Source organism: Phyllobacterium sp. 21LDTY02-6 (assembly GCF_023554255.2).
In the GTDB taxonomy this organism is placed as follows: Bacteria; Pseudomonadota; Alphaproteobacteria; order Rhizobiales; family Rhizobiaceae; genus Phyllobacterium.
On sequence record NZ_JAMJWD020000001.1, the window covers coordinates 227,557 to 285,227 of the forward strand.

General features: G+C 62.9%; 51 protein-coding genes (2 of these 51 only partly in view). 32 read left to right on the forward strand and 19 right to left on the reverse strand.

What is annotated here, in order from left to right:
• The 6 genes from M8997_RS01100 to M8997_RS01125 all read left to right on the forward strand — a co-directional run.
• Positions 1-1,074, forward strand: partial view of an ABC transporter substrate-binding protein gene (locus tag M8997_RS01100; protein WP_250018540.1) — the 3' portion only. The gene continues 534 nt to the left of window position 1, outside the view; only the last 1,074 of its 1,608 coding nucleotides appear in the window; its start codon lies off the left edge, out of view; it ends in the stop codon at positions 1,072-1,074.
• 121 nt (positions 1,075-1,195) lie between these two features.
• Positions 1,196-2,200: an ABC transporter permease subunit gene (locus M8997_RS01105; RefSeq protein WP_250018541.1), complete on the forward strand. Its 1,005-nt coding sequence runs from the start codon at positions 1,196-1,198 to the stop codon at positions 2,198-2,200.
• 12 nt (positions 2,201-2,212) lie between these two features.
• On the forward strand, positions 2,213-3,124 hold the full coding sequence (locus M8997_RS01110; RefSeq protein ID WP_250018542.1) for an ABC transporter permease subunit: 912 nt from the start codon (positions 2,213-2,215) through the stop codon (positions 3,122-3,124).
• A 1-nt stretch (position 3,125) separates the two neighbouring features.
• Positions 3,126-3,983 carry an ABC transporter ATP-binding protein gene (locus tag M8997_RS01115; RefSeq protein WP_250018543.1) on the forward strand — a complete coding sequence of 286 codons (858 nt, stop codon included), beginning with the start codon at positions 3,126-3,128 and terminating at the stop codon, positions 3,981-3,983.
• Positions 3,980-4,813: a dipeptide ABC transporter ATP-binding protein gene (locus tag M8997_RS01120; RefSeq protein ID WP_250018544.1), complete on the forward strand. Its 834-nt coding sequence runs from the start codon at positions 3,980-3,982 to the stop codon at positions 4,811-4,813. The genes M8997_RS01115 and M8997_RS01120 overlap by 4 nt, the downstream gene beginning before the upstream one ends.
• A gap of 77 nt (positions 4,814-4,890) precedes the next feature.
• On the forward strand, positions 4,891-5,172 hold the full coding sequence (locus tag M8997_RS01125; protein WP_250018545.1) for a hypothetical protein: 282 nt from the start codon (positions 4,891-4,893) through the stop codon (positions 5,170-5,172).
• Positions 5,173-5,175: 3 nt separating this feature from the next.
• Here M8997_RS01125 and choV read toward each other — a convergent pair whose 3' ends face one another.
• The 3 genes from choV to M8997_RS01140 form a co-directional block, all read right to left on the reverse strand.
• The gene (gene choV, locus M8997_RS01130) at positions 5,176-6,216 is read right to left on the reverse strand and encodes a choline ABC transporter ATP-binding protein (RefSeq protein ID WP_250018546.1); all 1,041 of its coding nucleotides are present in this window, start codon (positions 6,214-6,216) and stop codon (positions 5,176-5,178) included.
• Positions 6,213-7,055, reverse strand: coding sequence for a choline ABC transporter permease subunit (choW, locus tag M8997_RS01135; protein ID WP_250018547.1), 843 nt, complete (start codon positions 7,053-7,055; stop codon positions 6,213-6,215). Before choW ends, choV begins: the two co-directional genes overlap by 4 nt.
• A gap of 79 nt (positions 7,056-7,134) precedes the next feature.
• Positions 7,135-8,079, reverse strand: coding sequence for a choline ABC transporter substrate-binding protein (locus tag M8997_RS01140; protein WP_250018548.1), 945 nt, complete (start codon positions 8,077-8,079; stop codon positions 7,135-7,137).
• 188 nt (positions 8,080-8,267) lie between these two features.
• Here M8997_RS01140 and M8997_RS01145 point away from each other — a divergent pair, with 188 nt between their 5' ends.
• The 6 genes from M8997_RS01145 (at position 8,268) to M8997_RS01170 (ending at position 15,650) form a co-directional block, all read left to right on the forward strand.
• A complete protein-coding gene (locus M8997_RS01145; RefSeq protein ID WP_250018549.1) occupies positions 8,268-8,855 on the forward strand; it encodes a thymidine kinase in 588 nt (195 codons plus the stop codon).
• A gap of 110 nt (positions 8,856-8,965) precedes the next feature.
• Complete coding sequence (locus M8997_RS01150) at positions 8,966-10,054, forward strand: hypothetical protein (RefSeq protein ID WP_250018550.1); 1,089 nt, start codon at positions 8,966-8,968, stop codon at positions 10,052-10,054.
• Positions 10,055-10,057: 3 nt separating this feature from the next.
• Positions 10,058-11,206, forward strand: a complete 1,149-nt coding sequence (locus M8997_RS01155; RefSeq protein ID WP_250018551.1) for a hypothetical protein — start codon at positions 10,058-10,060, stop codon at positions 11,204-11,206.
• A 1-nt stretch (position 11,207) separates the two neighbouring features.
• Positions 11,208-13,118, forward strand: a complete 1,911-nt coding sequence (locus tag M8997_RS01160; protein WP_250018552.1) for an ATP-binding protein — start codon at positions 11,208-11,210, stop codon at positions 13,116-13,118.
• The gene (locus M8997_RS01165; protein ID WP_250018553.1) at positions 13,118-14,404 is read left to right on the forward strand and encodes a DUF6638 family protein; all 1,287 of its coding nucleotides are present in this window, start codon (positions 13,118-13,120) and stop codon (positions 14,402-14,404) included. Before M8997_RS01160 ends, M8997_RS01165 begins: the two co-directional genes overlap by 1 nt.
• 115 nt (positions 14,405-14,519) lie before the next feature.
• Entirely contained in the window at positions 14,520-15,650 is a 1,131-nt protein-coding gene (locus tag M8997_RS01170) for a DUF2333 family protein (RefSeq protein WP_250018554.1), read from the forward strand.
• 58 nt (positions 15,651-15,708) lie between these two features.
• On the opposite strand, the gene M8997_RS01175 is transcribed toward M8997_RS01170, so the two are convergent.
• Positions 15,709-16,170, reverse strand: a complete 462-nt coding sequence (locus M8997_RS01175) for an Lrp/AsnC ligand binding domain-containing protein (RefSeq protein WP_250018555.1) — start codon at positions 16,168-16,170, stop codon at positions 15,709-15,711.
• 110 nt (positions 16,171-16,280) lie between these two features.
• Here M8997_RS01175 and putA point away from each other — a divergent pair, with 110 nt between their 5' ends.
• The 7 genes from putA (at position 16,281) to M8997_RS01210 (ending at position 28,593) form a co-directional block, all read left to right on the forward strand.
• A complete protein-coding gene (gene putA, locus M8997_RS01180; RefSeq protein WP_250018556.1) occupies positions 16,281-19,373 on the forward strand; it encodes a bifunctional proline dehydrogenase/L-glutamate gamma-semialdehyde dehydrogenase PutA in 3,093 nt (1,030 codons plus the stop codon).
• Positions 19,374-19,452: 79 nt separating this feature from the next.
• Complete coding sequence (locus M8997_RS01185; RefSeq protein WP_250018557.1) at positions 19,453-21,129, forward strand: formate--tetrahydrofolate ligase; 1,677 nt, start codon at positions 19,453-19,455, stop codon at positions 21,127-21,129.
• A 258-nt stretch (positions 21,130-21,387) separates the two neighbouring features.
• On the forward strand, positions 21,388-23,571 hold the full coding sequence (locus tag M8997_RS01190) for an anthranilate synthase (RefSeq protein WP_250018558.1): 2,184 nt from the start codon (positions 21,388-21,390) through the stop codon (positions 23,569-23,571).
• A gap of 39 nt (positions 23,572-23,610) precedes the next feature.
• A complete protein-coding gene (locus M8997_RS01195; protein WP_250018559.1) occupies positions 23,611-24,519 on the forward strand; it encodes a cation diffusion facilitator family transporter in 909 nt (302 codons plus the stop codon).
• A 286-nt stretch (positions 24,520-24,805) separates the two neighbouring features.
• Complete coding sequence (locus M8997_RS01200; protein ID WP_250018560.1) at positions 24,806-25,762, forward strand: alpha/beta hydrolase; 957 nt, start codon at positions 24,806-24,808, stop codon at positions 25,760-25,762.
• Positions 25,763-26,072: 310 nt separating this feature from the next.
• Positions 26,073-27,770, forward strand: a complete 1,698-nt coding sequence (leuA, locus tag M8997_RS01205) for a 2-isopropylmalate synthase (RefSeq protein ID WP_250018561.1) — start codon at positions 26,073-26,075, stop codon at positions 27,768-27,770.
• Between the two features lie 262 nt (positions 27,771-28,032).
• Entirely contained in the window at positions 28,033-28,593 is a 561-nt protein-coding gene (locus tag M8997_RS01210) for a hypothetical protein (protein ID WP_250018562.1), read from the forward strand.
• Here the strand turns inward: M8997_RS01210 and M8997_RS01215 are convergent, their stop codons facing one another.
• Complete coding sequence (locus tag M8997_RS01215; protein ID WP_250018563.1) at positions 28,594-29,523, reverse strand: metallophosphoesterase; 930 nt, start codon at positions 29,521-29,523, stop codon at positions 28,594-28,596.
• Between the two features lie 730 nt (positions 29,524-30,253).
• Here M8997_RS01215 and M8997_RS01220 point away from each other — a divergent pair.
• Positions 30,254-30,724, forward strand: a complete 471-nt coding sequence (locus tag M8997_RS01220; RefSeq protein WP_250019600.1) for an NUDIX domain-containing protein — start codon at positions 30,254-30,256, stop codon at positions 30,722-30,724.
• A 2-nt stretch (positions 30,725-30,726) separates the two neighbouring features.
• Here M8997_RS01220 and M8997_RS01225 read toward each other — a convergent pair whose 3' ends face one another.
• Positions 30,727-31,710 (reverse strand): glutathione S-transferase family protein, encoded by a 984-nt coding sequence (locus M8997_RS01225; protein WP_250019601.1) that lies wholly within the window; start codon positions 31,708-31,710, stop codon positions 30,727-30,729.
• A 281-nt stretch (positions 31,711-31,991) separates the two neighbouring features.
• Here M8997_RS01225 and M8997_RS01230 point away from each other — a divergent pair, with 281 nt between their 5' ends.
• A complete protein-coding gene (locus tag M8997_RS01230) occupies positions 31,992-32,507 on the forward strand; it encodes a GNAT family N-acetyltransferase (RefSeq protein WP_250019602.1) in 516 nt (171 codons plus the stop codon).
• Positions 32,508-32,513: 6 nt separating this feature from the next.
• On the opposite strand, the gene M8997_RS01235 is transcribed toward M8997_RS01230, so the two are convergent.
• Genes M8997_RS01235 through M8997_RS01250 form a run of 4 tightly spaced genes read right to left on the reverse strand, consistent with a single transcriptional unit; the run spans position 32,514 to position 39,335 of the window.
• Positions 32,514-34,589, reverse strand: a complete 2,076-nt coding sequence (locus M8997_RS01235) for a hypothetical protein (protein ID WP_250019603.1) — start codon at positions 34,587-34,589, stop codon at positions 32,514-32,516.
• Between the two features lie 2 nt (positions 34,590-34,591).
• Entirely contained in the window at positions 34,592-37,417 is a 2,826-nt protein-coding gene (locus M8997_RS01240; protein WP_250019604.1) for a DUF4159 domain-containing protein, read from the reverse strand.
• Positions 37,414-38,328 (reverse strand): DUF58 domain-containing protein, encoded by a 915-nt coding sequence (locus tag M8997_RS01245; protein WP_250019605.1) that lies wholly within the window; start codon positions 38,326-38,328, stop codon positions 37,414-37,416. Before M8997_RS01245 ends, M8997_RS01240 begins: the two co-directional genes overlap by 4 nt.
• Positions 38,328-39,335: a MoxR family ATPase gene (locus M8997_RS01250; protein ID WP_250019606.1), complete on the reverse strand. Its 1,008-nt coding sequence runs from the start codon at positions 39,333-39,335 to the stop codon at positions 38,328-38,330. The genes M8997_RS01245 and M8997_RS01250 overlap by 1 nt, the downstream gene beginning before the upstream one ends.
• A gap of 123 nt (positions 39,336-39,458) precedes the next feature.
• On the opposite strand from M8997_RS01250, the gene M8997_RS01255 reads away from it, so the two are divergent.
• The 3 genes from M8997_RS01255 to M8997_RS01265 are packed head-to-tail and all read left to right on the forward strand — an operon-like array spanning position 39,459 to position 41,973.
• The gene (locus tag M8997_RS01255; RefSeq protein WP_250019607.1) at positions 39,459-40,067 is read left to right on the forward strand and encodes a DUF1285 domain-containing protein; all 609 of its coding nucleotides are present in this window, start codon (positions 39,459-39,461) and stop codon (positions 40,065-40,067) included.
• Positions 40,064-40,705: a CoA pyrophosphatase gene (locus tag M8997_RS01260; RefSeq protein WP_250019608.1), complete on the forward strand. Its 642-nt coding sequence runs from the start codon at positions 40,064-40,066 to the stop codon at positions 40,703-40,705. Before M8997_RS01255 ends, M8997_RS01260 begins: the two co-directional genes overlap by 4 nt.
• Positions 40,702-41,973, forward strand: coding sequence for a CCA tRNA nucleotidyltransferase (locus M8997_RS01265; RefSeq protein WP_250019609.1), 1,272 nt, complete (start codon positions 40,702-40,704; stop codon positions 41,971-41,973). Before M8997_RS01260 ends, M8997_RS01265 begins: the two co-directional genes overlap by 4 nt.
• An 83-nt stretch (positions 41,974-42,056) precedes the next feature.
• On the opposite strand, the gene M8997_RS01270 is transcribed toward M8997_RS01265, so the two are convergent.
• Positions 42,057-42,239: a DUF1059 domain-containing protein gene (locus tag M8997_RS01270; RefSeq protein WP_250019610.1), complete on the reverse strand. Its 183-nt coding sequence runs from the start codon at positions 42,237-42,239 to the stop codon at positions 42,057-42,059.
• Positions 42,240-42,439: 200 nt separating this feature from the next.
• Positions 42,440-43,354, reverse strand: a complete 915-nt coding sequence (gene hemF, locus M8997_RS01275; protein ID WP_250019611.1) for an oxygen-dependent coproporphyrinogen oxidase — start codon at positions 43,352-43,354, stop codon at positions 42,440-42,442.
• Positions 43,355-43,509: 155 nt separating this feature from the next.
• On the opposite strand from hemF, the gene M8997_RS01280 reads away from it, so the two are divergent.
• Together M8997_RS01280 and M8997_RS01285 are read left to right on the forward strand one after the other, a co-directional pair.
• Entirely contained in the window at positions 43,510-43,782 is a 273-nt protein-coding gene (locus tag M8997_RS01280) for a hypothetical protein (protein ID WP_250019612.1), read from the forward strand.
• Between the two features lie 212 nt (positions 43,783-43,994).
• On the forward strand, positions 43,995-45,098 hold the full coding sequence (locus M8997_RS01285; protein ID WP_250019613.1) for an ABC transporter substrate-binding protein: 1,104 nt from the start codon (positions 43,995-43,997) through the stop codon (positions 45,096-45,098).
• A 55-nt stretch (positions 45,099-45,153) separates the two neighbouring features.
• On the opposite strand, the gene M8997_RS01290 is transcribed toward M8997_RS01285, so the two are convergent.
• A complete protein-coding gene (locus tag M8997_RS01290) occupies positions 45,154-45,621 on the reverse strand; it encodes a tRNA (cytidine(34)-2'-O)-methyltransferase (protein ID WP_371929471.1) in 468 nt (155 codons plus the stop codon).
• Positions 45,622-45,960: 339 nt separating this feature from the next.
• Here M8997_RS01290 and M8997_RS01295 point away from each other — a divergent pair, with 339 nt between their 5' ends.
• The 6 genes from M8997_RS01295 to M8997_RS01320 all read left to right on the forward strand — a co-directional run bounded on the left by M8997_RS01295 (position 45,961) and on the right by M8997_RS01320 (position 53,434).
• The gene (locus tag M8997_RS01295) at positions 45,961-47,811 is read left to right on the forward strand and encodes an ABC transporter ATP-binding protein (RefSeq protein ID WP_250019614.1); all 1,851 of its coding nucleotides are present in this window, start codon (positions 45,961-45,963) and stop codon (positions 47,809-47,811) included.
• A gap of 142 nt (positions 47,812-47,953) precedes the next feature.
• A complete protein-coding gene (locus tag M8997_RS01300) occupies positions 47,954-49,804 on the forward strand; it encodes an ABC transporter ATP-binding protein (protein ID WP_250019615.1) in 1,851 nt (616 codons plus the stop codon).
• A 185-nt stretch (positions 49,805-49,989) separates the two neighbouring features.
• On the forward strand, positions 49,990-50,553 hold the full coding sequence (gene petA, locus M8997_RS01305) for a ubiquinol-cytochrome c reductase iron-sulfur subunit (protein WP_250019616.1): 564 nt from the start codon (positions 49,990-49,992) through the stop codon (positions 50,551-50,553).
• Between the two features lie 20 nt (positions 50,554-50,573).
• Positions 50,574-51,872, forward strand: coding sequence for a cytochrome b N-terminal domain-containing protein (locus M8997_RS01310; protein WP_250019617.1), 1,299 nt, complete (start codon positions 50,574-50,576; stop codon positions 51,870-51,872).
• Positions 51,873-51,892: 20 nt separating this feature from the next.
• Positions 51,893-52,756, forward strand: a complete 864-nt coding sequence (locus M8997_RS01315; protein ID WP_250019618.1) for a cytochrome c1 — start codon at positions 51,893-51,895, stop codon at positions 52,754-52,756.
• Between the two features lie 132 nt (positions 52,757-52,888).
• The gene (locus M8997_RS01320; RefSeq protein WP_250019619.1) at positions 52,889-53,434 is read left to right on the forward strand and encodes an adenine phosphoribosyltransferase; all 546 of its coding nucleotides are present in this window, start codon (positions 52,889-52,891) and stop codon (positions 53,432-53,434) included.
• A 35-nt stretch (positions 53,435-53,469) separates the two neighbouring features.
• Here M8997_RS01320 and M8997_RS01325 read toward each other — a convergent pair whose 3' ends face one another.
• The 6 genes from M8997_RS01325 to M8997_RS01350 form a co-directional block, all read right to left on the reverse strand.
• Positions 53,470-53,946, reverse strand: coding sequence for a MaoC family dehydratase (locus M8997_RS01325; RefSeq protein ID WP_250019620.1), 477 nt, complete (start codon positions 53,944-53,946; stop codon positions 53,470-53,472).
• Complete coding sequence (locus tag M8997_RS01330; protein ID WP_250019621.1) at positions 53,946-54,413, reverse strand: MaoC family dehydratase; 468 nt, start codon at positions 54,411-54,413, stop codon at positions 53,946-53,948. The genes M8997_RS01325 and M8997_RS01330 overlap by 1 nt, the downstream gene beginning before the upstream one ends.
• Before the next feature lie 110 nt (positions 54,414-54,523).
• Positions 54,524-55,627, reverse strand: a complete 1,104-nt coding sequence (ychF, locus tag M8997_RS01335) for a redox-regulated ATPase YchF (RefSeq protein ID WP_250019622.1) — start codon at positions 55,625-55,627, stop codon at positions 54,524-54,526.
• 12 nt (positions 55,628-55,639) lie between these two features.
• Entirely contained in the window at positions 55,640-56,350 is a 711-nt protein-coding gene (pth, locus tag M8997_RS01340) for an aminoacyl-tRNA hydrolase (protein WP_250019623.1), read from the reverse strand.
• 26 nt (positions 56,351-56,376) lie between these two features.
• Positions 56,377-57,015 carry a 50S ribosomal protein L25/general stress protein Ctc gene (locus tag M8997_RS01345; RefSeq protein ID WP_250019624.1) on the reverse strand — a complete coding sequence of 213 codons (639 nt, stop codon included), beginning with the start codon at positions 57,013-57,015 and terminating at the stop codon, positions 56,377-56,379.
• Between the two features lie 206 nt (positions 57,016-57,221).
• A protein-coding gene (locus M8997_RS01350; protein ID WP_250019625.1) for a ribose-phosphate pyrophosphokinase crosses the window boundary here: on the reverse strand, positions 57,222-57,671 show its 3' portion. Its footprint extends 483 nt past the window's final position; 450 of the gene's 933 nt are visible here — the last part of the coding sequence; its start codon lies off the right edge, out of view; its stop codon occupies positions 57,222-57,224.

Consider the following 57,671-nt stretch of genomic DNA (forward strand, 5'->3'; position numbering starts at 1 on the left):
GCAATGCCTTTCGCCTCTATCATGTCGAAGGAATATGCCGACAAGCTCCAGGCCGACGGCGCCATGAACCAGCTGAACCAGAAGCCGCTCGGCACCGGGCCGTTCGCCTTCGTCGGCTACCAGCAGGATGCCGTCATCCGCTACAAGGCCAATCCGGATTACTGGGGCGGCAAGCAGAAGATCGACGATCTGGTCTTCGCGATCACGACCGACGCTTCGGTGCGTTACCAGAAGCTGAAGGCCGGCGAATGCCACCTGATGCCCTATCCGAACCCGAGCGACGTCGCCTCGATGAAGGCCGATCCGAACCTCAAGGTTGCGGAACAGGAAGGCCTGAACGTTGCCTATTTCGCCTACAACACCACGCAGGCCCCCTTCGACAAGGTGGAAGTGCGCAAGGCGCTGAACATGGCGATCAACAAGCAGGCCATCGTCGATGGCGTGTTCCAGGGCCTGGCAACGCCTGCCAAGAACCCGATCCCGCCGACGATGTGGTCCTATGACGAGGCGACGGTCGACGACAAGTACGATCCGGAAGCCGCCAAGAAGATGCTCGAAGAAGCAGGCGTCAAGGACCTGACGCTCAAGGTCTGGGCAATGCCGGTCGCGCGCCCGTACATGGTCAATGCACGCCGTGCCGCCGAGCTGATCCAGTCCGACTTCCAGAAGGTCGGCGTCAAGGTCGAGATCGTGTCCTATGAATGGGCCGAATATCTCGACAAGTCGAAGGACAAGAACCGCGATGGCGCCGTCATCCTCGGCTGGACCGGCGACAATGGCGATCCGGACAACTTCCTTGACACGCTCCTCGGTTGCGATGCCGTTGGCGGTAACAACCGTGCACAATGGTGCAACAAGGAATTCGACGAGCTGGTGACGAAGGCCAAGGAAACGACTGACGTGGCAGAGCGTACCGCTCTCTACAAGCAGGCCCAGGCTGTCTTCAAGAAGGAAGCACCGTGGGCGACGCTCGATCACTCGCTGTCGGTCGTGCCGATGCGCAAGGGCGTCGAGGGCTTCCATCAGAGCCCGCTCGGCGACTTTGCCTTCGACGGTGTCGACATCGTCGAATAAAAAGGGTTACAACAATCTGAGGGATGCCCGGTTGCCGGGCATCCCTTCTTTGCTTCCCGCGCAGAAAAAACAAAAGGCGAAGGGCAAGCAGCGCCGCACGTCAGCGGCTAGAGGGTAGACAATGCTAAAATTTTTCGTGGGGCGCGTGGCCGTCATGTTCCTGACCTTCGTCGGGGTGTCGATCATCGCCTTTTCCTTCATCCGCCTGTTGCCGGGCGATCCGGTAGCGCTGCTTTCGGGCGAGCGCGTCATGTCGCCGGAACGCCATGCGGCGCTGATGCACGATCTTGGCTTCGACCGGCCCATCGTCATCCAGTATTTCGACTATCTCTGGGGCGTCCTGCGCGGTGATTTCGGCACCTCCATCGTCACCAAGCAGCCGGTCCTCGACCAGTTCTTCCAGCTCTTCCCCGCGACGCTGGAACTGTCTGTCTGCGCCATCCTCTTCGCGGTGATCATCGGCATTCCGGCCGGCGTCTTCGCGGCCATCAAGCGCGGCTCCTTCTTCGATCAGGCGATCATGGGTACGGCGCTCATCGGCTTTTCGATGCCGATCTTCTGGTGGGGCCTGCTGCTCATCATGCTGGTGTCGAACACGCTGCAATGGACGCCGGTCTCGGGCCGCATCTCGCTCATGTTCTTCTTCCCGCCGGTCACCGGCTTCATGCTGATCGACTCGCTGCTTTCCGGCGAGACCGGCGCGTTCAAGTCCGCCGTCAGCCATCTGATCCTGCCGACCATCGTCCTCGGCACCATTCCGCTTGCCGTCATCGCGCGCCAGACGCGCTCGGCAATGCTCGAGGTGCTTTCGGAGGATTATGTGCGCACCGCCCGGGCCAAGGGCCTCGGGCCGCTGCGCGTCATCGGCGTCCATGCGCTGCGCAATGCGATGATACCGGTCGTCACCACCATCGGCCTGCAGGTCGGCGTGATGCTTGCCGGTGCGATCCTGACCGAGACGATCTTCTCCTGGCCCGGCATCGGCAAATGGATGGTCGATTCCGTCAGCCGCCGCGACTATGCGGTCATCCAGGGAGCGCTTCTCATCATCGCGGCGACCATCATGATCGTCAATCTGGTGGTGGATCTGCTCTACGGTCTCATCAACCCACGCATTCGCCACTGAAAGGAGACGGTCATGTCAGAAACAACCGTTCATGGTGGCGTGTCCACCGATTCCTCGCTCCGACGCCGGCTCGCCGAATTCTGGTACTACTTCTCCGAGAATCGCGGCGCCGTCATCGGCCTCGTCTTCTTCCTGCTGCTCGTCCTCGTCGCCATCCTCGCGCCGTGGATCGCGCCGCACGGCCCCGCCGATCAATATCGCGACGCGGTGCTGCTTCCGCCGGTCTGGCAGGAACGCGGCAACGCATCCTATCTTCTCGGCACCGATGCGGTCGGCCGCGATATCCTGTCCCGCCTCATCTATGGCGCACGCTATTCGCTGTTCATCGGCGTCATCGTGACCTCGATCGCGCTGGTCGGCGGCATCGTCATCGGCGTCGTCGCCGGTTATTTCCGCGGCTGGGTCGATACGCTGATCATGCGGCTGATGGATATCATCCTCGCCTTCCCGTCGCTGCTGCTGGCGCTGGTGCTGGTCGCCGTGCTCGGACCGGGCCTGATCAACGCGATGATCGCCATCGCGCTGGTGTTCCAGCCGCATTTCGTGCGGTTGACCCGCGCGGCGGTGATGTCCGAAAAGACCAGGGATTATGTCATCGCCTCCAAGGTGGCGGGAGCCAGCCATTTGCGGCTCATGTTCAAGACCATCCTGCCGAACTGCACGGCGCCGCTCATCGTCCAGGCGACCCTGTCGTTCTCGAACGCCATCCTCGATGCAGCGGCCCTCGGCTTCCTCGGCTACGGCGCGCAGCCGCCCACGCCCGAATGGGGCACGATGCTTGCCGATGCCCGTGAATTCATCTCCAGCGGCCAGTGGTGGGTCGTGACGCTCCCGGGCGTTGCCATCCTCGTCACCGTGCTTGCGATCAACCTCGTCGGCGACGGTCTGCGCGATGCCCTCGACCCCAAACTGAAGAGGAGCTGACATGCCAAAGCTGCTCGAAATAAAGAACCTCTCGGTAGGTTTCGAAACGAGTTCAGGCCAGTTCATGGCGGTGCAGGGCATCGACCTTTCGGTCGACGCGCGCGAAGTGCTCGCCATTGTCGGCGAGTCCGGTTCCGGCAAGTCCGTGGCCATGCTCGCGGTGATGGGCCTGCTGCCGAAGACGGCGACGGTGACCGCGGACAGCATGAGCTTCGACGGCCATGACATGCTCGCCATGAACGGCAGGCAGCGCCGCGAGATCATCGGCCGCGACGTCGCCATGATCTTCCAGGAGCCGATAGCCAGCCTCAATCCATGTTTCACCGTCGGCTTCCAGCTCGAGGAAGTGCTGCGCGTGCACATGAAGATGGACAAGAAGGCGCGGCGCGCCCGCGCCATCGAACTGTTCAAGCTGGTCGGCATTCCTTCGCCGGAAGAAAGGCTGAACTCGTTCCCGCACCAGATGTCGGGCGGTCAATGCCAGCGCGTCATGATCGCGATCGCCATTGCCTGCAACCCGAAGCTGCTGATTGCGGATGAACCGACAACCGCTCTCGACGTCACCATCCAGAAGCAGATCCTCGACCTGCTGGTCGGGCTGCAGGCAAAGCATGGCATGGGGCTGATCATGATCACCCATGACATGGGCGTCGTCGCCGAAACTGCCGACCGGGTGATCGTTCAATATAAGGGGCGCAAGATGGAGGAGGCCGACGTGCTTTCGCTGTTCGAATCGCCGAAACATCCCTATACGCGCGCGCTTCTTTCGGCATTGCCGGAAAATGCCACGGGAGACCGGCTGTCGACGGTGGCCGACTTCATGAAGCACGAGGCCGAAAGCGCAGGAGCTGCATCATGAGCGAGATCGTACTCGAGGGACGCAATATCGTCCGCGACTATCACGTCGGCGGCGGGCTGTTCAGCGCGGCCAAGACGGTGCACGCCGTCAAGGGCGTCAGCTTCAAGCTCGAAAAGGGCAAGACGCTGGCCATCGTCGGCGAAAGCGGCTGCGGCAAGTCCACGCTCGGCCGCATTCTGACGCTGATTGACCCGCAGACCTCCGGCGAACTCCTGATCGACGGCAAGGCGATCAACATCGCCCGCGACCGGGTGACGTCCGAGATGCGCCGCAAGGTGCAGATCATCTTCCAGAACCCCTATGGCTCGCTCAATCCGCGCCAGAAGATCGGCGAGGTGCTCGGGGAGCCGCTGCTGCTCAACACCAACAAGACTGCTGCCGAGCGGCGCGAACTCGCCATGCAGATGCTGGTCAAGGTCGGCCTCGGCCCGGAGCATTACAATCGCTATCCGCACATGTTTTCCGGCGGGCAGCGGCAGCGCATCGCCATCGCGCGGGCACTGATGCTCAGCCCCAGCCTGCTGGTGCTCGACGAGCCGGTTTCGGCCCTCGATCTATCGGTGCAGGCGCAGGTGCTCAACCTGCTGGCCGATCTGCAGGACGAGTTCAACCTCACCTATGTGTTCATCAGCCACGACCTTTCGGTGGTGCGCTACATCGCCGACGAGGTGATGGTGATGTATTACGGCGAGGTCGTGGAATATGGCACGCGGGACGAGGTTTTCTCCAACCCGCAGCACGCCTATACCAAGACGCTGTTCGCGGCGACGCCGAAGTCCGACGTCGACAGCATCCGCGCGCGCATCGCCGCAAAGAAAGCTGCCGCTTGATTTAGCGCGCGGTTTATCCTTCACTTCTGGCGCCGGGCCTCGCAAGGGCCGGGCGCCAGACAAGCAGGAGGAAACGCATGACCGACCGTCAGCCGATATCGACCGCACCCACGGATGGCTCCAAGATCCAGATTTTCTGGACCGACGAGGATGGCCAGGAAAACCAGTCGATCGGGCAGTACCGCTCGCTGGAGCGCCTGAAGGCCGGCGGCGGCCAATGGGACGAGACGGATGCGGGCTGGTGGGTGTTCACCGATTCCAGCACGCAGAAGAAGGTATCGCCCACGAGCTGGCAACCCGCCGGCAAGTCCGACGAGGAGGCTGGCGATGGGGCTGGCGAGGAGGCCGAGGATCAGTGATCCTCAGTTCTTCTGGTGCTTCAGCAGGCCGCGCACGATGTCGTCGGCCGAGATCATCCCGAGAATAGCGCCGTTGTGAACCACGCCGACATCGCCGCTGTTCCTGGCGATCGCCTGCATGATGTCGCGGATCGGCGTCTCTGGCCGGGCCGTCGCCGCAAAGGGCCGCCCGGCGCGGCTGCGGTCGAGCTCGACCATCACGTCGGCGGCGGTCAGCACGCCCAGCGGGTTCATGTTGGCGACGAAGTCCGCCACATATTCATTGGCCGGGCGCATCAATATATCCTGCGCGGTGCCGCACTGGATGATGCGGCCGCCCTCCATGATGGCGATGCGATTGCCGATCTTCATCGCCTCGTCGAGATCGTGGCTGACGAAGACGATGGTCTTCCTGAGACGCTCCTGCAGGCTCAAAAGTTCGTCCTGGAGCCGGGTGCGGATGAGCGGGTCCAGCGCCGAGAACGGCTCGTCCATGAGAAGGATCGGCGCGCCCGTGGCAAAGGCGCGGGCAAGGCCGACGCGCTGCTGCATCCCGCCTGAAAGCTCGCCGACCTTGCGGTCCGCCCAATCCTTCAGATTGACGAGTTCAAGCTGCTGGCGGACGGCCTCGGCGCGTTCGGCACGGGAAACGCCCGACAGTTCGAGCCCGAAACCGACATTTTCCTCGACGGTCCGCCATGGCAAAAGCCCGAACTGCTGGAACACCATCGACACCAGACGCTTGCGCAGGTCGCGCAATGTCGGCTTGTCGGCCTTGCCGACATCGATGGACCGGCCATTATTGTGCACGACGACGGAACCGCGCGAAATCGGATTGAGGCGGTTGATCGCCCGCAGCAAGGTGGATTTGCCGGAGCCGGACAGGCCCATCAACACCAGTATTTCGCCCTCGGCAATGGTCAGCGAGCAATCATGGACGCCGAGCACATGGCCGGTTTCCGCCTGTATCTCGGTCCGGCTCCTGCCCTGGTCGGCCAGGGCGAGCGAAGCCTCCGTGCGCTTGCCGAAGACGATGGAGACGTTGTCGAGCGTTATCGCGGTCATTGGTCGTGCTCCTTGCCGGGGCGGAATATCCGGTCGAGCACGATCGCCACCACGACGATGACGAGGCCCGCCTCGAAGCCGAGCGCGGTGTTGACCGAGTTGAGCGCCCGCACCACCGGGACGCCGAGGCCGTCGGCGCCGACGAGGGCGGCGATCACCACCATGGAGAGCGAGAGCATGATGGTCTGCGTCAGCCCGGCGAGAATCTGCGGCATGGCGTAGGGCAGTTCGATCTTCCACAGCAATTGGCTGGACGAGGCGCCGAAGGCCTCGCCGGCTTCGACGAGATGGATCGGCGTCGAGGAAACGCCGAGATGGGTGAGGCGGATCGGCGCCGGCAGCACGAATATCGCCGTTGCCAGCAGCCCCGGCACCATGCCGATGCCGAAGAAGACGATGGCCGGGATGAGATAGACGAAAGTCGGCAATGTCTGCATCAGGTCGAGAATGGGACGGATCGCGGCGTAGAATTTTGGCCGGTGCGCGGCGAGGATGCCGATCGGCACGCCGATGCCCATGCACAGGATGCAGGAGGAGAGCACAAGGGTCAGCGTCTCCATGGTCTCGCTCCAGTAGCCTTGGTTGAGGATGAAGAGGAAGCCGAGGATCGTCAGCAGCGAAACGGCGATGGAGCGTCGCAGGGCATAGGCGATCGCGGCGAAGATGGCGATCATGATCAACGGGTGCGGGTATTTCAGCACGAACATCAGCGCGTCGATGAAACCCTGCATGACGAGCGCGAGCCCGTCGAAAAAGCCCGCGAAATTGGTGGTGAGCCAATCAACAAGCGCCTTCGCCGTCTTCCCGACGGGTATCTTGTCTTCCGTCAACCAGTCCAAGCCGAATTGTCCCCCTGCATGATAGGATCAAAAGGCCACCCCGCGGGGCGGCCCATGACAAGTTTGAATGCTCCGGCGGTTAGAGGCCGAGAGCTTCCTTGGCGGCGGGAAGGGCTTCCTTGCCGTCATAGGTGGTAACGCCGGCCAGCCATTGATCGAGGATCGCCGGATTGTCCTTGAGCCAGTCGGTGGCAGCGTCCGCCGCATCCTCGCCATCGTCGAGGATCTTGCCCATGATCTCGTTTTCCATCTGCAGATTGAATTTGAGATTGGTCAGGAACTTGCCGAGATTGGCACATTCGGCCGTGAAGCCGGCGCGCACATTGGTGTGGATGATGGCGCCGCCGAAATCCGGGCCGAAGACGTCATCGCCGCCCGAAAGATAGGCGAGCTTGAAGTTGGAGTTCATCGGATGGGGTTCCCAGCCGAGGAAGACGATCGGCTTCTCGCTCTTGGTATCCTTGGCGACCTGCGCGAGCATGCCCTGTTCGGACGATTCGGCCAGCTGGAAGTCCTTCAGCCCGAACTGGTCCTTGGCGATCATGTCGAGGATGAGCCGGTTTCCGTCATTGCCGGGCTCGATGCCGTAGATCTTGCCGCCGAGCTCATCCTTGAACTTGGCGATGTCCTTGAAATCCTTCAGGCCCTTGTCGTGGAGATATTGCGGCACGGCAAGCGTGTATTTCGCGCCGGTCAGGTTCGGGCCGAGGTCCTCGACGGTCTTGTTGTCCAGATAGGGCTTGATGTCGGCCGACTGGGTCGGCATCCAGTTGCCGAGAAAGACGTCGATGTCCTTCTTGCCAAGCGAGGCGTAGGTGACGGGCACGGAGAGCACCTTGATATCGGTCGAATAACCGAGCGCCTTCAGCACTTCGGTCGTTGCCGCGGTCGTCGCCGTGACGTCGGTCCAGCCGACATCGGCAAAGCGCACCGTCTTGCACGATTCCGGTTCCGCCGCGAGGGCCGCCGGGCTCGCGGCCAGGAGCGCCGCCAGGGCGACTGTCGTTTTGAACGTGATTTTCATCTGGTTCTCCCCTTCCGGCGTTTTCCGGATTTTTCAATTGTCAGAACCAAGCATCAATCGGCCGGGTGTTCAAGCATAGGCGCGCATAAAACGCGTCAAATCGCGACAGTTGTTGATATTCTGACAAAAGCTGTTGGCGACGGTTGACGCGAGGTTCAAGCTGCGCGGCAAGTCTGGTTAAAGCGGGCATGGCAAAACTCTATTTCAGCTATTCGGCAATGAATGCCGGCAAATCGACACTGCTGCTTCAGGCCTCCTACAACTATCAGGAGCGCGGCATGAGGACGATGTTGTTCACCGCCGCGCATTATGCGGTGGACGGCGTCGGCAAGATCGTCTCGCGGCTCGGCGTCAGCGCCCCGGCGGAACTCTACCGCGAGGAAGACGATCTGTTCGCAAGGATCGAGGCAGCGAACGCCGCGGCGCCGCTGAGCTGCGTCTTCATCGACGAGGCGCAGTTCCTGTCGCGGCAGCAGGTATGGCAATTGGGACGCGTGGCGGACCGGTTGAACATCCCGGTCATGTGCTTCGGCCTGCGCACCGATTTCCAGGGCAAGCTCTTTCCGGGATCGTCGGAATTGCTGGCCATCGCCGATACGCTGCGGGAAATCCGCACGATCTGCCATTGCGGCGCCAAGGCGACGATGGTCGTGCGGCGCGACCAGCAAGGCAAGGCGCTGACCGAGGGGGCGCAGGTGGCAATCGAGAAGTCGGTCTATGTCTCGCTCTGCCGCAGGCATTGGGAAGACGAGACCGGGCGCATGACAGCGCCCTGATTCGGGTCGCCCAGCCAAATTATAATTGTATTTCTTTTCGCGCGGCAGCGGCGCAGCCTATATGCAATTGACGCGCCTATTGATAGTTTGTGGCGAAAAGGGAGACATGTATGGCGAGTTTGCAGAATTTCGATTCGGAAATCGAGAAAACCTCACAAATGGTCAAGGAGATGCGGACGAAGATCGACCAGTCCAGCGTCGTGCTCGATCAATTCGCCAAGACCGACGCCCGCATCGGCGCGCCGGATTTCGACATCGAGAACGCCCGCATCGAGGACGTCCTGCGCCAGCAGAAGGTGATGGAAGGCAATATCGCCGACCTCATCATCGGCCTCGAGGACGCCACGAACGTGTTCGGCGCCGAGTTCGAAAGCATGAAGGGCTATTCCGGCTGGGAAAAATTCGTCGGCATCTTCTCGAAGTCGAAGCAGCAGCGGCTGCGCTCGGACCGGGTGCGCAATATGTCGCTCGCCGGAAACCTGCAGGAGCTCCTGTCGAAATCCGACCGTATCGTCGGCATCCTGCGCGAACAGAAGAACGTTCTCGACGAGCGCTACAAGACCTCGGAAACCAGCCTCTCTGCCGTGATCGAGCGCCGCAAGGCGACGATCGCCGAGCTCGAGGCGACACAGAAGCGGATCGAGGAACTCAATCCGCAGCTTCTCGACATCGAAAACCGCATCGCCTCGTCGACGGACCAGGGCGCGCGAACCGAGCTGGAGGGCGAGCGGTCCAAGCTCGCGACCGAATATAATGAGAGGCAGGCCAAGGAGCAGGAGCTTCTGGCCGAAAGCCAGACGCTGGAGCGCTACACGTCGATGTTCCAGACTTTCGTCGATTCGCTCAACAACCAGATCGCGGCGCAGAGCACGCTGATCAACAAGCTGACCATCGATACGGAACAGCGCATCGTGCTCTACAAGGCGCTGGAGGATTCGCTGAAGACGGCGGCGCAGCAGGATGTCGCCCACAAGATCAATACGCTTGGCAGCCAGGTCGACACGGCGGCCGAGGAGACCATGGCCGGTGTCGGCGCCGCGGCGCAGAAGCATATCGGCGATCTCCTCGAGATGCATGAAAAGAACATGGTCGGCTCGCAGGACATCCAGCGCCGCAAGAAGCTGGCCGACGACGCCTTTTCGCGGCGTTTTGCCGAAGTGTTGAAAAAGCACAATTCAGCGGACTACGTGCAGAGCTGATCCATGGCTCAGTCTGCTGAACTGACGGCTGCGGAGCGCTATTTCGATGCTATCCGCGCCGCGCTGGAAGGGTTGTCGGTGTTCCTGAACAATCGGGAATCCCCGCTCAACAAGCATGATCTCGTGGCGCAGACGGTCGCCGAATATCTGCAGCGGCTGACCGCTTCGTTCGAGTGCTGGCGCAATCGCATCGGCTTCACCGAACGCTTCCGCATCTCGCGGTCGGATAGCGGGTTTCCGGTGTTCCAGAATGTGCTCGAACTCGAGAACGACAAGAAGGGCGCGGCCGGGCGGCTGGCCTCGATCCCTGACGCCGACAGCCTGCGGGCCGAGATGGCGGATTTCATCCTGCGCCACCGGGCGTTTCCGGCCGAGCTGCAGAAGTCGATGGCCGAGCGGGTCTATCTCGAGACGGTGCAGCAGGGCGAGGTGTTCTCGCCCTTCCTGCTGCCGGTCACCATCCGGGTCGCGGTCAATCCGAAGACGGGCCGGCCCTATTATGTCGTGCATTGGGGCGCGTTCGACGGCACGTCAAACCTGCCGCTGGTCTACATGGCCGTGGTCGAGGATTCGTCCGGCGACATGGTCGATACGCTGGTGCGCGACGGCAAGCTCAATACGGACGTCAGGATACCCTTGCCGGTCGGCGGGCTGCTCAACCCGGAACTGGCGCGGCGCTTCGACGATTTCGCCGCCAGGAACTCCGCCTATTCGCTGTCGCCCGTCACCATCGCCACCAGCCTCGACAAGGACTTTCCGGAGCTGCACCCGAAGCAGTTGCGGCGCATCGTGCTCGGGCCGTTCTATACGGCCGGGATCACCGAACATAATCAGCGCGTGGCGGAAGTATTGGCGAAGGTGCGCAGGCCGGAGGATGCCTGGCTCCTCACCTGGACCTTGCAGGAAGTGTTCTCCACCGCCGAAAAGCCCGGCCGCCGCGGGCTGTGGTCGTCCGAACCCTCGCAGGAGGTGTTCCACATCAATACCGACGATCTCGAAGCGGCGCGGCAGGGCGTCAGCCATTATGAGCAACATGCACTGGTGCCGCACGAGGCCTATCAGGCGCTCTACGCATCCGGTGAAGCATCGACCATTTTCACCGGTTTCCAGACGCATATATTGTCGAATGGCCAGGTAATCAGCGGGGTATGACATGGATATCGGCCTGACCACGATCGACGAGAAGGACATCGCCAGGCATCTCGCCACCGCCCAATCGATCGTGACGCGCTTCGTGGCCGTCGAGACGGGCGAAGGCCGGGGCCCGGCCGAGATCGCCGGGACGGGCCGGCGCTTCGTATCGACGGTTTCGACCGGCGGCCTGCGCAAGACGCGCGAGGTGGAACTGGCGCGGACGATCCAGTCGGTGCGGCCCGACGACCAGATGCTGTCGATCACGCAGCACACGCTGCTCTTCCGCGCCCGCCGGGGCGTCGCCATTGCGCTTGCGGTGGCCGACATCTTCGCGCGGCAGAGCGATTTCGAAAGCCTGCGGGCGCGCAATGCCTCCGCGCCGCTGCAAGGCGAGGACGCGGCCCATTTCAAGCGGCTTCTCTCGGCGGCATCCTATATCGCCGCCTTCACGCTCGCGGCCTATCTGGCGCAGTTCATCGAGGCGGATGGCGAGCCCGCCAATGACATCGCCGAGCCGGAATTCACCTTCGACACGGCGCAGGACGCGCTGAAATCCGTGATCGCCGGGCTCGACCGCGCCATAGCGGGCACGGCGGACGAGGCCGGCATGCTGCTCCACGCCAAGGGCTTTGCCGCGCGGGCGATCGAGGCGCTGTTGCAGCGCAAGGGGCGGTTCGAGGGGCTCGGCGTGTTCGAATCCATACATCTTCGTCTCGACAGCGACGATTTCACCCTGGACGGCTTCGACGTCGCGCCGTCGAAGAAGCGCACGCCGCTGGTCATGACCTTCCGCAAGCCGGAAGAGGTCGTCGGCAATCACATCGCCAAATACCAGTCGCTCAAGCTCGCCAAGATGCTGATGGCCTATGATTTCGACCGGCAGCTTAATCCTTTCGTCGAACTCGGCGGCTTCCTCTTCACCTTCATCGGCGATGGCGCGCCCGGCACCGGCAAGACGACGCTGATCCAGATGATCGCCGGGCTGCTCAACGATTACTGCCAGGTGGCGGGCTATGCCTTCCACTACGAGAATTTCGGCGTCGACCAGATTTCCTCCTATCAGGGCAAATCCGGCCAGAATTGCCGGCAGTTCATCACCAATGTGCTCAATCCGCGCATCATCGGCTTCGGCACCATCGACGACATCGACCAGGTGGCGGCAAAGCGCTCGGACGACCGCGCCTCGTCGGGCCAGCAGGAGATCACCGGCGTGCTGATGGATGCCTTCGCCGGCGCCTCGACCGTCGTGCGCGGCAATTGCAGCTTCGGCATGTTTTCCAACTATCCCGAGAATGTCGACGATGCGCTGCGCCAGCGGGCAGGAGCGCGCTGGCTGGTTGACGGGCCGCAGACGCGCGACGATTACATCGACATATTCGCGCTGCTCGCCGGCAAGAACCACAAGATCCCGCTGGGCGAGCACCAGCTCTTCGAGGCGCAGCAGATCCAGCGCGCGGTGCAGACGGCCTATGAAACCCTGTCGAAGCCGCAGGAGGAGGGCATGCGGCTGGTCTATGAACGGTTCATCGCCGAACATGGCGAGCCGGAGACCATCGCCGATATCGGCACATATCTGCACATGATCAAGGAGCGCGAGCCCCGCTTCACCGGCCGGGCGATCAAGAACGTGACGGATGCGATCAAGATGCGGGCAATGGATATCGAACTGCCGGACGAATGGTTCGAACGGCCGGAAACCTTCATGCGCAAATCCTATGATGAGAAGAAGGCGATGATCGAGGAACTGCGCCAGCCCTTCACGATGGAAATGGTGCTTCAGGAAACCAATCGCTATGCGGATTCCGAATTCCGCTATTCCGATCGTTCGGACGATGCGGCGGTGGAAAAGATGATCCGCGATGCCCGCCTGCGCGAGCGGGCGGTGAAGCAGATCGAAACGCTGAAGACCGAGGGGCGGTGGGACGCCTGATGGACCTGCTTTACGAAAACGAGCTGATTTATGGCCGGCTGCTGCGGGTGGACCAGCCGCATCTGGTCGAGCGCTACAACAGGGCGCTGGCGTCCTTCGGCCTGCCGGCGACGAAGCTCGAAGCCTTCGATATCGACAGGACCGGCTTTTCGCCGCAGGTGGCGGCGGAACTGAAGGACCCGTCCTATCTCGACCCCAACGGCGTCAACCGGCGCTTCATCATCCTGACGCCCGCGCAGGCATCGCTCCCGGTCGTGCACACGCAGTTCTCCAATACGTCGCAGCTGATGTACGAGTTCTTCACCAGCAATGCGCGCGCCATCAATGCCCTGACGATCAAGGACGTCATCTATGGCGAGATCGAGGACAGCGTCTCGATCGTCAACGATATCGAGGACCTGCTTTCGATCAACCAGGTCGAATTCCGCGTCCTTTCCGCCCAGAACGTCATGGGGCAGGCGGCGGAGCTGCGCCTTCTGGTCGACAGGCTCAAGGACGAGCCGGACGCATGGCGCGACGATGCGATGCTGGAGCGCATGGTCGAACTCGCCAAAGTGGCCGGGGATATCCGCGAGAATTCGCTGGTGCCGGACAAGGTGCTGTTTCGCCATTCGGCCTATTGGACCAGCCATTTCGGCGGGCTCTACGTCTTTGTGGACGACAACAGGACGACCGTCATCGGCGATCCGTCGGCGCCGGGGTTTCGCCGTTCGCGGCCCTGGCAGGTGGACTACATTTCCATCAAGGATGCCGAGCAGGTGTTCCAGTTCCTGGCGGTGACGTCGCGCATCGAACTGCCGCGCGCGTCCTGGATCGAGCAATCCGGCTATCTGGAAAACCGGGGCGAGATGGTCATCCGCCATCTCATCCATGCGCTGGAACCGGAGCGCGACCTGGGCAGGATCGACCGCATCTGGCTGCAGACCTGGATCCATGCCAATGCCAGCCTGATCAATCATGACGGAACATGGCCCTTCCTCAATGCAGCCAAACGCGACCTCGCGCAGAACGGGCGCATCGACATGAACGAGGTCGATCCGCTGCGGCGCTTCCTGCTGATCAGGGCCTTGCCGCGCCATCCGGACGCCTGGCTGGTCAACCAGCTGATCAGCGATTTCGTGCCCTGGGACTTCCTCTCGCGCTACGTGTTCAACAAGCCGGGCTTCTATTCCGACTATCGAAACTGGAGCCCGAACTACCAGCACCATGTCGTCGACATGCTGAAGACGATGTATTTGAAGGACAAGGATGGGCTGCGGAAGAAGCTCTATGGCCTCGCTTCCTAGGGCGCTGCGTCTAAAGCCGCCCAAAGTCGTTGTCGATGGTTTCAAAACATCCTATTTGAGATTGCAGAAGAGGCCGACATAGCGGCCTTATGGACTTGGCCAGTGAGGAACCAGCATGCTCGAGCCCATCGTGAACTTTTTCAGCCGGATTTTCTCCCTTCTGGGCCGGGGGATCGGCTTCGTCATTGGTCTCCTGCTCTGGCCGTTTCTGTGGCTGGGCAGCTGGTACGGCCAGCGCGGCATCATCGCCAAGGCCGTGGTCGGGCTGGCGCTCATCGTCTGGCTGGGGCTCTATGGCTATTTCTTCTATGCCAGCCAGCTGTGGTCGAATTTCAACCCGGACTATGTCGCCGCCTATAATTTCAAGGAGAAGAACGTGCCGGCGGGCGAGCCGCTGACCGATCCGGCGCAGGCGGCTGGCACGCCGGCCAAGGCCTGCGCGCGCTCGGCCATCGTCGAGGTCACCGCCGACCTGACCGATTTCAACGTCAACCAGAATGCCTGGATATCGTCGATGCTGCTCTACAAGCTCGGCTTCTTCGGCATGGACTGGGACAGGACGCCGTTCCTCGACAACAAGGCATCGTTCCAGCGCGGCATCAATTCGGCCGTCCGGCGCACGGCGGTCGAACTCGTCGATACGCTCGGCCGCGTTCGCGGCACCTCGCAGATCGACGCCGATCTGCAGCGGGCGCGCGGCAATCTCCAGTTCACCGAGGATGCCTGGTATTTCGGCCTCAATCCCTTCGGCCCGAAGACGCCGACGCCGACCTATTACCGCACCGCCGTCAACGATCTGCGCACCTTCAACGGCAAGCTCGAAAACTGCAACGCGATCTTCGACGCCCGCGCCGACAATCTGATCCAGTTCATCGACCGCATCGCCAACGATATCGGCGCCACCTCCGCCATCCTCAAGGACCGGTCGGAGAATTTCAACAATGGCTGGTTCGACACCCGCGCCGACGACCGCTTCTGGTTCGCCTATGGCCAGCTCTATGCCTATTACGGCCTGATGAACGCCGCCCAGGTGGATTTCAACCAGGTGCTGACCGAAAAGCACCTCACTTCGCTGTGGGACGGCATGGACGGCCAGCTGCGCTCGGCCCTCGGCATCCAGCCCTGGATCATCGCCAATGGCAGCGAAGGCGGCTGGCTCCTGCCGAACCACCTGACCACGATGGGCTTCTACATCCTGCGCGTCCGCTCGAACCTGATCGACATCAAGCAGGTTCTCCAGCAGTAGCAGGCGTTCTGCGAGGGGCCGGACCGGGTGCCGGCCTCCTTGTTCAGGCAGGGTGAGGTCAGACGGGAAGCGACGAGCTTTCCTTGACCTCTTCCATGACCGCATAGGTGTGGGTCTCGCGCACGCCCGGCAGCGAAAGCAGCGCGTCGGAGAGGAAGCGGCGGTAATGTTCCATGTCGGCGACGCGCGCCTTGACGAGATAGTCGAAGCCGCCCGCCACCATGTGGCACTCCATCACGTCGGGATTGCGCCGCGTGGCGGCGGCGAATGTCGCGAAGACGTCGGGTGTGGTACGATCGAGCTTGATCTCGACGAAGACCAGCATTGCGCGATCGAGCTTTTTCGGCGAAAGTTTGGCTGTATATCCAAGGATATAGCCATCGCGGGACAGGCGCTTGACCCGCTCGTTCGTCGCCGTCTGCGACAGGCTGATGCGCTCGGACAGTTCGGTATTCGAAAGCCGCCCGTCCTTTTGCAATTCGCGCAGGATGCGCCGATCGAGACTATCCAGATTCTTCATCGCTAAAATGCACCCCGTTTTTAGTGTTTTAACCCGATAATCTCTCGTTCATTGGTGAGAATAACCAAGTAAGATAGATTATATGGGAAAAATCAATCAGGAAAAGCTCGATGACCGAACAATTTAATGCCGACCGCAGTTTTTCAGCTCCCTATGCGCCCGACGACCAGAAACTGGTGGAGGATCTGCTGAATTCGATTGCGCTGCCGGAGGAAACCAACCGCCGGATCGACACGCGCGCGAGCAAATATATCGCCACCATCCGCAAGGAAGCGAGCGGCATTGGCGGCGTCGAGGATTTCCTGCGCGAATATGGTCTTTCGACCCGCGAAGGCCTTGCCCTGATGGTGCTTGCCGAGGCGCTGCTGCGCGTGCCGGATGCGGCGACGCAGGACAAGCTGATCGAGGACAAGCTGAAGCAGGGCCACTGGTCCGAGCACGAGCCGAGCGGCGATACCTGGTTCGTGTCCGCGTCCGCCTGGGCGCTCGGCCTGTCGGCCAAGGTGATCAAGCCGGGCGAAACGCCGGAAGGCGTGGTTTCCTCGCTCGTCAAGCGGATCGGGCTGCCGACGGTGCGCACCGCGACGAAGCAGGCCATGCGCTATCTCGGCCAGCATTTCGTGCTCGGCGAGACGATCAAGGATGCGCTCAAGCGCGCCGCCACCAACGAGGCCAAGGGCTATCGCCATTCCTTCGACATGCTGGGCGAGGGCGCGCGCACCCGCAAGGATGCCGCCAGCTACTTCAAATCCTATTCCGACGCCATCGATGCCATCGGCCGCGTCACCGGCAACAAGAAGCTGCCCGACCGGATGGGCATCTCGGTGAAGCTCTCCGCCCTGCATCCGCGCTATCTCGCCACGCATCATGCGCAGGTCATGGCGGAACTCGTGCCGGACCTGCTGGCGCTGGCCCAGAAGGCGAAATCCTACGATCTCAATTTCACCGTCGATGCCGAGGAGGCCGACCGGCTGGAACTGTCGCTCGACGTGATCGACCGCGTTTTCGCCGATCCCTCGCTCGATGGCTGGGATGGGTTCGGCCTCGCCATCCAGGCCTACCAGAAGCGCGCGCTGCAGGTGATCGAGCATGTGGACCGGCTGTGCGGCCGTCTTGGCCGCCGCATGATGGTCCGCCTGGTCAAGGGCGCCTATTGGGATACGGAGGTGAAGCGCGCGCAGGAGCGCGGCCTTGCCGATTATCCTGTCTTCACCCGCAAGCCGGCGACGGATGCGTCCTATCTTGCCTGCGCCCGCCGCCTGCTGGAGGCAAGGCCGCGGCTGTTTCCGCAATTCGCGACGCATAATGCGCTGACGGTGGCGATGATCCTCGAAATGGCCGGGGCGGACAAGAGCGGCTTCGAGTTCCAGCGCCTGCATGGCATGGGCGAAAGCCTCTACAAGCAGATCACCGAGCGGGACGACAGGATCGCCTGCCGCATCTATGCGCCGGTGGGCGGCTATCGCGATCTCCTGGCCTATCTCGTGCGCCGGCTCCTGGAAAACGGCGCGAATTCCTCCTTCGTCTCCGTGGTGGGCGATAGCGGCGTGCCCATCGCCGACCTGCTGGTCCGCCCGGCGGAAAAGCTCAATGATGGCCGCGGCTACCGCCATCCGGATATTCCGCTGCCGCTGAAGCTCTATGGCAAGCGCGTGAATTCCGCCGGTGTCGAACTCGGCGACAGGAAGGAACTCGCGGCACTTTTGCATGGCATCGAGAAGGCCTCCCGCCCGGTCGGGGCTTTGCCGCTCGTTCCGAAGCTGCGGGCAGGCGGGGCCAGGCAGGACGTGGTTTCCCCGGTCGATGGTTCGCTCGTCGGCACGGTGGTCCCGGCCACCGCCGAAGAGGCGGCAATGGCCGTCGATGTCGGCCGTGCCGGCTTCGCCAGCTGGTCCCGGCTTCCGGTGGATACGCGTTCCAGGGCGCTGGAGCGGGCGGCGGAGCTGCTCGAGGAGCGGCGCGATCTCTTCCTCGACCTGCTCTCGCGCGAGGCCGGCAAGACGCTGGACGACGGCATTGCCGAGATACGCGAGGCGGTGGATTTCTGCCGCTATTATGCCGCCGAGGCGCGGCGCAAGTTCGGTTCGGACAAGACCATGCCGGGGCCGACGGGCGAGGAGAACAAGCTGCGTCATCGCGGGCGTGGCACCTTCGTCTGCATCAGCCCGTGGAACTTCCCGCTGGCGATCTTCCTCGGCCAGGTGAGCGCGGCGCTCGCAGCCGGAAACACGGTCGTCGCCAAGCCGGCCGAACAGACGCCGCTCGTCGCCTTCGAGGCGGTCCGCCTGCTGCATGAGGCCGGCGTTCCTGCCGATGCGCTGCTCTATGTGCCGGGCGATGGCGCCGTCGGCGCCGCGCTGACCTCCCATCCGGCAATCGCCGGCGTCGCCTTCACCGGTTCGACGGATACGGCCTGGGCCATAAATCGCGCCCTCGCCGCCAAGAAGGGGCCCATCGTTCCGCTGATCGCCGAGACCGGCGGCCTCAATGCCATGATCGTCGATGCGACGGCGCTGTCCGAGCAGGTGACGGACGATGTCGTCATGTCCGCCTTCCGCTCGGCCGGCCAGCGCTGCTCGGCGCTGCGCATCCTCTACCTGCAGGACGATATCGCCGACAACATGCTGGCGATGATCGAAGGCGCGGCGCGGGAACTGGTGCTTGGCGATCCGTCGCTGCCCTCCACCGATGTCGGGCCCATCATCGACCAGGACCAGCACGACATGCTGTCCGTCCATATCGCCGAGATGCGCAAGACGCAGAAGGTGCGCTTTGCCGGCGATGCGCCGGAGGGCGGGCTGTTCTTCGGGCCGCATATCGTCGAGCTCGACGGGCCGCAGGCGCTGACGCGGGAGGTGTTCGGCCCCGTGCTGCATGTGGTGCGCTGGAAGGCCAGGGACCTCGACAAGGTGCTCGACCAGATCGCCTCGACCGGCTACGGGCTGACCTTCGGCCTGCATACGCGCATCGAAGCGACGGTGGCCAAGGTCGTCGATCGCCTCGATGTCGGCAATGTCTACGTCAACCGCAACACGATCGGCGCGGTGGTCGGCACCCAGCCCTTCGGCGGCTCCGGCCTTTCCGGCACCGGCCCGAAGGCGGGCGGTCCGTCCTATCTCGGCCGCTTTGCCCTCGAACAGGTCGTTTCGGTCAATACGGCGGCGGCAGGGGGCAATGCCAGCCTGATCGCCATCGGCGAATAACCCTCGTTTGGGGATAGTTATCGCGCGCTATCCCCAAACCGTCCCGGCGATGCTATGCAGGCACAAGGGAGAAACGCCCATGGCCAGTGTCAAATCCGATATCGAAATCGCCCGTTCCGCCAGCAAGAAGCCGATCGTCGAGGTCGGCGCCCGGATCGGCATACCGCCGGAACATCTCGTTCCCTATGGTCACGACAAGGCCAAGGTTTCAGCCAGCTTCATCAAGGGCAGGCAGGGCGCCAATGGCAAGCTCATCCTCGTCACCGCCGTCAGCCCGACGCCCGCCGGCGAGGGCAAGACGACGACGACGGTCGGCCTCGGCGACGGTCTGAACCGGATCGGCGAAAAGGCCATCGTCTGCATCCGCGAAGCCTCGCTCGGCCCCTGTTTCGGCACCAAGGGCGGCGCGGCAGGCGGCGGCTATGCGCAGGTCATTCCGATGGAGGACATCAACCTTCACTTCACCGGCGATTTCCATGCGATCACCGCGGCGCACAATCTGCTGGCGGCGATGATCGACAATCACATCTACTGGGGAAACACGCTCAATCTCGATACGCGCCGCATCACATGGCGGCGGGTGATGGACATGAACGACCGCGCCCTGCGCGGCATCGCCTCGGCGCTCGGCGGCGTTTCCAACGGTTTCCCGCGCGAATCAGGCTTCGACATCACCGTCGCCTCGGAGGTCATGGCGATCCTGTGCCTCGCGACCGATCTCGAGGATCTCGAGCGCCGGCTCGGCGAGATCATCGTCGGCTACCGCTTCGACAGGACGCCGGTCTATGCGCGCGACCTCGGGGCGGACAGGGCGATGGCGGTGCTCCTGAAGGATGCGATGCAGCCCAATCTGGTGCAGACGCTGGAGAACAATCCGGCCTTCGTCCATGGCGGTCCCTTCGCCAATATCGCCCATGGCTGCAATTCCGTCGTCGCGACGAAGACGGCGCTGAAACTGGCGGATTTCGTCGTGACCGAGGCGGGCTTCGGGGCCGACCTCGGCGCCGAGAAATTCTTCGACATCAAATGCCGCAAGGCCGGGCTGATGCCGGCGGCGGCGGTGATCGTCGCGACGGTGCGGGCCATGAAGATGCACGGCGGCATCGCCAAGGCCGATCTCGGCGCCGAGAACACGGCGGCGGTGAAGGCAGGCTGCGCCAATCTCGGCCGCCACATGGAAAACGTCCGCCAGTTCGGCGTTCCGGTCATCGTTGCCATCAATCATTTCACCGCCGATACCGATGCCGAGATCGAGACGCTCAAGGCCTTCGTCGCCGCGCATGGCGCGGAAGCGGTGGTCTGCAAGCACTGGGCGCACGGCTCGGCGGGCATCGAGGAACTGGCGCACAAGGTCGCGGCGCTCGCGAGGAGCGGCAGCGCGCAGTTTTCGCCGCTCTACGAGGACGAGATGCCGCTGTTCGACAAGATCGACACGATCGTCAAGCGCATCTATCGCGGCGCGGAGGCGGCCGCCGATGCCAGCGTGCTGGAACAGCTGCGCCGCTGGGAGGAGGCCGGCTATGGCCATCTGCCGGTCTGCATGGCGAAGACGCAATATTCGTTCTCAACCGATCCCGAACTGCGCGGCGCTCCGGTCAATCATGTGGTGCATGTGCGCGAGGTGCGCCTGTCGGCGGGCGCGGGTTTCGTCGTCGCCATCTGCGGCGAGATCATGACCATGCCCGGCCTGCCGAAATCGCCCGCGGCGGAGCGGATATTCCTCAATGAGGAAGGGCTGGTGGAAGGGCTGTTCTGAGGCGCCCGGCGCCGCGACGGCACTTCTGGGCCGGTGCTTCCAAATTTCCTGTTGCAAGCGGCGCCGGCTGGGGCTAACAATCGCGGCCATGAATACTGTCTGCATCATCTCGAATGGTTGGTGGTGGGTCGCGTCAAGCGGCCGCTAAAGCCTTTTGCATGCAGGTAAAAGGGACAGGGCCGCAACGGGTAATCCGGGCGGCCTTTTTGTTTGACCCCGTCCGGAATGCCCGAAAGCCAATGCAACAAGGAACGGAACATGCATAGAATTGAGGGTGACGTCGAGATTTTCGACACCAAGGGCGGGGTGACGATCACGCGGTCGCGGGCAGCGACGGATTACGCCACCGCCATCGACGGCTATGTGGATGCGCTGGATGAGCGGCGCGGCGCGGTCTTCTCGTCGAACTACGAATATCCGGGCCGTTATACGCGCTGGGATACGGCGATCGTCGATCCGCCGCTGGTCATAACGTCCAATGGCCGCCACATGACGATCGAAGCGCTCAATGGCCGCGGCGAGGTGCTGCTGGTGCCGATCCGCCAGGTGGTGAGCGATCTCGACGACGTGACGGTTTCGAACGCCGACGCCGTGAAGCTCGATCTGGAGATCGCCCTGCCATCGCGGCCGTTCACCGAGGAGGAGCGTTCGCGCATTCCTTCGGTTTTCACCGTGCTTCGGGCCATCGTGGCGCTGTTCTTCACCGAGGACGATGCAAATCTCGGGCTTTATGGCGCATTCGGCTATGATCTGGCCTTCCAGTTCGATCCGATCGAATACAAGCTGAAGCGCCCCGACGACCAGCGCGACATCGTGCTCTACCTGCCGGACGAGATACTCGTCGTCGATCACCATGCGGCGAAGGCATGGCTCGACCGCTACGATTATGCCTATGGGGGCCGATCGACGGAGGGGCTGCCGAGGACGACCGAAACCCGGCCATTCCAGCCGACCTACGCCATTCCGGGGCGCGGCGACCATAATCCCGGCGATTATGCCGAACTCGTCAAGAAGGCGAAGGAAAGCTTCATGCGCGGCGATCTTTTCGAGGTCGTGCCGGGCCAGACCTTCCATGAGCGTTGCGAGACGTCGCCCTCGGTCATCTCGCGCCGCCTCAAGGCGATCAACCCGTCGCCCTATTCCTTCTATATCAATCTCGGCGACAATGAATATCTGGTCGGCGCATCGCCGGAAATGTTCGTGCGCGTCGTCGGGCGGCGCATCGAGACCTGCCCGATCTCGGGAACGATCAAGCGCGGCGAGGACGCCATCGCCGATGCGGAGCAGATCATAAAGCTGCTGAATTCGAAGAAGGACGAGTCGGAACTGACCATGTGCTCCGACGTCGACCGCAACGACAAGAGCCGCGTCTGCGAGCCGGGTTCCGTGCGTGTCATCGGCCGGCGCCAGATCGAGATGTATTCGCGGCTCATCCATACGGTCGATCACATCGAAGGCCGCCTGCGCGAGGATATGGACGCCTTTGACGGCTTCCTGTCGCATGCCTGGGCGGTGACGGTGACCGGCGCGCCCAAATTATGGGCGATGCGCTTCATCGAGGAGAACGAGCGCAGCCCGCGCGCCTGGTATGGCGGCGCCATCGGCATGGTCAATTTCAACGGCGACATGAATACGGGCCTGACCCTGCGCACCATCCGCATCAAGGATGGCGTGGCGCAGGTGCGCGCCGGGGCGACATTGCTCTATGATTCCGTGCCGGAGGAGGAGGAAGCCGAGACCGAGCTCAAGGCTTCCGCCATGATCGCCGCCGTCCGCGACGCCCACAAGAGCAACATCCCGGCGCAGGAGCGCGCGGTGGCCCGCGTCGGCGAGGGGCTGAACATATTGCTGGTCGATCACGAGGATTCCTTCGTCCACACATTGGCGAACTACTTCCGCCAGACCGGCGCGACGGTCACCACCGTGCGCTCGCCCGTGGCCGACGAGATCTTCGATCGCGTCAAGCCGGATCTGGTCGTATTGTCGCCCGGGCCCGGCATGCCGGAGGATTTCGACTGCAAGGCGACGATCAGGCGGGCGCGGGGCCGCCAGTTGCCGATCTTCGGCGTCTGCCTCGGCCTGCAGGCGCTGACGGAGGCCTATGGCGGCTCGCTGCGGCAATTGCACGTGCCCATGCACGGCAAGCCGTCGCGCATCCGCATCACCCGGCAGGGCAGGATATTCTCCGGCCTGCCGAAGGAAGTCACCGTCGGCCGCTACCACTCGATCTTTGCCGATCCGGTGCGCCTGCCGGATGAATTCATCGTCACCGCGGAAACCGAGGATGGCGTCATCATGGCGTTCGAGCACAAGAGCGAGCCGATCGCGGCCGTGCAGTTTCATCCCGAATCCATCATGACACTCGGGTCCAATGCTGGTATGCGCATGATCGAGAACGTCGTCGCACATCTGCCGCGGCGGGCAAAGGAGCGGGCGGCCTGACCGGCAGCCCGCATTGCATGGTCTGGTCCGGTGCTTGAAATGAATGGTGAGAACACGGTCAAGCGGCTGGCATTCTGGTCAATCTTCATCGGCATGGCCGTACTGGCGCTCAAATATTGCGCCTATTACGTCACCGGGTCGGTGGCGCTCTACTCCGATGCGCTGGAATCGATCGTCAATGTGGTGGCGGCGCTGGCGGCCTGGTGGGCGATCAGGGTAAGCCACAAGCCGGCGGACCAGAATCATCCCTATGGGCACCACAAGGCGGAATATTTCTCCGCCGTCATTGAAGGCGTGCTCATCATCCTCGCCGCCATCCTGATCCTGCGCGAGGTGTGGCTTGCCTGGGAAGCGCCGCGCCTGCTGGACCAGCCATGGACCGGCCTCGCCATCAACGGCGTCGCCTCGCTCATCAATGGCGTCTGGGGCTGGCTGCTCATCAGCGCGGGCCGCAGGCATCGGTCGCCGGCGCTCCTGGCCGACGGCAAGCACATCCTCACCGATGTCGTCACCTCCGTCGGCGTCTTTGCCGGCCTTGTCGGCGCGGTGCTGACGGGATGGACCGTGCTCGATCCGGCGCTGGCGGTGATCGTCGCGATCAATATCCTAGTGCAGGGCTGGGGCGTCATCGGCAATTCGGTGCAGGGGCTGATGGATGGCGGCGTGGCGACGGAGGAGACCATGCGCATCCGCGACATCATCTCCGCCAATGCCAATGGCGCGCTCGAAGTCCACGATCTGAAGACCCGCATCGCGGGCCGCATGACCTTCATCGAATTTCATCTCGTCGTCGAGGCCGACATGACCGTCGGCGATGCCCATGTCATCTGCGACCGGATCGAGGATGCGCTGATGAAGCAGATCCCCGATCTGGAAGTGGTCATCCATGTGGAGCCGGAGGACGAGGCGAAACTGCCGCCCGGCACGGCCGCAGTGCCCTTTGCGTAAGCGGCCGCCGTTGAGGCAAAGCCGCAACAGGCGTCACGATATATTTCAGTCGGTCATGATTTCGTTACAATTATGTTGACATAGAAGCAGCGTCACGTGACTAATCGCGTGGCAATGCGAATTCTCCGAAGCAATTCCGCGCAAAGCGCGAACATGGGGACAAGCTTTATACAGGATCATTCTCGCCGGGAGCGAGGATGCGGCACGCATGGCAGCTGGCTGAGCGCGGGTGGACGAACGCGGCTGTTTACAAATTTAGTTAACCTTTCACTACTAGGCTAAACTTATGGGTAAACACTTCAACTTTGCACTCATGGCGGGACTCTTCCTCGCGGTGGCCGCCATCGGTCCGGCCTCGGCGCGCGGCACCGATGACTGCGCCGTGAAATCCAGTCCGGGCAAGGCAACGATCGTCACCGACGACGACGTTGATCCGCGTCCCGATACTGATAATATCCAGTCCGCCGATGCCTGCGCGCCGAAGAAGATCAAGACCGCGCCGCAGCCCACCGGCAAGGCTGTGCCGATAAATGTACTAGCCACGGGTGGTGTCAGCATCTTGAACAAGGCAGTTAAGGGCGAAATCATTCCGCAGAGCGAAGGCGCGCTCCGCGACGACCTGTCGTTCCGCTATCGCATCTACAGGCCGCAGGCCGCCAATGGCGATACGATGGTGCTGCTGCACGGCTCGGGACAGGACGAGACCAGCCTCGTTTCCTTCGCCTCGAAGATCGCGCCCAATGCGGTGCTTCTCGCCGTGCGCGGACGCGTCGTCCAGGATGGCTCGACCCGCTGGTACCGCCGGCTGACGCCGGTCAGCTTCGACCAGCAGGACATCCGCTCCGAGGCCACGGCCTTTGCCGAATTCCTCAGGCAGGCGACGGCCAAATACCGTTTCGACGCCAACCGCATGACCTTTCTCGGCTATTCGAACGGCGCCAACCTGATCAATTCGGTGATGATGCTCTATCCGGGCCTCGTCAAGCAGGCGGTGCTGCTGCGCTCGATGCCGGTGCTGACCGGCTCGGTCGATGCGGATCTCGCGCATGCGCGCGTGCTCACCGTGTCCGGCGCCGCCGACCAGCTCTATGCGCCCTATGCGCCGGCGCTGGAGGACATGCTGCGCTCGCATGGCGCGCGCGTCGAGGCCCGTTCGATCAAGTCGGACCATGGCCTCGGCAAGGATGATGTGCGCGTCGTCAGCGAATGGCTTTCCGGTGCGACCGCCCAGTTGAGAAAATAGGGTTTCCGCCCGGCTTCATTATCAAGATACTTGCATCATGGCGGCCAGTCGGTTACTTCTTGCCGCCATGAACACGCACGAGACATCATTGTCCTTCTCCGTCCGCGCCCGCGGCACGGTTCGTCGTGCGCTACCGCTTCTTCTCGGCCTTATCGGCGATCGCCGGGCTCGTTGAGGAGCGTCCGGCGGTCGATGCCGCCGCAAGGCTCTCGCTCCTTACCCTTTACAAGACAAGTTCAACGCCTAAAAAGAATGCCGCGACTGCTGCCACCAGGCGCATCGGGCTGGAAACGAGAAGCAGATGACCGACATGATCAACCAATCAGCAAACAAGGGCATGCCGAGCGCGGCGCAGAAATACGAAGCCTATCCGCTCGTCGACATGAGAGACCGCCAATGGCCGTCGAAACGCATTGAAACCGCGCCGATCTGGTGTTCCGTCGACCTGCGCGACGGCAACCAGGCGCTGGTCGATCCCATGGGCCACGACCGCAAGGTGCGCATGTTCGCGCTGCTGCTCGACATGGGCTTCAAGGAGATCGAGATCGGCTTTCCCTCCGCCTCGCAGACCGATTTCGATTTCTGCCGCTGGTGCGTGGAGGAGGGCAATGTGCCGGACGACCTGTCGCTGCAGGTCCTGGTCCAGTGCCGGCCGGAGCTGATCGCGCGCACCTTCGAGGCATTGGAGGGCGCCAACCGGCCGATCGTGCATTTCTACAATTCCACCAGCGAATTGCAGCGCCGGGTGGTGTTCAACAAGGATGTCGGCGGCATCAAGGCCATAGCCACCGATGCGGCCAAGATGATCACCGACATGGCGGCGAAGGCCGGCGGCGGCTACCGCTTCGAATATTCGCCCGAGAGCTTCACCGGTACCGAACTCGAAGTCGCGCTCGACATCTGCAATGCCGTCAGCGAGATCGTCAGGCCGACCCCCGACAACAAGCTGATCATCAACCTGCCTTCGACGGTGGAAATGTCGACGCCCAACATCTATGCGGACCGCATCGAGTGGATGTGCAGGCAGCTCGACAATCGCGAAAACCTGATCGTGTCGCTGCACCCGCACAATGATCGCGGCACCGGCATCGCGGCGACTGAACTCGGGCTGATGGCCGGCGCCGACAGGGTCGAGGGCACGCTGTTCGGCAATGGCGAGCGCACGGGCAATGTCGATATCGTCACGCTGGCGCTGAACATGTTCACGCAAGGCGTCGATCCCGGCATCGACTGCTCCGACATCAACCGGATGAAGGAAGTCTACGAATATTCCAACCAGCTGGTGATACCCGAGCGGCATCCCTATGTCGGCGAACTCGTCTATACGGCTTTCTCCGGCTCGCACCAGGATGCGATCAACAAGGGCATGAAGGCGATCAAGCAGGCCAACAAGCCGCTGTGGGAAGTGCCCTACCTGCCGATCGATCCGCAGGATGTCGGCCGCAGCTATGAGGCGATCATCCGCATCAATTCGCAGTCGGGCAAGGGCGGCATCGCCTATATCCTGCAGGCGGATTACGGCCTCAACCTGCCGCGCGGCATGCAGGTGGAGTTCCGCGGGGATATCCAGGCGATCACCGACGAGGAAGGCAAGGAGATGCCTTCGCGACGGATCTACGAGCGCTTCCAGGAGCTTTATGTCGAGCAGCCGGGCGGCCGCCTCAAATTCGTCGATCACCACACCTATCCGGATACTGAGCACAAGGGCATGCGCATCCTCTCCGCCGAGATCACCGACGGCGGCGAGACGAAGCGCATCGAGGGCAGGGGCACCGGGCCGGTCGATGGTTTCATCGATGCGCTGTCGCATTATCTCGGCTTCCGGCTGTCGGTGGTCAATTATTCGGAACATTCGCTCCAGCATGGTTCGGACGCCGCCGCCATCAGCTATATGGAGATCGAGCATCCGGGCGGGAAAATCTTCGGCGCCGGCATCAACAAGAACATCGTGACCGCCTCGCTCGAAGGCATCGTCTCCGCCGCGAACCGCATCCTCGCCTCGCGCTAGATTCGGGTCGCGAACAAGATGGATCGGGAGGTGTTTCGCCTCCCGGTCTTCGCGCCTAATGAATTAGAGCAAAGGCCCTGTTACACCAAAGGATAGGCCGAATTCCGCCAAGTTTCAGGTGCATTGAACGGGCAGGATTGCTACGCTCACGCGGTTCCGGATGTCCCGCGCGAGCGCTTTTTCTGAAAGTAAGATGCAAGAGAATTCCAACCCCAAAAGTCGGCTCAGCCTTGCAGAAGCAGTTCGCGGCGCGCAGATCGCCATGGCTGACAGGGGGGATTTTGCCAGCGATGCGCGCGAGGCCGATCTTGCCCGGATAGAGCTGCTGGCGCAGGATCTGCAGCCGGTGTTCGACGACGTGCCGGAGGACGACCAGCAATGGGATTTCGCCATCTCGAAGGGCCAGCAGCCGCGCCTGTGGATCGATGCGACCTCGCATGTGGTCATCGCCCGTGACCGGCGCACCTACCGGTTCCTGCGCGACACGCGGGCCGGGCGCATCGTCGTCGCCGAAACGGTCGATATCCGCGCCATGGCCGATGCCGTCACCAATTACATCGCCGAGCGCATCGTCGAGCGGCGCTATCTGATGGAGGGGCGGCGCAGCGCCCTTGTCGATGCCAGGCCCGTCAAGGAAGCGAGGGAAGCGCCCGGCGCGCCGGTGGCGGTCACGGTGCCGGCCGGCAGCGCTCGGCAGCGGTCGCGCCTCAGCGCCTTCTTCACTGCCCTGTTCTGGTTCCTGATCGGCGCTTCGGCCGGTGCGGCGGCACTGGTGCTGTTGTTCCGGGAGCGCTTCGCCAGCCTCGCCGGTCTGGTCCAGTGACTAATATGTCCGCGCCAGTTGCGCGCCGACGGTCAGCTCATGTTCGCGGATCGTGCGGATGGTCATCTGCGCATCGACGATGCCGCGCTCCGTCATGCGGCATGTCCAGCCGGCATTGGTCCGCGCGATGCTGAAGAGATTGAACGCGCCGGCCGGCTTGTGGCTGCTGGCGAAGCCCTGGCTGGCGGATGGCACGCAGACCACCGGTATCGACCAGTCGGGCCCGCCTATCTGGTAGATGGTGGAAAGGTGGGTATGGCCGTGCAGCACGAGTTCGGCCCCGTGCTCGCGCACCGTGCGCTGGAAAAGCCCGATGCCGAGCAGGCGCTTGTGCGAGGGCGCAGCGCCGCGGACCGGCGGGTGGTGGATCATCACGACGCGGAACAGGCCGCGCCGGCCCGTCTCCGCCAGAATCTCGCCCAGCTTCTGCGCCTGCTTGCTGCGGATGTCGCCCGTTGCCATGAAGGGCGCCGTGGCGCGCGCCGATGAGACGCCGATGAGCGCGACGTCGCCGCGCACCCGCAGATAGGGAAATTCCACCGGGCTTTTCTCGGCGCTCTGGCGGTCGCCGCGCATCCATGCTTCCCAGAACAGCCGCGTCTTCTTCAGCGCGCCGGGCACATAGGCGTCGTGATTGCCGGGGACGACCGAGACATCGTCCGGATCGCCGAGCGTCTTCAGCCAGGCCCGCGCCGTTTCCAGCTCCTCGTCCAGCGCCAGATTGACGAGATCGCCGGTCACGGCAATGTGATCCGGCGCATTGGCCTTGAGATCGGCAATCACCATGTCGAGCGCGCCGCCGGCCATCGCCTCCCGCCGGTTGGAGCGCCAGTTGATATAGCCGGTAATGCGCTTTGAAATCAGCTCGCGCAGCGTCAGCGATGGCAGTGGCGACAGGTGTATGTCGGAGATGTGGGCGAGACGGAACATCGAATTAGCATTAGGGATTTATCGGCTCGAAATCCAGTGACAGAACAGTCGCACGGGCGGGGCCGTCGCTGCCGGTCTCTGGGGCAATGGCAGGTACTGTACCGCGTGCTTCGACAAGCTCAGCATGAGGGAGGTTGGCGCAGCATGAGGGAGGTGGGGGCTCAGCATGAGAGAACTTGGTGTGATGCAGGGATTAAATACGGAAAATCCGCACCACGCCCGCGAAATCGCGTCTGGTCATTGAAATGGGGGGAGACGGGCGGTCTTCAGCGCGTCAGTATGGTATCAGGGTCGAGGTCCGAAGACCGCCCGCGACGTCTTTGCCTGCCATTGTCACGCTTGTCAGACGCAACAACCCGGAAAACGAAGCGCCACCTCCGTTTCCTTCTGCAGTTTGCCGGTCAATCGGGGTTGTCACTTCCGACCATCCGGCAACGCCATCCTTCCCCAGCAATCGAAACAGCACCGGAAGCTGCTCCCCCACTGGAAAGGACCTGCACAGAATACCCCGGCTTCAAACAGGGGGGATAAGTTTTTTTGCGTGCCGGGGGGAAGAATGAGCGAAATCAGTGGCTTGCAGGGAGAAATATTTTTTGAGGCCGAAAATCTATCCCACCACGTGGGCCATGGGAGGGAGGCCGGGGTTTCAAACAACGCCGAAGCGGTTAGACTGACGGGCAGAATCTTTTTTGGGCCGGCTTCATGACGTGCCGCAGACGATGGATGTTCCATGGCGGATAATCGGCGCAGATGGCGGCACCGCCTGTTCCACACCTATTTCCTCATGCGCCGGCCGATGACGCTCGGCGCGCGCGGCGTGGTCTTCGACGAGGCCGAGAATTCCGTTCTCCTCATTCGCCATACCTACGTGCCCGGCTGGCAGTTTCCCGGCGGCGGCGTCGAGACCGGCGATACGCTGGAAGACACGCTGGCGCGCGAGATCCTCGAGGAAAGCAGCGTCGAACTCACCGGCCGGGCGCACCTGTTCGCGATCTACCAGAACGCCCACGCCTCGCGCCGCGATCATGTCGCGCTCTATGTCTGCCGCTCGTTCCGGCAGGCGGCGCCCTTCGTGCCGAACCGCGAGATCGCCGAGGCGGCGTTCTTCCCGCTCGGCGCCCTGCCGGAGGGGACGACGCCGGCAACGCGCCAGCGTCTGGCGGAAATCTTCGAGGGCAAGGAGATACCGCTGGTCTGGTAGGCCTAGCTGCGGGCCGCGAACCGCCCGCGATCATGCGGCGCGCCATTGTCGATATCGGGGCCGAGCGGGATGATGCCCGTCGGGTTTATGGTCCTGTGGCTGCCGTAATAATGGGCCTTGATGTGAAGCATGTTCACCGTCGGGGCGACGCCCTCGACCTGGTGGAGATCGCGCAGATAATTCGACAGATTGGGATAGTCGGCGATGCGCTGCCTGTTGCATTTGAAATGGCCGACATAGACCGGATCGAAGCGCAGCAATGTGGTGAAGAGCCGCCAGTCGGCCTCCGTCAGCCTGTCGCCGACGAGATAGCGCTGGCCGGAGAGCCGCGCCTCGACTTCGTCCAATGTCGAGAACAGCTGCGTGAACGCCTCCTCATAGGCCTCCTGCGTGGTGGCGAACCCGGCGCGATAGACGCCATTATTGATGTTCGGATAGATGATGGCGTTGATCTCGTCGATCTGGCTGCGCAGTTCGGCGGGGTAGAAATCCGGCGAGCCGTTGTCGCCGAAGGCCGAATTGAACATGCGGATGATCTCGGCCGATTCATTGGAGACGATCGTGTCGCGCTTCTTGTCCCAGAGCACCGGCACGGTGACGCGGCCGGAATAGCCGGCATCGGCGCGCGTATAGACCTGGTGCAGATAGTCATAGCCGAAAAGATGATCGCCGGTGGCGCCGTCGCGGATGCGGAAAGTCCAGCCATCGGCGCCCATGAAATGATCGACGACGGAGAAGGAAACCTGTTCCTCGAGGCCTTTCAGCGCCCGGAAGATCAATGTGCGGTGCGCCCAGGGGCAGGCATAGGACACGTAGAGATGGTAGCGGCCGGGCTCCGGCTCGAAACCGCCGCTGCCGCTCGGGCCGGGGCTGCCATCGGCGGTGATCCAGTTGCGGAACTGCGATTGCGAGCGGATGAACCTGCCGCCGCTCGATTTGGTGTCGTACCATTGATCATGCCAGACGCCGTCGACCAGAACACCCATTGCCGGTATCTCCTATTCCTGCCTGCCCCAATCAATAGGGACTGCCGCCGGCTTTGGCGAGGCGCATGGGGTGAACAATGCGTCACCATTCGCCGATGCGGCGGCGATTTTCCGGTTTACCTCGGCCGTTTTTGATGCTAGGCGGAAAAAATGGAGAAGATTTTGACAGGAAGCCTGTTCATCCGACGATGAACCTGACCCGCGCCGGAAAGGCGGCGGACACTTCCCGATTGCCTTCCTTGCTGGAAGGCGCAGCCGAACTCCATAAGAAGAATCCAAGCATGTTGAGCCATGTCGTAACCTATGTGCCGGAAGAGCCGGTGCATGATGCTGCCATCGAGGAAATCAACCGGGAAGCCTTCGGGCCCGGCCGTTTCACCCGCGCGGCCTATCGCATACGCGAGGGCGGGCCGCATGACAGGGCGCTGTCCTTCGTGGCGCTCAACGGTATCCATGTGGTCGGCTCGGTGCGGCTGACGCCGGTGCTAATCGGCGAAACGCCGGCAATGCTGCTCGGTCCGCTGGCCGTGCGGCCGGCATGGAAGAAGCAGGGCATCGGCGCCGCGCTGATGCGGATGAGCATGGAGGCGGCGCGGACCGCCGGCCACAAGCTCGTCATTCTCGTCGGCGACGAGCCCTATTATGCGCCATTCGGCTTCCGCCCGATCAAGGGCCACCAGATCGAGATGCCGGCCCCGGTCGACCCGGAGCGCTTCCTCGCCTGCGAACTGCTGCCGCTGGCCCTGCAGGGCGTGCAGGGCAGGGTCAGGCATGCGGATTTCGCCGAGGCTTGCTGACAGCGCTCAGCGCCCCTCGCGATACCACATGCCGCCGAGCACCAGGATCATCGCGGCAAGGCCGAGGAAGCCCGAGAACAGCGGCAGGCGATCGACGCTCTTCAGCACGGTTTCATTGGTGGGGCGCAGGCCGATCCAATTGTCGCCGCTGGCGCTGCCGGCACCGCGCGAGGCGATGATGCTCGGAATTTCGATGGCCTGCCGGTCGGCGGCGTCGCGGAGCCGGCGCGTTCCGCCGCCGCTCTGCTGCGCCAGCGGATCGAGCTTCGCGCCGGTCGAGACATTGTCGGCAAATTCGGGCGCATCGACCGGCCCGACATGGGCGAGCGTCGTCAGGTCGCCGCTGGCTATCTGATAGAGGCCGATATCCTTCATGGCGACCGAGGCGGTGAAGACGCCGGGTTCGGTCTCCGTCAGCGGTATCGAACGGTTTTCGCCGGTCGGCGTGATGACGCGCGCGGGCTCCGCCGTCTTGGCCATGGTCTGGCGGCGGATTTCGAGGTTGCGGCCGCTGCCTTTGGCGGTCAGGGCTTCTTCCTCGAGTTCCGGCTCCTTCATCAGCCAATGGGCGATGCGCCGGTAAAGGGCGGCATGGGGCCCGCCGCCTTCGAAGCCGCGCGCCCAGAGCCAGCCCTGGTCGGAGAGGAACATGCCGACGCGTCCTTCGCCGAGCCGGTTGAGCACGAGCAGCGGCTTGTCGCCGGCATCCATGACGACCTGGCCCTCGGGGCGGTTGACGTCGATGACGCGGAACCAGCGGCTCCAGGCGGGCGGCTCCTGCGTGCTGCCTTCGAGACCGCGCGTCACCGGATGCCGCTTGCCGAGGTCGCTGAGGCGCGGATAGAAGGCCTTCTCCTCGATATTGCCGGTCGGCACCGCCGGCAGCACGGAGAGCAGCGGCGTATTGGCGATCGACATGTTGCTGGCATATTCCGGCCCGGCAGCGATCAGCAGCGCGCCGCCCTTCTGCACGTAATCATTAATGTAGTCGTAATAGAGCAGCGGCAGCACGTCGCGGTGCTGGTAGCGGTCGAAGATGATGAGGTCGAACTGGTCGATCTTCTCGACGAAAAGCTCGCGCACCGGGAATTGTATCAGCGCCAGTTCGGGCAGGGGGGTGTCGTCCTGCTTTTCCGGCGGACGCAGGATGGTGAAATGGACGAGATCGACCGAGGCATCGGATTTCAACAGGTCGCGCCAGGTGCGCTCGCCATTATGCGGTTCGCCCGAGACGAGCAGCACGCGCAGATTCTCGCGGATGCCGTCGACCATGGCCACGGCGCGGTTGTTCACCTCGGTCAATTCGCCGGGAATGGCCTCGACGATCAGTTCGACGATATTGACGCCGGCGCGCGGCAGCGTCACCTGCAGCGGCATTTCCTCGCCGATGATCGCTTCCTCGCGGTTCACCTCATTGCCGTTGACGCGCACGCTGACCTGGGCGCGGCCGCCCGCCGGTTCGCCGGCGCCGGTGACCTTGTAGGTCATTTCCTGCGGCTTGCCCGTAAGGCCGAAACGCGGCGCGCGGATGAACTGGACCCGCCTGTCGAGTTCGCCCGGCCGGCCGGTGATCAGGCCATGCAGCGGCGCATTGAAGCCCAGTCCGGCGAGGTTCGGCGGAATGTCGTGGACCTGCCCGTCGGTGATCATGATCGCGCCGCCGATCCGAGCCGGCGGCACGTCGCGAAACGCGCCGTTCAGGGCGGCAAAGAGCCGCGTCGACATGGCGTCGTCGTCCTGGTTGCCGGTCTCGACCGTGCGCACCTCGAATTGCGGCAGGCGGGCGAGCGCGGCCTTGACCTCGGCCAGCGCCGCATCGGTATCGGTCCTGCGGTCGCCGAGCTCCTGGCTCTGGCTGCGATCCGCGACGAGGGCGACGACGCTCCTGAGCGGCTCGCGCTCCTCGTTGATGACGATCGGATTGACCAGCGCGATGGCGAAGGCGGCGACGGCCAGCAGGCGGATGAGGCTGCCGCGCTGGCGGAAGTAGAGTCCGGCCAGCGTCAGCGCCAGCAACGGCAGCAGAATGGCTGCCAGCAGGACATTCGAGACGAGAGGCTGGAAATCCAGGGAAAGATACATGGCTAATTCCCCAGCCGCAGCAAGAGGTCCGGCACATGGACCTGGTCGGATTTGTAATTGCCGGTCAGCATGTACATGACGATATTGATGCCGGTCCGGAAGGCATGCACCCGCTGCACCGGATCATTGGGGATGGTCGGCAGCATGGGCGTTCCATCGGCATTGATGGCCCAGGCGCTGGCGAAATCATTGCCGGTGATCATGATCGGCGATACGCCGTCGCCGACCCTTACCGGCCGGTCGGCGCGCTGTTCGCCGGCGGTGGAAGCCTCGACCCAGAGCGGGCTGCCGCGATAGCGGCCGGGGAAATCCTGCAGGATATAGAAGGATTTGGTCAGGACATGGTCGCTCGGCACCGGCTCCAGCGGCGGGATGTTCAGGCCGGAAAGGATATCGCGCAGGCGCTGGTTGGCCGGCGTAGAGGAATTTTCGAAGTTGATCGCCGCCGCGTCCTGGTCGCGCGTGTCGAAGAGCACGGTTCCACCCTGTTTCATATAGGCGTCGATGCGGGCGATCGCCTCCCGCGAGGGCATCGGGGCGGAGGGATCGAGCGGCCAGTAGATCAGCGGGAACACCGCGAGCTGGTCGCGTCCGGGATCGATGCCGACCGGATCGCCGGGCTCCAGCGCCGTATTGTCGGTCAGCGCCTTGGAAAGTCCGGCCAGCCCGGCCTTGCTGATATCGTCCACCGCGCGATTTCCGGTGATGACATAGGCGAGATGGGTGACGTTGATGGCGTCGAGGATGGCCTGGTCGCCGGGCTTGCTGTCGTTCTGCTGGGCCTGCGCGGCAGGCGGCGCCATGAGCAGCGCCGAGGACATGACGAGGAACAGCAGGACGGCGGCGGCCGGAATGCGCGGGCGGCGGCGCAGATGCCCCGCAAGCCACAGCATGGCGAGGGCGTCGAGGGCGAGAAGCAGCGCGGCGATCGAGAACAGCGGCCCGCGCAATGCGAAGGATTCGTCATCCGCATATGGCGCCGTCGTCACAGGCAGGGCGATCTCGGGGCGGGACAGCGCCTTGATCTCGCCGGACGCATCGAAAAGGTTGAGCGCCGTCATCGCATCGGCAACGCCATAGAAGCCGGGCGGGTTCTCGTAGCTGACCCGCGCGTCCGGGCGCTCCACCAGCGGCCGCGTTTCCCCGGTCGGCGGCGTCAGCACACCCGCACCGTCGAGCGTGAGATAGGGCGGCAGCACCCGCGACTGCTGCGCGTTGTTCTCGGGCGTCGCCGCACCCGTGCTGGCGGAAAGCGAGACGATACGATGCAGCATGTCGACGAAACTGCCGCTGATCGGCAGGTTCGACCAAGTGGCCTGCGGCGTGACGTGGAACAGGACGAGCTGGCCCTTGCCGCGTGTCTCGCCGGTGACGAGCGGCGTGCCGTCGGCAAGATTGGCCCAGCTTTTCTCGTAGAGATCGGCCGATGGTTCAGCCAGCACCTGCCGGGTCACCGTCACGTCCTGCGGCGTCGGCAGGCCGGCGAAGGGACCGCTTCCCGGAAATGCGGCGACGGGCTGCGCCTCCTTCCAGGACAATGCGCCGCCGAGCGAACGTTCGCCCTTGCGCAGCGTCACCGGCAATAGCGGATCGCCATCGCTGCTGCCGGCGAGGCGCGGCCCGGCGAAGCGGATCAGCGTGCCGCCCTTGTCCACCCATTCGGTCAGGCTGCGCTCCATCTCGGCGGGCAGCTTGCCGATGTCGGCCATGATGATGACGGCGGGCTTCTGTTCGAGAAGTTCGGGAATGGCAGCGGCGAGCTCGGCATTGCGCGGCCGCAACAGGTCGGCGAAGGGCTCGAGCGCGCGGGAGATGTAATAGAGCGGCGAAAGCAGCGGCTGCGAAATATCCGCGTCGGACCCCGAGAGCAGAGCCACGCGGCGGCGCTTGTTGTTGTCGTCGATCAGGAAGGTCGCGGCGGCCTGCTGCGTGCCGTCGACACGAAGGCTGTGAAAATCGTTGCGAAGCTCGTAGGGCGCCGTGATCGTGGCTTCGCCGGCGGTCTGGTCGACGCCGAACACCATGCCCGTCTCCGCTATGCGCCGGCCCTTTTCGTCGAAAGCGCCGATGGTGATGGCGCTTTGCGAGCGGTCATTGCTGGCGCGCACCGCGCGGACGGTCAGGCCATTGGCGTTGTTGTTCGCCTGGGTGATCGCCACGAGATGGGAAATCGGCGGCTGGTACCAGAGCAGCGAGGCGATCCCCGTGCCCTCCAGCGCCTTGACTGCCGGGGCGACGTCCGGCGTCTCGACGCCGTCGGTCAGATAGGCGACACGCGTGCCGCGCGCTTCGCCGACGATGGTCGCAAGGCGCTGGAAGGCCGCGCTGCGATCGACGGGAATGGGCCTGACCGCCATGGCCTGCAGGCGCTCCAGCGCCGTGCTGGCATCGAAGGGGCCGGCGTCGATATTGGTCTTCTCGGCGGTCCCGAGCAGGTAGATCAACGCACCGGAGGCTTCCGCGTCGGCAATCAGCCGCTCGGCGGTCTCCTTGCGCTGTTCCCAGTCTTCGTTGGAGGACCAGCCATTGTCGATGACGATGGCGATGGGCTCCCTGCCGGTCAGCGCCTCGGTGCGCGGGTTCCAGACCGGTTCCGACAAGGCCAGGATGACGAGCGCCGCAAGTATGAGCCGCAGCAGCGTCATCCACCACGGGCTCTTGTTCGGCGTCTCTTCCTTCTGCTTCAGCTGGGCGAGGATCTTGAGCGGCGGGAATATCTCGGTGACCGGGCGCGGCGGCGTGACGCGCAGCAGCCACCAGATGACCGGCAGCGCCAGCAGCCCGGCCAGCATCAGCGGGGCGCCGAAGGCGAGGGGGAGGGCGTTCATGCCGCGCTTCCCTTGTAGCCGACGCTGGCGGTCATGTTCATGTGCACGCTGACAAGCGCGTCGGAAGCCAGCCGGTCGGTCCGGTTGAACGTATAGCTCCAGCCGAGGCGGCGGCAGAATGAACTGAGGGCGTCGCGCCGGGCATAGAAGAGCGTGCGGTAGTCCTGCGCATAATCTTCCGCGCGGCCGAAAGTGATGGCGGTGCCGGTTTCCGGGTCGACGAATTCCGTCCGCCGCCTGTAGGGAAAGTCTTCCTCGGCAGGATCATGGATTTCGACAAGATGTGCCCGCGCCCCGGCATGGGCGATCGCCTCCAGCATGGCGAGGGTCTCGTCGACCGGATCGAGAAAATCGCTGACCAGGACAACCTCCGAAAAGCGGCGGATGCGGGTAAGGTCCGGCCTTGGGCTCAGATTTTGGTCGTGGGCAAGCGACGTGGCGAGGCGCTCGGCGCCATTGCGGGCCGAGAAGGGATCGACGACGCCCGGAAAGCCGATGCGCTCGCCGCTGCGCGACAGCAGCTCGGCCAGCGCCAGGACCAGCACGAGTGCGCGCGATTCCTTCGACACCGGCGCGAGTTCGGATCGATAGAGCATCGAGGACGATGGGTCCGCCCACAGCCAGACCGTATGCGCGGCCTCCCATTCCTGGTCGCGTATATAGGTGCGGTCGTCGCGGGCGGAGCGGCGCCAGTCGATGCGGGCGACGGCTTCACCCTCCGAATAGGGCCGGAATTGCCAGAAGCTCTCGCCGACGCCGCTCTTGCGGCGGCCGTGCCAGCCGGTATTGACCGTATTGAGGATGCGGCGTGCCTCGACGAGCAGATCCGGCAGCAGCGCAGCCCGCTGGCGGGCGCGGGCAAGAGCCTCGCCGCTCCGGGTGCGTTGGACCTGCTCGCCGATCGCTGCCATCAGAGGACGGCCTTGGTCAGGTTTGCGATGACGTCGCGGACATTCATGCCATCGGCCCGCGCGGCGAAGGTCAGCGCCATGCGGTGCTGCAAGACCGGTTCGGCGAGCGCCTTCACATCGTCGACCGATGGCGCCAGCCGCCCGTCATAGAGCGCGCGGGCACGGGCGCACAGCATCAGCGCCTGGCTGGCCCGCGGCCCGGGACCCCAGGAGATGAACTTGCGGGCAATGTCATTGTCGGCGCCGGGGCGGGCGGCGCGCACCAGCGTCAATATCGCATCGACGACGCCTTCCGGCACGGGCATGCGGCGGATGAGCTTCTGCATGGCGCGCAGCCGCTCGGCGTCGATGACCTTCACGGCCCTGGCTTCGCCGGTGCCGGTGGTCGCGAGCAGGATCTGCCGCTCCGCGTCGAGTTCCGGATAGAGGATGTCGATCTGCATCAGGAAGCGGTCGAGCTGGGCTTCCGGCAGCGGATAGGTGCCTTCCTGCTCCAGCGGGTTCTGCGTGGCGAGGACATGGAACGGCAAGGGCAGGTCGTAACGCTCGCCGGCGATGGTGACGTGATATTCCTGCATGGCCTGCAGCAGCGCCGACTGGGTGCGCGGCGAGGCGCGGTTGATCTCGTCCGCCATCAGCAGCTGGGCGAAGACGGGGCCCTTCACATAGCGGAAATAGCGCTTGCCATGGTCGTCCTGCTCCATGATCTCGGAGCCGAGAATATCGGACGGCATGAGATCGGGCGTGAACTGGATACGGCGCTCATCGAGGCCGAGCACGGTGCCGAGCGTCTCCACCAGCTTCGTCTTGGCGAGGCCGGGGACGCCGACGAGCAGGGCGTGGCCGCCGGCGAGAAGCGCGACCAGCGTGCGCTCGATGACGCTTTCCTGGCCGAAAATCACGGTGCCTATGCCGGATTTGACCTGGGCGATCTCGGCCAGTGTCCGCTCAGCCTCGGCGATCATTTCCTTCGGGTCAGCCGCGACCTCGGTTTTGATCATGGTCATGGATTCACCTCTTCGCTGGTATCTGCTCGGATTCTTACATAAATGACTGTAAATCACTATGTCATGCTGACAAGCATTCCAACGGTGACTATTTCGTGACGTCTCCACAAAAAGGGAGCGAGGATGGCCAGCACAGAACGCACACCGAAAGACGCCGGAGGGCTGGAGGCGCTGATCTCCCGCGCCGCCTCCACGACGAGGGGCCTGCCGCCGGTGGAGCGGTGGAATCCGGAATTCTGCGGCGACATCGACATGGAGATAAGCGCCGACGGAACGTGGTTCTACATGGGAACGCCGATCGGGCGTCCGGCGCTGGTGCGACTGTTCTCGACCGTGTTGCGCAAGGACGAGGATGGCAGGACCTATCTCGTAACGCCGGTGGAAAAGGTCGGCATCCGCGTGGCGGACGCGCATTTCCTCGCCGTGGAAATGAATGTCGCCGGTACGGGCGACGACCGCAGGATGACTTTCCGCACCAATGTCGGCGATGTGGTGGAGGCCGATGCCGACCATCCGCTGCGCTTCGTCGTCGACGAGGACAATGGCGGGCTGAAGCCTTATCTCAGGGTGCGCGGCAGGCTGGAGGCGCTGCTGTCGCGCCCGGTGACCTATGAACTGATCGGCCATGGCGAGGAGATCGACATTGACGGGAAAACCATGTTCGCCGTGCGCTCGGCGGGCGCCGTCTTCCCGATCATGCCGGCCGGCGAACTGGAAATGCAGAGCCTATGAACGATTTCAGTCAATTGCATGAAGGCTTTTCGGCCCGGGCCTTTGCATCGCGCGTCGCCCTGAAAGGCGACGAGGATCTTGCGGGCGAATATGGCGATCACGTCCTCAATCCCGATCTCGATGCGAGGATCGGCGGAAATCCGCTGCGCGACGCGGCGGTGCTGGTGCCGGTGGTCGATCGCGGCGACGAGGCGAGTGTCATCCTGACGCTGCGCAACGCCAATATGCGCAAACATTCCGGCCAGGTGGCCTTTCCCGGCGGCGTCATCGATCCCGAGGATGGTCATGTGCCGGAAGTCGCGGCCCTGCGCGAGGCGCATGAGGAAATCGGCCTCGAACGTTCGCGCGTCGAAATCATCGGCAGGCTGCCGAAATACCTGACCACGACCGGCTATTCGATCACGCCGGTGCTCGGCCTGGTGCGTCCGCCGTTCCAGCTTGAGCTCAACGAGGCGGAAGTGGCGGATGCCTTCGAAGTGCCGCTGTCCTTCCTCATGAACCCTGAAAATCACCGCCGCGAGAGCCGCGTCTGGCAAAACAAGGAACGTTTCTATTATACGATGCCGTTCGGCGACCGGTTCATCTGGGGCGCCACCGCCGGCATCATCCGCACGCTTTATGAAAGATTATACGCTTGAGCACGAACCTCTCCATCGCCGACCGCGCGCCGTGGCTGCATGAGCCCGGCCTGCAAAGATTGCTCGCCATGCTTGCCGCCGAGGGCGAGGAAGCACGCATCGTCGGCGGCGCCGTGCGCAATACGCTGCTGGCCGAGGAGGTCGGCGATATCGACATCGCCACCACCTGCCTGCCGGAGGAGACGCAGCGGCGGGCGCTGGCGGCGGGGTTCAGGGCCATCGATACCGGTTCCGACCATGGCACGATCACCGTCATCGTCGAGGGCAGGCCCTATGAGGTGACGACGCTGCGCTCCGACATCGATACGGATGGCCGGCATGCGCAGGTCGCCTTCGGGCGCGACTGGGATAGCGATGCCAGGCGGCGCGATTTCACGATCAATGCGCTCTATGCCGATGCGGACGGGACGATCGTCGATCTCGTCGGCGGCGTCGCCGATATCGAAGGCCGCGTCCTGCGGTTCATCGGCGATCCGGAAGAGCGGATCAAGGAGGATTATCTGCGGATATTGCGCTTCTTCCGCTTCTTCGCCTGGTATGGCAAGGGACGGCCGGAGAGCGAAGGGCTGAAAGCCTGCGCCCGGCTGAAGGACGGCATGGCGCGGCTCTCCGCCGAGCGGATCTGGTCCGAACTGAAGAAGCTGCTCGCCGCGCCCGATCCTTCGCGCGCATTGCTGTGGATGCGGCAGGCGGGCGTGCTGACGGCGGTGCTGCCCGAAAGCGAAAAATGGGGCATCGATGCCATCCATGGCCTCGTCAAGGCCGAGCAGGGCCTTGGCTGGCATGCCGATCCGCTGCTGCGGCTCGAAAGCATCGTGCCGCCGGATGCCGCGCGCATGGAAGCCCTGTCGACGCGGTTGAAACTGGCCAATGGCGAACGCGACCGGCTGCTGCGCTGGGCCGAAACGGTGATGCCTGCGGCGGAAATATCGGAGGCGGGCTTCGCCAGGCGGCTCTACCGCAGCGACGTCCAGGGCATGACCGACCGGCTGCGCCTGGAACTCGCCTCGGCGCGGGCCAAGGCCGAGGAAGACAATGGCGCCCTGATGCGCGCCGGGCATATTTCGAAGCTGCTGGCACAGGCCGGTCGCTACGAGCGGCCGCGCCTGCCGATCACGGGCGGCGATATCGTCGCTGCCGGCATCCCGGAGGGGCCGCGTGTCGGCGAGCTCCAGCGCAGGCTGGAGGAAGAGTGGGTTCAATCGGGATTCAGCATCGACCGGGCGGGGCTTTTGTCGAAGCTGCGGGAAGCTGCGGCTGAAAGTTGAACAACCGCAGCAACCTGTTCGCAAATTGATTCCCGTAATGCGGGCAAATAGCTGTTTCGAAAGGCTTCTTGCCAGCCTTTAGTCTAGGCGGCCCTGCCTTTTTCCGGCTGGATATTGGCCTTGATGGTCTCCAGCATCTGCGGGCGGATTTCGGTTTCGCCATGGGTCTCGCGCAGATGTTCGCTGGCGCGCCGGATGATTTCAGCTTCGGTGTCGTGACGCGTATGCCACTGGCAACCGGGAACGATGCAATCGAGTTCTTTCACGGTTCTTCTCCCTTCGCTACGCGCGGACGCAGCCGCGCGCCGTTTCACAACGGTGCGGAGTATAACGCATGGAAGGCAGATTTGATCCCCCGAAGGTCGATCATGGCCATTTCCCCCGCGCGGCAGCGCCGCGCTCAGGGTAATTCACAACGCGGCACCGCCGCGCTCAGGGTCACTTACAATGCGGCATTGCCGCGTGATCAGGGCCATTTCACCGTGGGCGGCATCGACGACAGGATCGAATCGACATTGCCGCCGGTCTTGAGGCCGAAGATCGTGCCGCGATCGTAGAGCAGGTTGAACTCGACATAGCGTCCGCGCCGGATGAGCTGCTCCTGCCGCTCCTTGTCGGTCCAGTCCTGGTTGAAATTCTGCCGGACGAGATAGGGGTAGACCACCGAGAATGCACGGCCGACATCGCGGGTGAAATCGAAATCCGCGTCCCATCCGCCATTCTCGTCGGTGGAGCGAAGCCAGTCGTAGAAGATGCCGCCGGTGCCGCGGGGTTCCTTGCGGTGCGGCAGGTAGAAATACTCGTCGCACCAGTTCTTGAACTTGGCGTAGTCCGCAACGGCGGAATGCTTGTCGCAGACGAATTTCATCGCCTTGTGGAAGGCCATCGTGTCGGGGTCGTCCGCCGTGCGCTTGCGGTCGAGCACCGGCGTCAGGTCGGCGCCGCCGCCGAACCATTGCCGCGCGGTGACCACCATGCGCGTGTTCATATGGACTGCGGGCACGAACGGATTCTGCGGATGGGCGATGAGCGAGATGCCGGAGGCCCAGAATCGCGGATCCTCGTCGGCGCCGGGTATCTGCTTGCGGAACTCGGGCGAGAATTCGCCATGCACGGTCGATATGTGGACGCCGACCTTTTCGAAGACCCGGCCATTCATGATGGACATGGTGCCGCCGCCGCCATTGCCGCCTTCGCGCTGCCACGGCGTCCTGACGAAACGGCCGGCCGGCCGGTCGGAAAGCGGGCCCTCGAGCTCATCCTCCAGCGTTTCGAAACTGGCGCAGATCTTGTCGCGAAGTTCCTCGAACCAGGCCATCGCCGCAGCCTTCTTTTCCTCGAGGTTCGGCGGGAGTGTGGCGGGAATATCGGGACGTTCCATGGCAAAGAATCCTTGTTTTTGCGGACAATAGCACAAGAACTTCGCTCAAGAAGATCGCTCCGGCGGCAGCTTTGGTCCATGCACAAAAAATGACTCGTTTTCTCGCGCACCAGCACATAATCTAGTCCGCAGAGGGTTTGGTGAAGGATACGCCGATGGTTTCCAGAACACCCGGATCGCAATATCCGAAGCCTCCGCTTGACGGCCTGCGAAAGAGGCTGAAGGAGAGCCGCCAATCGGGTAGCGGCCAGCGCGGCGCCTTTGTCCGCGAGAGTTTCAAGCTGCCGCGCACGGCTGCTCGGGCCAAGGCGCGGGAATGGTTCGAGCAATATCCGAAGGCCGCCTACTGGACCGAGATCGAAAGCTGGTATGAGCGCCCGGGCGACATCATCGAATTCACGATGCGACGTTTGCCCAATGCGGATTGAAAATCGATGATTTCGCTTAAAAAACGGGCGATCTGCGCTCAAATCAGCGCAAAGATGCAGCATTTGTCGCTCAAGTCTTAAATATAATGGAGAATTCCGTCTGGTTTCGCTGATTTGGCAAACAATCTGGCTGACAGCCAGTATTAAAAACATTAGAACTTTCGCCAGCACCGGAGAACCTTCCGGACGCGCAAAAAAAATGGAGGACAAAAATGCGCTTATCCTTGATCTCGGGCGTGGCACTGGCTGCCGTCATGGCAATGACGTCGTTGGCGAAGGCCGATATCGTCGTCGGAATCATCGCTCCGGTTACGGGACCCGTCGCCGCCTATGGAACGCAGGTGAAGAACGGTGTCGAGAGCGCCGCCGAAGCGATCAATGCGGCCGGTGGCATCAAAGGCGAGAAGATCGTAACCAAGGTCTTCGACGATGCGGGTGAACCCAAGCAGGGCGTTTCCGTTGCCAACCAGGTGGTAGGCGAGGGCATCAAATACGTGGTCGGACCGGTGACTTCCGGTGTCGCCATGCCCGTTTCGGACGTCCTGGCGGAAAACGGCATCGTGATGGTAACGCCGACGGCGACCACGCCGGAGCTGACGACGCGCGGCCTCGAAACCATTTTCCGCACCTGCGGCCGCGACGACCAGCAGGCGGATGTCGCTGGCAAATATATCCTCGACAACTTCAAGGACAAGCGCATCGCCATCGTCTATGACAAGACGCCCTACGGCACCGGCATCGGCAATGGCCTCAAGGCAGTGCTGAACAAGGGCGGCGTGACGGAAGTCGTGTTCGAAGGCATCAATGCCGGCGAAAAGGACTATAGCGCGCTGGTTACCCGCCTGAAGTCGGAAAAGGCCGAGGTCATCTATTTCGGCGGTTACCATGCGGAAGGCGGTCTGATTGCGCGCCAGCTGCATGACCAGGGCATCAAGGCCCAGCTTATCGGCCCGGATGGCCTGTCCAATACCGAATACTGGGCCATCGGCGGCGATGCTGCAGCCGGTACGCTGTTCACCAACAGTGCCGACCCGACGAAGAACGAGGCTGCCTCGAAAGTGGTCGAGGCGCTTGCCGCCAAGAACATCCCGGCGGAAGCCTTCACGCTCAACGCCTATGCGGCCTTGCAGGTGATTGCCGGCGCCATGGAAAAGGCAGGCTCGACCGACGCAGCGGAAGTTGCCGCCAAGATCAAGTCGGGCGAAAAGTTCGCCACCGTTGCCGGAGAGCTCAGCTATTCCGAGACTGGCGACCTGACCTCGCCGACCTTCGCCTTCTACAAGTGGGAAGCAGGCAAGCCGGTCCAGCTCGACTGATCTGAAAACCGGTCACCAATGAATGAAGCCGCCGGCCGCAATGCCGGCGGCTTCATTATTGCTGCAGCTGCCGGATGGCTTCGCCGGTGGCCATCGCCGCCGAAACCGCGAGATTGAGCGAACGGGCACCCGCGACCATCGGAATGATGAGGCGCGCATCGGCGGCCGCATGGACGTTGTCGGGGACGCCGGCCGATTCGCGGCCGAGAAGCAATATGTCGCCGGCCTGGAAGCCGAAGGCGGTATAGGCAGTGGCGGCCCTGGTGGAAAAGAGCAGCAGTCGGCGCTTCTCGGCCTGCCTCCAGGCCTCGAAGGCTTGCCAATCGGCGTGGCGCCGCAGCGCCGCCTGTTCCAGATAGTCCATTCCGGCCCGTTTCAGCGAACGGTCGGAAATATCGAAGCCGGTGGGCTCGATCACGTCGACGCCGAGGCCAAGGCATGCGGCCATGCGCAGGATGGTTCCTGTATTGCCGGGAATATCGGGTTGATAGAGCGCGATGCGAATGTCGGGTGCCTGGACCACGATCAAACTCCCGGTTCGAATTCGACTAAGGGTGCAAAGAATGCCCCTCGCTTTTCGATCCTATTACCGGTATAGGGGGAGCACCGCAACAAGGCTGAGTTGGAGGTGTCGATGACAGATTTTTTCCGACTTCTTCCGATCCGGAGCGCCCGTCCCATGCGACAGGCTGCCGGAATAATCAGCGGCGTTGTCCCGGTTCAAGCCATCTAGCAGCTTTCCCGACATTACCGCTAAGCCCCGCGGCAATCGCACGTCCGGATCATCCTCGCAACGCGCATATGCGCCGGACCGGACTGCCCCGCAGGGCCCTTCTCTATTTGATTTCAAAGAGGTTTTAGAATGTTTCGCTGGTTTGAAAAGAGGCTGGAGCCTTTTCCCGTCGCCGATCCGAGCGAGCCGCCGAAGTCGCTGGTGGCCTTCTGCCTGCACTATACCAAGGGCGTCTGGGGCTGGCTCAGCGTCATGGCCGTCTGCACCGCCGCCATAGCCGTGCTGGAAGTGTCGATGTATGCCTTCATGGGCAATGTCGTCGACTGGCTTTCCAACCAGTCGCGCGAGACCTTCCTGGCGCAGGAAGGCTGGCGCCTGGCGCTGATCGCCGGCATCGTGCTCATCGTCATGCCGGGCGTCGTCCTGCTCGACTCGCTGGTGATCCACCAGACATTGCTGGTCAATTATCCGATGCGCATCCGCTGGATGGTGCATCGCTATGTCATCCGCCAGTCCATGACCTTCTTCCAGGACGAGTTTGCCGGACGCATTTCGACCAAGCTCATGCAGACGTCGCTGGCCGTGCGCGAAACGGTGATGAAACTGCTGGACGTCCTCAACTACGTCATCGTCTATTTCACCGGCACGCTGCTCATCGCGGCGGCGGCGGATCTGCGGCTCATGCTGCCGTTCCTGCTGTGGCTCGCCGCCTATATCGGCCTGATGCGGTATTTCATTCCGCGGCTGCAGGTCGTTTCCAAGCAGCAGGCGGATGCGCGCTCGACCATGACCGGGCGCATCGTCGACAGCTATACGAATATCGCCACCGTGAAGCTGTTCTCGCATTCGCGCCGCGAGGAATCCTATGCCAGGGAGGGCATGGATGACTTCCTGCGCGTCGGCTATGCGCAGATGCGCATGGTTACGGGCTTCCATGTCAGCCTCTATGTCATCAACTGCCTGCTACTGTTCTCGGTCGCCTCCATCGCCATCTGGCTCTGGCTGGGCGCATCGATCAGCGTCGGCGCCGTCGCGGTCGGCATCGGCCTGGTGCTGCGGCTCAACGGCATGTCGCAATGGATCATGTGGGAAATGTCGGCGCTGTTCGAGAATATCGGTACGGTGGAAGACGGCATTACCTCCATATCCTTGCCGCGCCTCGTCTCCGACGAGCAGAATGCCCCGGCGCTGAAGGTGACGAGCGGCGAGATACGCTTCGACAATATCCGCTTCCATTATGGCAAGGGCGGCGGGATCATCGACGATCTGTCGCTGGCGATCCGCCCCGGCGAGAAGATCGGCCTTGTCGGCCGGTCGGGCGCGGGCAAGTCGACGCTCGTCAATCTGCTGCTGCGCTTCTACGATCTCGAAGGCGGCCGCATCCTTATCGACGGGCAGGACATCTCGAAGGTGAGCCAGGATTCGCTGCGCGAAAACATCGGCATGATCACGCAGGATACCTCGCTGCTGCACCGCTCGATCAGGGACAATGTCCTTTATGGCAAGCCCGCCGCCTCCGAGGAGGAGATGCTGCGTGCGGTGGCCAATGCGCAGGCCGACGGCTTCATCGAACTCGCGACCGATCCGAAGGGCCGGCGCGGCTTCGATGCGCATGTCGGCGAGAGGGGCGTCAAGCTTTCCGGCGGACAGCGCCAGCGCATAGCCATCGCCCGGGTCATGCTGAAGGACGCTCCGATCCTGATCATGGACGAGGCGACCTCGGCGCTCGATTCGGAGGTCGAGGCCGCCATCCAGGACAATCTCTACAGGCTGATGCAGGGCAAGACCGTCATTGCCATCGCGCATCGGCTGTCGACGATTGCCGCCCTCGACCGGCTCGTGGTGATGGAGAAGGGGCAGATCGTCGAAAGCGGCACCCATGAGGAACTGATCGCGGCGGGCGGCATCTATGCCGGCCTGTGGTCGCGGCAATCCGGCGGCTTCCTCGGCCTCGACGACGACAAGGCGGCTGCCGAATAGGCCGCTTGCCAAAGCCGGATTGGCCCGAACTTTGATTTGACGGCCGGACTGCCTTGGATGAAGGTGGTCCGGCCGATTTCCTTTGCGCCCCGCCAGAATTTCCGTTCGAAACCATTAGAAACCCCCGGTCGAAACAATTGATATGAAATATATTTTTGCATTGTTCGAAAACTGGATCGATCCCTATGCCGCGGCGCCTTCGCAGCAGGTGCCGACCCGTACGCTGGCCTTCATGTGGTCCTATGTGCGCCAGCAGAAATTCGTTTTCCTGGCGATGCTCATCTGCAGCGGCTTCATCGCCCTGTTCGAGGCAAGCTTGTTCTGGTTCGTCGGCCAGCTCGTCGACATTCTCGCCGCCACGGACCGCGCCGCCGGCTGGAACGGCCTGATCGAAACGCACGGACCGACGCTGCTCTTCATGTTCCTGGCGATATTCGTCGGCCGCACGCTGGCGCTTTCGCTCGCCGCGCTCGTCGAGGAACAGGCGATCGTGCCCGGCTTCAACAATCTGGTGCGCTGGCAGGCACATCGCGTCGTATCGGGGCAGAGTCTTGCATTCTTCCAGAACGATTTCGCCGGCCGCATCGTCAGCAAGGTCTGGTCGACCGGCCAGGCGCTCGGCGATTTCATGATCACCCTGCTGCAGGCGGTGTGGTTCAGCCTGATCTATTGCGCGACGACGATCGGGCTTGTCGGCCAGCTCGACTGGCGGCTGGGCGGCGTCATCGTCGTCTGGCTCGGCATATTCGGGCTGAATGCACGCTATTTCCTGCCGCGCATAAGGCAGGCGGCGAAGGAGACGGCCGAGACGAGCTCGCTCGCGACCGGGCAGCTCGTCGATGGCTACAGCAACATCCAGACGCTGAAACTCTTCGGCACGGCGAGCCGCGACGACGCCTATCTGAAGCGCGGCATGGACAAATGGCTCGAGGCCGTATCGACGCTGACGCGCGGCCTCACCGGCATCCGCATGTCGCTGGCGCTGACGAGCGGCGCGATGATCAGCGTCGTCGCCATCGTCTCGATCGATCTCTGGCTCGATGCGGAAATATCGTCGGGGGAGGTGGCATTCACGCTCGGTCTCGTCCTCAGATTGAGCATGCTGCTGAATCGCATGATGGCGAACCTCAACGGCCTGCTGCGCAATTACGGCACGGTGCAGAATTCCATGGAGCTGCTCGCGCGGCCGGTGAAGGTGACCGACAGGCCCGGCGCAACGGAGCTGGAGGTGACGTCCGGGGAGATCGAGTTCGCCAATGTCGACTTCAATTACGGCCAGGGCGCCGATGTCATCCGCAATTTCAACCTGACCATCCGGGCGGGCGAGAAGGTGGGGCTCGTCGGCCGATCCGGCGTCGGAAAGTCGACGCTGGTCAATTTGCTCCTGCGCTTCTACGACATCGATGGCGGGGCGATCCGCATCGATGGCCGCAATATCGCCGATGTGACGCAGAACTCCCTGAGGCGGCATATCGGCGTCGTCACGCAGGATACGTCGCTGCTGCATCGCTCGATCCGCGACAATATCATCTACGGCAAGCCCGACGCTTCCGAAGCCGAACTGGCGGATGCCGTGCGCCAGGCCCATGCCGACGGCTTCATCGCCGAACTGGTGGACCAGCGCGGCCGCCGCGGCTTCGATGCGCAGGTGGGCGAAAGGGGCGTCAAGCTCTCCGGCGGCCAGCGCCAGCGCATTGCCATCGCCCGCGTCATGCTGAAGAACGCGCCGATCCTGGTGCTCGACGAGGCGACGTCGGCGCTCGATTCCGATGTCGAGGCGGCGATCCAGGAAAGTCTCTATGCGCTGATGCGCGGCAAGACCGTGATCGCCATCGCCCACCGGCTTTCCACCATCGCGGCGCTGGACCGGCTGGTGGTCATCGACCAGGGCCGGATCGTGGAAGCGGGCACGCATGAGGAACTGCTTGCCGCCGGCGGTATTTATGCTGCGCTGTGGCATCGCCAATCCGGTGGATTCATCGGCAATGAATGACAGCAACTTGTCCCTGCGACATCCTGCCCACATGGCGCTGTCAGGCTGGACAAGCTCATGCGACACGCTTAGAAACCGTCCAATGTGTGGGGGATTCCGCATGGTTCATGCCATGAGCCTGTCTGGTGTTATTCTGACGGCGCGGACCCTCTCCCTACGTAGTTATTCGGAAAGGAACAGGCCCCGTGAGCGCACACGATACCACCGAGCCTACACGGCGTGACTTCCTCTATATAGCGACAGGTATGGCCGGTGCGGTCGGTGCAGGCGCTTTTGCCTGGCCCTTTATCGATCAGATGCGCCCCGATGCCTCGACGCTGGCAGTCTCGTCGATCGAAGTTGATGTTTCGGCTCTGACCCCCGGCATGTCGCTGACAGTGAAGTGGCGCGGCAAGCCGATTTTCATCCGCAACCGCACGCCGAAGGAAATCGAGGACGCGAAAGCGGTCAATATCAGCGAATTGAAGGATCCGGTGGCGCGCAATTCCAATCTGGCCACCGACGCCCAGGCAACCGACGATGATCGCATCGCCGCCAAGGGCAAGGAAAACTGGCTGGTCATGGTCGGCGTATGCACCCATCTCGGCTGCATCCCGCTCGGCCAGCAGGGGGATTTCGGTGGCTGGTTCTGCCCATGCCACGGTTCGCACTACGATACGGCCGGACGCATCCGCAAGGGCCCTGCGCCGGAGAACCTGCCTGTTCCGCCGCTTACATTCATTTCCGATACCGTCATCAGAATCGGTTAAGGTTTCAGGGGAGACACGATATGAGCGGTGGACATTCATCCTATACGCCCAACACCGGCATCGAAAAATGGATTGACGCCCGGCTGCCTTTGCCGCGTCTGGTCTATGATTCATTTGTGGCCTATCCGGTTCCGCGCAATCTGAACTATGCCTATGCCTTTGGCGGCATCCTGGCGATCATGCTCGTTGCGCAGATCCTGACCGGCGTCGTGCTGGCCATGCACTATGCGGCCGAGACCGGCCTGGCGTTCAATTCGGTCGAGAAGATCATGCGGGACGTCAATTCCGGCTGGCTGCTGCGCTATCTGCACGCCAATGGCGCGTCGATGTTCTTCCTCGCCGTCTATGTCCACATCTTCCGTGGGCTCTATTACGGCTCCTACAAGGCGCCGCGCGAGCTGCTGTGGATCCTCGGCGTGATCATCCTGCTCCTGATGATGGCGACCGCCTTCATGGGCTATGTCCTGCCCTGGGGCCAGATGTCCTTCTGGGGCGCGACCGTCATCACCGGCTTCTTCACCGCCTTCCCGATCATCGGCGAGCCCATCCAGCAATTGCTGCTCGGCGGCTTCGCGGTGGACAATCCGACGCTCAACCGCTTCTTCTCGCTGCATTACCTGCTGCCGTTCATGATCGCCGGCGTCGTGGTGCTGCACGTGTGGGCGCTGCATGTGACCGGCCAGACGAACCCGACCGGCATCGAGGTCAAGTCCAAGACCGACACGGTTGCTTTCACCCCCTATGCCACGGTGAAGGATGCTTTCGGCCTGGTGCTGTTCTTCATCGTCTTCGCCTATTTCGTCTTCTACATGCCGAATTTCCTCGGCCATCCGGACAATTACATCCCGGCCGACTCGCTGAAGACGCCGGCGCATATCGTTCCCGAATGGTACTTCCTGCCGTTCTACGCGATGCTCCGCGCCATCACCTTCAACATCGGGCCGATCGACTCCAAGCTTGGCGGCGTCCTGACGATGTTCGGCTCGATCGCCATCCTCTTCATCGTGCCCTGGCTTGACACGTCGAAGGTCCGCTCCGCGGTCTACCGGCCCTGGTACCGGCTCTTCTTCTGGCTCTTCGTGATCGATGCCATCCTGCTCGGCTGGCTGGGTTCGCGTCCTGCGGAAGGCCTCTACACGGTGTTCTCGCAGATCGGCACCGCCTACTATTTCGGCTTCTTCCTCATCCTCATGCCGCTCCTCGGCCTGATCGAGACGCCGCGCCGCCTGCCGAACTCCATAACGGAGGCCGTGCTGGAAAAGACCAAGAATGGTGGCCAGCCCGTTGGCGTGGCCGCGGCACCGGAAACAAAAGGCTGAGAATCGTGAAGGACATGGTCATGAAGAAAATCCTGCTCGGTCTTGCTGCTGCCGGTCTCGGAACAATGCTTGCCTTCGGTGGCGTCAATGCCGCCGAGGAAGCCCACAATGCCGCCGAGCCAACGCATTTCCCGATCAAGAAGCCGGAAGAGCTCAACTGGACCTTTGCGGGGCCATTCGGCTATTACGACAAGCAGCAGCTGCAGCGCGGCCTGAAGATCTACAAGGAAGTCTGCTCGGCCTGCCATTCGCTCAACCTCGTTGCATTCCGCTCGCTCGAGGAACTCGGCTATTCGGAAGCCCAGGTGAAAGCCTTTGCCGCCGAATATGAAGTGCCGGATGCGCCCAATGCCGATGGCGAGATCGTCAACCGCAAGGCTATTCCTGCCGATCACTTCCCGTCGCCCTATCCGAACGCCCAGGCCGCAGCTGCGGCCAATGGTGGCGCTGCCCCGCCCGACCTTTCGCTGATCGCCAAGGCGCGCTCGGTCGAACGCGGCTTCCCGCGCTTCATCTTCGATATTGCCACGCAGTATCAGGAAGGCGGCCCGGATTACATCCACGCCCTGCTGACCGGCTTCGGCGAGACGCCGCCGGAAGGCATGCAGATTCCGGAAGGCACGCATTACAACCCCTATTTCATCGCCGCCAAGTCGCTGGCGATGGCCCAGCCGCTGCAGGACGGGCAGGTCACCTATGATGACGGCACGCCGCAGACCCTGGCGCAATATTCGCAGGATATCGCCGCTTTCCTGATGTGGACGGCCGAGCCGCATCTCGAGGACCGCAAGAAGACCGGTTTCCGCGCGATGATCTTCCTCGTCCTGTTTGCGGGTTTGATCTATGTCGCCAAGCGCCGGATCTGGTCTGACGTTCCGCACTGATCCCCGGCGGATCGAAGGTTTGGGAAAGGGCGCGCAGCGCCCTTTTCTTTTGCGTGTGTGGCCAGTTAAGGTTCAGGGCCAAAATTCCGGACCAGCCTGGGTCGGGAAAGTCGAAGATCGCGAGGACGACAGATGGATTCATCTTTGAAGCAGACACTGATCGATTCCATCCGGAACATACCGGACTATCCGAAGCCCGGGGTCATGTTCCGTGACATCACCACCTTGCTCGGCAATGCGCGCGCCTTCCGGCGTGCGGTCGATGAGCTCGTGCATCCCTATGCGGGTGGCAAGGTCGACAAGGTCGCCGGCATCGAGGCGCGCGGCTTCATCATCGGCGGCGCCATGGCGCACCAGCTCTCGTCGGGCTTCGTTCCGATCCGCAAGAAGGGCAAGCTGCCGCACGATACGGTGCGCATCGCCTATAGTCTCGAATATGGTGTCGACGAGATGGAGATGCACCGCGACGCCATCGTCCCGGGCGAGCGCGTCATCCTCGTCGACGATCTTATCGCCACGGGCGGCACGGCTGAGGCCGCGGTGAAGCTGCTGCAGCAGATGGGCGCCGACATTGCCGCGGCTTGTTTCATCATCGACCTGCCGGAACTGGGCGGCCGCAGGAAGCTGGAGGCGCTTGGCGTGCCGGTGCGGACGCTGGTCGAGTTCGAGGGGCACTAGAGCGGCCAGCAGGGCCGATCAGCGCTGTAAACGCCTCAGGAGGCGGACGGAAGCGCGATGAGTGCCGCGCTGTCGAACTCCATGACCCTGTCGCCGTTCTGATTATAGGCGGCGGACGACATCTGCATCATCTGCCAGCCGGGCCGCGATTTCAGCGCGCGCAATTCGCGGATCGTGCGGGTGAAGCGGATCGTATCGCCGACATAGACCGGCTTCAGCCATTTGAGATTCTGGAAGCCCGGGGAGGGGCCGAATTGCGGTGGGGTCTTTCCCGCCTTGTGCCAGGCCCTGGCAAGCGCGGTCATGTTGGCGACGTTCAAGCGCATCCATATGGCGGTCGTATGCCAGCCCGAGGCGCACAGCGCGCCGAAATTGCTGTGCCGCGCCGCTTCGGGATCGACATGGAAGCGCTGCGGGTCATATTTCGTGGCAAAGGCGACGATTTCCTCGGCGGTGAACAGATGGCTGCCAAGATCGATCTCGACGCCCAGCAGTTCCTCGATATCCGTCATCACGACTGCACCTCCCGCAACGAGAACATCGCCACGTGCTGGATCTCGCAAACCAGCGTACCGTCCTGCTTGACCATTTCATGGCGCAGGGTCACGAACCCCAGCGAGGGCTTCGACTTCGATACGCGCCGGTCCAGGACGAAGGTGGTGCCGGTCAGGCGGTCGCCGGCAAGGACGGGCGCCCGCCATTTCACATGCTCGATGCCGGGGGCGCCCTGCGAGGTGGAATCGAGAAGATAGGCGTCGCACATCATGCGCATGAAGATGCAGACCGTGTGCCAGCCCGAGGCTGCAAGCCCGCCCAGGATGCTGGCCTTGCCGGCCGCCTCGTCGAGGTGGAACGGCTGCGGATCGAACTGCGACGCGAACTCGATGATTTCGTCCGCGTCCACCTGCTTTGAGCCGAGGGATAATTGCCGGCCTATGGTGAAATCCTCATAGGCGTATCGGGGCGTAGCGGTGGTCATCGGCACCTCGCATGCTTGGACGGTCTCGCGCGTCGCGCTTACTCCTTTTTAGGCGATCCCGGCGGAAAAGCCAGTGCGGCTTCGCCCTCCGGTACAGTGCGGCTTCGCTCTTACGTATTGAAGCGGAAGAGCATGATGTCGCCGTCCTGGACGACATATTCCTTGCCTTCGTCACGCGCCTTGCCGGCTTCCTTCGCCGCCGTTTCGCCGCCCAGCGTCACGTAATCATTATAGGCGATGGTCTGCGCCCGGATGAAGCCGCGCTCGAAATCCGTATGGATCACGCCGGCCGCCTGCGGCGCCTTGGAACCGCGTTCGACGGTCCAGGCGCGCGCTTCCTTCGGACCGACGGTGAAGTAGGTGATGAGGTGCAGCAGCTTGTAGCCGGCCCGTATGAGGCGGTCGAGGCCGGGTTCCTCGAGGTTCATCGCGTCGAGATATTCCTTTGCCTCGTCCTCGGGCAATTGCGCCACTTCCGCCTCGATGGCGGCGGAGATGACCACCGTTTCGGCGCCCTGGGCGGTCGCCATTTTCGCGACGGCTTCCGTATGGGAATTGCCCGTCGCCGCATCGTCTTCCGCGACGTTGCAGACGTAGAGCACGGGCTTCGACGTGAGGAGGTTCAAGCCCTTCAGGATAGCAAGGTCCTCGGCGGCGATGCCGTCCAGCATGAAGCGGACGGGACGGCCTTCCTGCAGCAGCGCGAGCGCGCGCTCCATGACGGGAAGGACGGTCAGCGCCTCCTTGTCCTTGCTGGTGGCGCGCTTGCGGAACTGGGCCGCGCGGCGTTCCAGGCTTTCCAGATCGGCCAGCATCAGCTCTGTCTCGACGGTCTCGGCATCCGAAACCGGATCGATCCGGCCCTCGACATGGGTGATATCATCATCCTCGAAGCAGCGCAGGACATGAACCACGGCGTCCACCTCACGGATATTGGCGAGGAACTGGTTGCCGAGGCCTTCGCCCTTGGAAGCGCCGCGCACGAGGCCGGCAATATCGACGAAGCTGATGCGCGTCGGCACGATATTGGCGGATTTGCCGATCCTGGCGATCTCCTGGAGCCGCGGGTCCGGCACGGCCACTTCGCCGGTATTGGGCTCGATGGTGCAGAATGGGTAATTGGCTGCCTGGGCGGCAGCCGTTTTCGTCAAGGCATTGAAAAGCGTCGATTTGCCGACATTGGGCAAGCCAACGATGCCGCATTTGAAACCCATAATGTGCGATCCTTATTCTTTCTTGCCGAAGAGCTTGTTCAGCATGTCGGCCATGGGGCCGGACGTGGGAAGGTTGGGGGCGGGGCGGTTCTGCCGCGCCTGCCGGATATGGCTTTGGCCGGTGGATTTTGCAACCGGCTTTTCGGTGCTTCCGCCCTTGGCCGTGGCGAGCGAAACACGATTCATGAAGCCTGCGTCATCGCCCTTGACCAGGAGGCCGGCATGGTCGGCGATAGCCTGCAGCATCGGCTCGAGCCAGTCGGCATCGGATTTGGCGAAATTGCCGAGGACGTGATGCGTCACCATCTCCTTGACGCCGGGATGGCCGATGCCGAGGCGGACGCGGCGATATTCCTTGCCGCAATGGGCGTCGATGGACCTGATGCCATTGTGCCCGCCGGCGCCGCCGCCCGTCTTCACCCGCATCTTGCCTTCCGGCAGGTCGAGTTCGTCATAGATGACGACGAGATCGGCCGGAGCGAGCTTGTAGAAGCGCATTGCCTCGCCAACAGCCTGGCCGGAAAGGTTCATGAATGTCTGCGGCTTGATGAGTATGGCCTTTTCGCCATCGATCGTTCCGTCGCACAGGAGTGCCTGAAACTTCTTCACCCAGGGTGAAAAGCCATGGCGGCGGTGAATCTCATCCGCCGCCATGAAGCCGATATTATGCCTGTTATGGGCATATTGAGAGCCCGGATTGCCAAGACCTGCAATGAGCAGCACGTGACGAGGCTCCCTTGACCAGGCGATTATTCGCCGTCTTTTGCTTCGGTCTCATCGCCCTCGGCAGCAGCTTCGGTCGTCTCTTCCTCTGCAGGCAGGACAGCCGGGGCCGCGATGGTGGCAATGGTGAAGTCACGATCCTGGATGACCGGCGTCACGCCCTTTGGCAGGGGCACGGACGAGATATGGATCGAATCGCCGATGACCTTGCCGGTCAGGTCGATTTCGATCGCATCCGGGATGGCATTGGCCGGAACGTGCAGCTCGACATCGTGACGAACGATGTTCAGAACGCCGCCGCGCTTGATGCCAGGTGCGAGTTCTTCATTGATGAAGTGGATCGGCACATGAACATTGACGACCGACTTTGCCGATACGCGCAGGAAGTCGACATGCAGCGGCTTGTCGCTGACCGGATCGAGCTGGTAATCCTTCGGCAGTGCCTGGATCGTCTTGCCGTCAAGAACGATGTTGGCAATGGTGGTTTTGAAACCGCCGCCGTGAATCTTGTAATACAGCGTCTTGTAGTCGAGGGTGATGGAGATCGGCGCCTGCTTGTCACCATAGATGACTGCCGGCACTTTACCGTTGCGGCGAATGTCCCGGGCGGACCCCTTACCGACCCGTTCGCGCGCCTCGGCCTTGAGCTCGTATGCTTCGCTCATGGCATTTCCTTTCGAGGTTCAAATCTGGAGTGTTCTCTGACGCCAACGGCACCCAAAAAACATGATGCGGCCATGCCCTTCCCGCGGGAAGAGCGACCGCAACATTCCGCGTTGCCTCCAAGGGTGTCTACGCGGATGGCGGCTCTATAGCGGAAAGCGCCGGCATGTGCAAGTTGCACGCGGCCCTCGGGCCGCTGCGGCTGCGATCAATCGAAAAGGCTGGAAACGGATTCTTCCGACGCCGTTCTCGCCACGGCTTCGCCGATGAGGTCGGAGATGGTGAGGACGCGGATATTATGCGCTGCCTCGATGGCCGGGGTCGGCTGGATCGAGTCGGTGATGACGAGTTCCTTGAGCTTGGAGCCCGTGATGCGGGCGACCGCGCCACCGGAAAGGACGCCATGGGTGATATAGGCGGTGACGCTCGTCGCGCCTTTCGCCAGAAGCGCTTCAGCGGCGTTGCACAGGGTTCCGCCGGAATCGACGATATCGTCAAAAAGCAGGCAGTCCTTGCCGGAAACCTCGCCGATGACGTTCATGACTTCCGATTCGCCCGGCCGGTCGCGGCGCTTGTCGACGATGGCGAGCTGCGCGTCTATGCGCTTGGCAAGCGAGCGTGCACGGACGACGCCGCCGACATCGGGCGAGACGACCAT

Coding starts and splice junctions, on each gene's coding strand:
- M8997_RS01105 (WP_250018541.1), top strand. CDS start 1,196: ATGCTAAAATTTTTCGTGGGGCGCGTGGCCGTCATGTTCCTGACCTTC.
- M8997_RS01110 (WP_250018542.1), top strand. CDS start 2,213: ATGTCAGAAACAACCGTTCATGGTGGCGTGTCCACCGATTCCTCGCTC.
- M8997_RS01115 (WP_250018543.1), top strand. CDS start 3,126: ATGCCAAAGCTGCTCGAAATAAAGAACCTCTCGGTAGGTTTCGAAACG.
- M8997_RS01120 (WP_250018544.1), top strand. CDS start 3,980: ATGAGCGAGATCGTACTCGAGGGACGCAATATCGTCCGCGACTATCAC.
- M8997_RS01125 (WP_250018545.1), top strand. CDS start 4,891: ATGACCGACCGTCAGCCGATATCGACCGCACCCACGGATGGCTCCAAG.
- choV (WP_250018546.1), bottom strand. CDS start 6,216: ATGACCGCGATAACGCTCGACAACGTCTCCATCGTCTTCGGCAAGCGC.
- M8997_RS01140 (WP_250018548.1), bottom strand. CDS start 8,079: ATGAAAATCACGTTCAAAACGACAGTCGCCCTGGCGGCGCTCCTGGCC.
- M8997_RS01145 (WP_250018549.1), top strand. CDS start 8,268: ATGGCAAAACTCTATTTCAGCTATTCGGCAATGAATGCCGGCAAATCG.
- M8997_RS01150 (WP_250018550.1), top strand. CDS start 8,966: ATGGCGAGTTTGCAGAATTTCGATTCGGAAATCGAGAAAACCTCACAA.
- M8997_RS01155 (WP_250018551.1), top strand. CDS start 10,058: ATGGCTCAGTCTGCTGAACTGACGGCTGCGGAGCGCTATTTCGATGCT.
- M8997_RS01160 (WP_250018552.1), top strand. CDS start 11,208: ATGGATATCGGCCTGACCACGATCGACGAGAAGGACATCGCCAGGCAT.
- M8997_RS01165 (WP_250018553.1), top strand. CDS start 13,118: ATGGACCTGCTTTACGAAAACGAGCTGATTTATGGCCGGCTGCTGCGG.
- M8997_RS01170 (WP_250018554.1), top strand. CDS start 14,520: ATGCTCGAGCCCATCGTGAACTTTTTCAGCCGGATTTTCTCCCTTCTG.
- M8997_RS01175 (WP_250018555.1), bottom strand. CDS start 16,170: ATGAAGAATCTGGATAGTCTCGATCGGCGCATCCTGCGCGAATTGCAA.
- putA (WP_250018556.1), top strand. CDS start 16,281: ATGACCGAACAATTTAATGCCGACCGCAGTTTTTCAGCTCCCTATGCG.
- M8997_RS01185 (WP_250018557.1), top strand. CDS start 19,453: ATGGCCAGTGTCAAATCCGATATCGAAATCGCCCGTTCCGCCAGCAAG.
- M8997_RS01190 (WP_250018558.1), top strand. CDS start 21,388: ATGCATAGAATTGAGGGTGACGTCGAGATTTTCGACACCAAGGGCGGG.
- M8997_RS01195 (WP_250018559.1), top strand. CDS start 23,611: ATGAATGGTGAGAACACGGTCAAGCGGCTGGCATTCTGGTCAATCTTC.
- M8997_RS01200 (WP_250018560.1), top strand. CDS start 24,806: ATGGGTAAACACTTCAACTTTGCACTCATGGCGGGACTCTTCCTCGCG.
- leuA (WP_250018561.1), top strand. CDS start 26,073: ATGATCAACCAATCAGCAAACAAGGGCATGCCGAGCGCGGCGCAGAAA.
- M8997_RS01210 (WP_250018562.1), top strand. CDS start 28,033: ATGGCTGACAGGGGGGATTTTGCCAGCGATGCGCGCGAGGCCGATCTT.
- M8997_RS01215 (WP_250018563.1), bottom strand. CDS start 29,523: ATGTTCCGTCTCGCCCACATCTCCGACATACACCTGTCGCCACTGCCA.
- M8997_RS01220 (WP_250019600.1), top strand. CDS start 30,254: ATGGCGGATAATCGGCGCAGATGGCGGCACCGCCTGTTCCACACCTAT.
- M8997_RS01225 (WP_250019601.1), bottom strand. CDS start 31,710: ATGGGTGTTCTGGTCGACGGCGTCTGGCATGATCAATGGTACGACACC.
- M8997_RS01230 (WP_250019602.1), top strand. CDS start 31,992: ATGTTGAGCCATGTCGTAACCTATGTGCCGGAAGAGCCGGTGCATGAT.
- M8997_RS01235 (WP_250019603.1), bottom strand. CDS start 34,589: ATGTATCTTTCCCTGGATTTCCAGCCTCTCGTCTCGAATGTCCTGCTG.
- M8997_RS01240 (WP_250019604.1), bottom strand. CDS start 37,417: ATGAACGCCCTCCCCCTCGCCTTCGGCGCCCCGCTGATGCTGGCCGGG.
- M8997_RS01245 (WP_250019605.1), bottom strand. CDS start 38,328: ATGGCAGCGATCGGCGAGCAGGTCCAACGCACCCGGAGCGGCGAGGCT.
- M8997_RS01250 (WP_250019606.1), bottom strand. CDS start 39,335: ATGACCATGATCAAAACCGAGGTCGCGGCTGACCCGAAGGAAATGATC.
- M8997_RS01255 (WP_250019607.1), top strand. CDS start 39,459: ATGGCCAGCACAGAACGCACACCGAAAGACGCCGGAGGGCTGGAGGCG.
- M8997_RS01260 (WP_250019608.1), top strand. CDS start 40,064: ATGAACGATTTCAGTCAATTGCATGAAGGCTTTTCGGCCCGGGCCTTT.
- hemF (WP_250019611.1), bottom strand. CDS start 43,354: ATGGAACGTCCCGATATTCCCGCCACACTCCCGCCGAACCTCGAGGAA.
- M8997_RS01280 (WP_250019612.1), top strand. CDS start 43,510: ATGGTTTCCAGAACACCCGGATCGCAATATCCGAAGCCTCCGCTTGAC.
- M8997_RS01285 (WP_250019613.1), top strand. CDS start 43,995: ATGCGCTTATCCTTGATCTCGGGCGTGGCACTGGCTGCCGTCATGGCA.
- M8997_RS01295 (WP_250019614.1), top strand. CDS start 45,961: ATGTTTCGCTGGTTTGAAAAGAGGCTGGAGCCTTTTCCCGTCGCCGAT.
- M8997_RS01300 (WP_250019615.1), top strand. CDS start 47,954: ATGAAATATATTTTTGCATTGTTCGAAAACTGGATCGATCCCTATGCC.
- M8997_RS01310 (WP_250019617.1), top strand. CDS start 50,574: ATGAGCGGTGGACATTCATCCTATACGCCCAACACCGGCATCGAAAAA.
- M8997_RS01315 (WP_250019618.1), top strand. CDS start 51,893: ATGAAGAAAATCCTGCTCGGTCTTGCTGCTGCCGGTCTCGGAACAATG.
- M8997_RS01320 (WP_250019619.1), top strand. CDS start 52,889: ATGGATTCATCTTTGAAGCAGACACTGATCGATTCCATCCGGAACATA.
- M8997_RS01325 (WP_250019620.1), bottom strand. CDS start 53,946: ATGACGGATATCGAGGAACTGCTGGGCGTCGAGATCGATCTTGGCAGC.
- M8997_RS01330 (WP_250019621.1), bottom strand. CDS start 54,413: ATGACCACCGCTACGCCCCGATACGCCTATGAGGATTTCACCATAGGC.
- ychF (WP_250019622.1), bottom strand. CDS start 55,627: ATGGGTTTCAAATGCGGCATCGTTGGCTTGCCCAATGTCGGCAAATCG.
- M8997_RS01345 (WP_250019624.1), bottom strand. CDS start 57,015: ATGAGCGAAGCATACGAGCTCAAGGCCGAGGCGCGCGAACGGGTCGGT.